This window comes from Ectobacillus ponti, from assembly GCF_024294785.1.
In the GTDB taxonomy this organism is placed as follows: Bacteria; Bacillota; Bacilli; order Bacillales; family Bacillaceae_G; genus Ectobacillus; species Ectobacillus ponti.
On record NZ_JANCLT010000003.1, the window covers coordinates 205135 to 262122 of the forward strand.

The following is a 56988-nucleotide window of genomic DNA, read 5'->3' on the forward strand; positions in this document are numbered from 1 at the left end:
CCTCATAAAAGGCAAAAAGCGCCTTTTAGAGTCCAGAACCTCCCTTCGGTGGACCAAACAGCCGGTTCCGCTTTTCTTGATGTCCAGCTGCACCGGCTGGCCCACTGCCAGGGAGAACCTGGCCTCATAAAAGGCAAAAAGCGCCTTTTAGAGTCCAGAACCTCCCTTCGGTGGACCAAACAGCCGGTTCCGCTTTTCTTTATTGTAACAAGCCGCTTTTCTTCCGGGCAAATAAAGCGGCTTGCCTGCTGTTCCCCAATACATGGTAAATCCTATGCTAGTTTAGATGCCTTTTTTCTGTTTGGCAAGAAAAAAGCGCTGTACTTTGTTCTGCGTCGCCCGGACCGGAATGCCATGCTGCCCCAGCAGCGAAAGGAATGCCTGGCGGCCGGCCGCCTCATCGGCCGCTTCGTATTCCAGCTCATAATCATCCTGGCCGAAGTAGAAACTATGGTCAAATACAAGAATGCCTCCTTCGTGGGGCAGCTCCGCCCGCTCTGTCGTCAGGCTGCCGAAATAGCGGAGATTGCTCTTGTCAACACCGAGGGAAAGCAGCATATGTGCCACATCGCCATCAGGAAAGGGGCTTCCCCCGAGCAGCTGCTGCAGCTCTTCCCGGGAAATGCGCTGGTGCGTTTCCAGCAGGCCCACCGCCGCCGGCTGCTTTAAGGTGATGGTGTATGTATGGTTGCGTTCGCGGATGCGGAGCGCAGAGCCCCGTTCCTTCAGCGCAAAGTCCGGCGTCTCAAAATAGTGGTTCGTCTGTGATACGAAATTTGCCGCCGCAAAGGCATCGCACAGCTTCCCGAACTCTTCTTTTGTCAGCATGTTTTTAAATTCAATTTCAATGTTCTGTTTCATAACAGGTCTCCTCCCGTTTGTTCGTTCTTATTATGGCTTTTTCTTGACTGTCATTCAATGATTTCTTCTCCTGCGTTTATGTTGTGGTACAATAGGAGAGGATTTTTCTGTATATAGGAGGAAACGAACATGCGAAAGACAACGATTGTGACAGAGGCAAGGCAAACCGGGGATGTGTTGCTTCTGCATACAGAGCGGCTGGATGTCGAGGCAGCCGGTCTGCGTCCGCGCGGCCATGTGCTGGTGGATTCCGACGGCTTTGCGTTCTTATACATTTTGGAAACAGAACAAGACTTCGTATATCTCAGCATGCCGGAAGCCGTTTGGCCCCAGCTGAAGCAGGCCCTGGCCGGGAAACAGCCGGTGTGGGCGGATGTAAATGGCGTCCGGATGGAACTTGAGCATTTGCAGGAGGAGCTGGCGTACCTGGTAGAGAATATTGAAGGAAATGCCAACTACGGAGATGAGTTCGTCAGCCGGGTTGAAGCTGTTTTTCTCGCGTAAGGGGTGTCGTCATGGATCGCAATTGGGAAAAGTTTCTGGCCCCATATCATCAGGCAGTCGAGGAGTTAAAAATCAAGCTGAAAGGAATGCGTTCGCAGTTCAAAATGTCCGCCAGGCATTCTCCCATTGAATTTGTCACAGGCAGGGTGAAATCAGCGCCGAGCATTTTGGATAAAGCCCATAAACGCAATATTCCGCTGCGCCGTCTCGAAGAGGAAATGCAGGACATCGCGGGGCTGCGTATGATGTGCCAGTTTGTGGACGATATTCGCGTTGTGGTGGAGCAGCTGCGCAAGCGCAATGATTTTTCTATCGTAGAAGAGCGCGACTATGTGTCGCAGAAGAAGGAAAGCGGCTACCGCTCGTACCATGTGGTGATTCTCTACCCGGTGCAGACGATTGAGGGGGAGAAGAAGGTGCTGGTGGAAATCCAAATCCGCACGCTGGCCATGAACTTCTGGGCAACGATTGAGCATTCCTTGAATTATAAGTACAGCGGGCGTTTTCCGGAAGAGATTAAGGAGCGGCTGCAGCGCGCGGCGGAAGCGGCCTATTTGCTGGATGAGGAAATGTCCTCCATCCGCCTGGAAATTCAAGAAGCCCAACAGATCTTTTTGCGCAAGCAGGAGGCGCAGGATTTAGAATAAATAAAAGGGTGTTGACTATGAAATTTGCGATCATGTCAAAGGGAGACGAGGCATCGAATAACCTTGTGTATACGATGCGCGAGTATTTGCTGGACTTTGATTTCGTGATGGATGAAGAGGAGCCGGATATTGTCATTTCGGTCGGCGGAGACGGCACGCTGCTGTATGCCTTCCATCAGTACGCACACCGGCTGGATAAAACCTCCTTCGTCGGTGTACATACCGGCCATTTGGGCTTCTACGCGGATTGGCTGCCGAGCGAGGTGGAGAAGCTGGTGATTGCCATTGCCAGAACGCCGTTTCAGGTGGTGGAGTATCCGCTGCTGGAGGTCATTGTCCGGTACGTGGACGGCAGCCGGGAAACACAGCATTTGGCGATGAATGAAGCGACGGTCAAAAGCACGGAAGGAACGCTTGTGATTGATGTGGAAATTCGCGGGGAATATTTCGAGACATTCCGCGGCGACGGCTTGTGCATTTCCACGCCTTCCGGCAGCACGGCCTACAATAAGGCGCTGGGCGGCGCCATCATTCATCCGTCCATTGAGGCGATTCAGGTGGCGGAAATGGCCTCCATCAATAACCGGGTGTTCCGCACGGTCGGCTCGCCGCTCGTGCTGCCGAAGCACCATACATGTGTGCTGAAGCCGGTGAACAACAACGACCTGCGGCTGACCATTGACCATGTCACCCTGGAGCATCAGGACGTAAAATCAATCCAATGCCGCGTGGCCAACCAAAAGGTGCGCTTTGTGCGCTTCCGGCCGTTCCCGTTCTGGAAGCGGGTGCGGGATTCCTTCGTATCCGACAGATAGGAGAGTACGATTTTGCATACATTTACACTGACATGGACCATCACGGCTGACGGGGAAGGGCTGCTGATCCGGGATTATTTGCGGGCAAAAGGCATATCCAAAGCAGCCTTGACCGACATCAAATTCCGCGGCGGCTCCATCACGGTGGACGGGCAAACGGTGAATGTCCGCCATAAGCTGCGCGCGGGGGAAGCGCTCACGATCTCGTATCCGCCGGAGGAGCGCAGCGAAGGGATGCAGGGTGAGGATATCCCGCTCGACATTTTGTATGAGGATGAGTCGGTGCTTGTGCTGAACAAGCGGCCCTATATGGCAACCATCCCATCGCGGGAGCACCAAAGCGGCACAGTGGCGCATGCGCTGCTGCACCATTATGACCGGCAGGGCCTGTCGAGCACCATTCATATTGTCACCCGGCTGGACCGGGACACATCGGGTGTGATGCTGGTGGCGAAAAACCGCTTTGTGCATCACCTTCTGTCGCAGCAGCAGGTGGTAAAAGCGGTCCGCCGCACGTATGAGGCGCTGGTGCACGGGGTGATGGCAGCAGACCAAGGCATCATTGACGCGCCCATCGCCCGGAAAACGGAAAGCATTATTGAGCGGGTTGTGCGCGAGGACGGCCAGCATGCTGTGACGCACTACCGCGTACTGGAGCGGAAGGCGGATCTGACGTATGTGGAGCTGGAGCTGGAAACAGGCCGCACGCACCAAATCCGCGTGCATCTCGCGTATCTCGGGCATCCGCTGCTTGGCGATGACTTATACGGCGGCCGGCTCGATGTGATGGACCGGCAGGCGCTGCACAGCCGGACGCTCACCTTTTTCCATCCTGTGCTGGAGCGGGCGATGACGTTTACCGCGGAGCTGCCCGCTGATATGAAAGCGGTGCTGCAGGAATAGAAACTCCTTTGGCTTTCACAGCCGAAGGAGTTTTTTTATGGAATTGGCGCATGATAAGAGCAAGAAAGGGGAAATGACCATGTTCATTCACTGGCTTATTATCATCACTGTGGCAGTCGTCAGCTTGATCGGGATTATTGGCATTGCCAGACGCAGCCCATTCCATTACGGGATTTTGCTGGTGCTGCAGCTGGTTTCAGCCTTTGTTCTATGTGTCTTCTTTCAAAAGGTGATGGGCTTCTACCGGTTTGCGCTTCCCTTGAGGTACGCAATGATTCTCGTTCTATCCGGCTTCGGATTGTATGTACTGTTCATTGTCCACTATCGGCCGCGGCATAAAACTTTCTTTTTCTTGTTCACGGTGCTTCATCTCGTTTTTATCCTGGAGTACATTTTGGAGCAATATGTACATTTTATCGTTTATCAGAACGGATGGGACACGTGGGATTCGTATACCTGGTATTGGATTTACACGATTGTGTTTGCGGGGATTGGGGACTATGTGGTGCCGGAGAAGTACCGCAATCCGGTTGATCCGTATTCCAAGGGCTATTGGCTGAGCTTCTTTGGGGTGCTTGTGCTGACAGTGGCATTTACGGTGTATGTGCTGCAAGCAGGAACTTGACGGGGCATTGTCGAAGCAGGCTTTGAAAAGGAGATGATGCTTTGATTGTTAAAGAACGACAAGTGCCTCTTAGACTGTTGAAGCTCGCAGCACTGCAGCGCCGGTTGCCGGAGGGGCACACGAAGCTGCAAGGTGTTGCGGCAGACCTTGCGAGAAGCAGTGCCGGATACCGCGGCGAAGAATCCGTTGACCACTACCTGAAGTTTCTCCCCTGCGATGCGTACCTCATTTTGCATGACCTCCGCCTGCCGGGCACACACGGCTTCTTCCAAATGGACACCCTGATTCTATGCTCCTCCACGCTCATTGTATTAGAAGTGAAAAATATTGCCGGGGAAGTATATTTTGAGAACTCCTTCGAGCAGATGATCCGCTCCAGCGAACGCGGGCAAGAAGTGTTTCAGAATCCGCTGCTGCAGGCGGAGCGGCAGGCCTGGCAGCTGCGGGAATGGCTAAAGCGGAACGAATATCGGGACGTGCCGGTTGAGTTCTTGGTGGTATTGGCGAATGAACGGTCGCTGGTGAGAGCAGATACGAAGCTCGAGCGCGTCATTCGCAGCGCCAGTCTGCCGGGGCGGATTGAGAGGATGAACGTGGGGCGGCATCTTTCCGCGGAAGAACTCCTTGGACTGAGTAGACAGCTTGTAGAAAGTGATCAGCCTGCTGATGTGGATGTGCTGCAGCGATTTCTCATTAAACGCGGAGATCTTCTGACAGGGGTGCATTGTCCTGCATGTGCTGGTTTACCTATGCAATATCGATGGCGCAGCTGGCATTGTCTGCGCTGTGGCTGGAAGTCAAAGGATGCTCACGTTGCTGCGATTCATGATTACGGTTTGCTTTGGAGCAGCCAAGTGAAGAATGCACAAATTCGAACGTTTCTGCAGCTTGATTGCGACCAGCTGACCCGGCGGCTTTTGGCAGATATGAAGCTTCCTTATGAAGGGGAGCGGAAGAGCAGAGTATATTTTATAGATAAATTTGAAAAAGTGTAAGATAACTTCGGAAAATTGTAAGATAAATCTAAGAAAGTGTAAGATAAATTGAAAAAAGTGTAAGATAAATGGCAAGAAGCCAGGGGCCGCCTGGCTTCTCTCTTTTACTGCGCTGTATATCCGCCGTCCACAAGCAGGTTCGCACCCGTGATGAAGCTGGCATCATCAGAAGCGAGGAAGGTGACCGCTTTGGCGATTTCCTCCGGCTTGCCGAGGCGGCCGAGCGGATGGAGGGAGATGAGGTGCTGCTTCGTTGCGTCGTCGAGCTGGCTGAGCAGCGGCGTGTCAATGTAGCCTGGGCATACCGCGTTCACGCGGATGTTTTCCTTCGCATATTCCACCGCCAGCGCACGTGTCAGGTTGACAACGCCGCCTTTTGCGGCGGTGTAGGAGGCAGTTGCAGCCTGTCCGACGTGGCCGAGGATGGAAGCGCAGTTGATGATGCTGCCGCCGCCGTTTTGCTTCATGGCGCGCAGCGCATGCTTGGCGCAAAGGAACACGCCGTCCAGATTGATTGCGATGGTGCGGTGCCAGTCTTCGTAGGAAAGCTCATGGCTCGGGGCCATGGATCCGATGCCGGCATTGCTAAAGATGATGTCCAGCTTGCCAAACTCTGCGACCGCCTGCTCCACCATGGCGGCAATCTGCGCTTCGTCTGTTACATCCACATGCTGATAGATGACCTTTGTTTCTTCCGTACGCAGTTCTTGGGCAAGCTGTTCACCCACCGCATCATTAATATCAGCAATCAGCACATGGGCGCCCTGCTCCACCATATCGCGTACCGTGTATTCCCCAATACCGCTGGCGCCGCCCGTCACAATTGCCGCTTTTCCTTGTAAACGCATGTCCCATTCCTCCTTTAAGCTATGGAAAATCGTCTTCTATTTCTATTTTACTGCAAAGTGGAATAATTTGGTTGAATAATTTGTGTAATGTCGAAAGTTCTTTATTGAGAATATAAAGATTTTACGTTATATTAATTTGAAGAGAAAGGTGGGTTACGGATGAAAGAATTGAAGAGAGACAGTCAACAGGATGAAGAAGTGTTTTTCGAGCAGCAGCTTCAATTGGATCATATCTTTGCAAATTTGCGGGCGTGCTTTTTGGAGAATTGGAGGGTGTCCAATGAGGAGCCTTCCTATTTCCAAACGCCTGAATGGCAGCAGTTTTTTCACACAACAGCAGAGCTGCTGCTTCAGCTTGCTGCCGGCTTCCAGGCAAGCGGACAAGCGGAGATGTGCTTTCGCACAGCTGAGTTTGCCTTCCACATCGGGGCACAGGAAGAGCAGGTGCTGCGTCTGCTGCGTCCTTTCTATGAAGCGAGGGGGAATCTACGTGTGCTGAAGCCGCTCCGCAGGCTGCTGGAGGAGAACAAGCCGGCTTCTTATGAGGAGCAGTTGCGCTATTTCCATGAAAAAGTGCAAGGGCCGCTGTGGGCCCTCGGTTAATCCTCAATCGGCTGAAATTTTTCCGCCACAAAGGGCATGGAGGAGGGGACAGAGACGGTCTCCATTTCCGGGTAGCGAAGGGCAGTCAGCTTCCCGCCAAACACGGCTCCGGTATCAATGTTCACGGTATGGTTGATAAAGCGGGGCTCCCCTACCGGTGTGTGTCCGTATACAATCCAAGCCTTGCCTGTATACTGCTTGGCCCAGTCGCGCCTCACAGGTCTGCCGTCAGGATGCTTGGCGCCGGTAATATCTCCGTACAGCACGAAGGTCTCCACTTTTTTGTTGATTTTGCCGATATAGTCCTCACGGATGCCGGCGTGGCATACGACAAGCTTGCCGTTATCGAGCAGGGTGTACAGCGGCGCCTGTTCGTACAGCTGGATGAATTTATGCTGAATGGTCTTTTGCTCCCGGCGTCCAAGCGCTTCATACTCCGCCACAGTGGTCTCCAGGCCGTGTGTCGTCTGCACCTTGCGTCCGAGAAAAAAGCGGTACAGCTTGTTGCAATGATTGCCTGGTGAATAATGGGCATCCCCTTGTTCCACCACCAGCCGCCAGACAAGCTCCGCCACCCGCAGTGATTCCGGCCCGCGGTCTGTCAAATCCCCGACAAACGCCAGCTTCCGTCCTGCAGGATGCACCGGCAATCCGCTGTCCCACTCATAGCCCAGCTTCTTGGTCAGCGCCTCAAATTCCCGAAAGCATCCATGAATATCGCCAATGACATCATACATGTTTTCACCTTCTTTCCTTCCTTAGTATGTAAAAAGAAAACGCCGCGAATGCGGCGCTCAGTCAAACATATATTTTTTCGTGCGCGATCGGACGTTCAGAATAAACCCGACGGCAATCATGTACGTAAGCAACGAACTGCCGCCATAGCTCATGAACGGAAGAGTGATGCCGGTGATCGGCAGAAGGCCGAGCGTCATCCCGATATTCTGGAACACCTGGAAGGTGAACATTCCGATGGTGCCGGCGCACAGGTAGCTGCCGAACGGGTCGTTGCTCTCAAGCGCGATGTGGATCATGCGGTAGATGAGCAGGAAGAACAGTGAAATGACAATGCTGCCGCCGAGAAACCCGAACTGCTCCGCCACGTTGGTGAAAATAAAGTCTGTGTGCGGTTCAGGGAAGTATACTTCGCCGTGCTTGTAGCCTTTTCCGTATAATTCACCGGAGCCGGTAGCCAGAATGGCCTGGCGCAGCTGATAGCCCTGTGTTTCATATTCATAGGGTGCGAGCCAGCCGTAGAAGCGGTCCAGCTGATACTCCTTCAGAATATGTTCTTTAAAGAAATCGGTATAGTTAAAATAAATATACACAAGCAGCGAGCCGATGGAGACTGCCGTGGCTGTCAGCCCGAGAATGAAGCGCCAGCGGATGCCGGATACGATAATGATGGAAGCAATAATAGCCGTCATAACCATTGTATTTCCAAGGTCCGGCTCCTTTGCAATCAGCAGGAGCGGCGGAGCGCAGGCTGCAAAAATTTTGCCGAGTAGAATCCAGTCCTCCCGTATGGTCCGGACCGGGTACTTTTCATTATGATTGACCACAATCCGGCTCAGCACGAGAATCAGAAACAGCTTCATGACCTCAGACGGCTGAAAATTCCCGATGCCGGGGAGATTGTACCAGGCAGTGGCCCCTTTAATTGTCATAACGAGAGAACCTGGGATTTTCAGCTCCAAGCCGAGCAGAAGCACCATGGCAAAGGCATACAGATACCAGGAAATCTGCTTGTAGCGGTCAAAGTCGATGACCATGGTGCCGGCGATGCCGATGATCCCAATGACATACCACTGAATCTGCTTGGCGACGAAGTTGACGCTCTGCAGCTTCTGCGGCAGGGACGGCTGGGCGCTTGCAATGGCAAAGCAGCTGGTGGCCGCAATTAAAAACAAGATGAACAACAACGTATAATCTATTTGATATTGCTGGTTTTTTTCTGTTTCCATGATTCAATCCCTTCTATCCGTGCCCCACGGTTTTGCTGCGAAAGAGACACTAGTACAATCTTAACGAATTTTTCTCTATTTGCAAATACCATCTTCCGACAAGTTCTGCCGTATCGGGAGCGGTGTGTGTCAGATGATAAAAATTTTTTAACGTGGCTCAAAGTTGCTGAATAGTCAAATTTGAATATAATAAGTGTATACAGAAAGGAGATGAAGTATGGTTACAAAGGAGAGTAACTTGAAATTAGTTGTGGCCGGTTTGCTGCTTGGTATTTTCATGGCCGCCATGGACAATACCATTGTCGCAACCGCCATGGGCACTATCATTAAGGATTTGGGCGGGCTGGATAAGTTTGTCTGGGTCACTTCCGCGTACATGGTGGCCGTAATGGCCGGCATGCCGATTTTCGGCAAGCTGTCTGACATGTACGGACGCAAGCGCTTCTTTATATTCGGACTTTTAGTATTCTTACTCGGATCAGCGCTGTGCGGAATTGCCCAGAGCATTGTGCAGCTGAGTGTGTACCGCGCGATCCAGGGGATTGGCGGCGGCGCCCTCATGCCAATCGCCTTCACCATTATTTTTGACGTATTTCCGCCGGAAAAACGCGGAAAAATGACAGGGCTTTTTGGTGCCGTATTCGGTCTGTCCAGTGTGGCGGGTCCGTTGCTTGGCGCCTATATTACAGAGTACATCAGCTGGCACTGGGTGTTCTATGTCAACGTGCCGATTGGTCTCGTTTCCCTGTTCATGATCTCCAAGTTCTATAAGGAGTCTAAGCAGCACCGCAAGCAAAAAATCGACTGGGGCGGCGCCATCACACTGGTTGTCGGCATTGTCAGCCTCATGTTCGCGCTGGAGCTTGGCGGCAAGGAGTACGCATGGAATTCCACGCAGATCATCAGCTTGCTCAGTGTGTTCGGCGTCTTCTTCCTGGCGTTCTTGTATATTGAAACAAAAGCGTCAGAGCCGATTATTTCCTTCTGGATGTTCAAAAAGCGCATCTTTGCGACGTCGCAGGTGCTGGGCTTGCTGTACGGGGCAACCTTCGTCATTCTGACGGTATACATCCCGATTTTTGTGCAGGCTGTATACGGCGGCTCCGCAACCAATGCGGGTCTCATTCTGACTCCGCTGATGCTCGGCTCTGTTGCGGGCAGCGGCTTCGGCGGCGCGTTCCAGACAAAGATGAAGTTCCGGTCGCTTATGCTCATTTCCATCGTGGCATACATCATCGGCTTCTATCTGCTGTCCACATTGACACCGGATACGCCGCGTTGGATGCTGACTGTGTTCATGATTCTGGCGGGCTTTGGCACAGGCTTCTCGTTCTCCCTGCTGCCATCTGCATCCGTACACGGTTTGGCACCGCAATTCCGCGGTTCTGCAAACTCAACGAACTCGTTCTTCCGTTCTCTTGGAATGACGCTTGGCATTACGATTTTTGGTACGATTCAATCCAATACGTTTACAGATAAATTGAAGGAAGCATTTGCCGGCATGGGCGGCGGCTTCCAGGGCGGCAGTGACGCGCGCACGATTTTTGAAGCAAGCCAACGTGCGAAAATCCCGGCGCCGATTTTGGATAAAATTATTGGCGCGATGTCTTCTTCCATCACAACAGCCTTCACTTGGGCGCTGATTCCAATCGCAGTGGCCTTCGTGGTTGTGCTGCTGATGGGCAATGCGCGCGTGGAAGCAGGCCAGCAGGGACCGGCGCCACGGAAAGCGGCAGGACAAGAATAAGCAGCAGGGCGGTGGGTCATGAGCATTCGGCTTGTAATTTTGGGCTTGCTGATGGAGGGCGCCAAGCATCCGTATGAGATTCATCAAATTATGGAGCAGCGGCAGATGAAGCATTACATTAAGCTGGCGAAAGGCTCCCTCTATTATGCGTTTGAGAAGCTGGAGGAGCAAGGGCGGATTGAGGTGGTGGATGTGGTCCGCGACACCAACCGCCCGGATCGCACCATCTATCAAATTACAGCGGCAGGGCAAGCGGAATTTCATGAGTTGCTGCTCGAGCATTTGCTGCAGCACGAGCACCGGCACCGTCCCATCTATGCCGCGCTTGCCTTTGCCGAGTACGGCAAGCAAGAAGAGATTTCCGCCAAGCTGGCGGAGCGGCTCGGGGAGACGAAGCTGCTGCTTGAGCGGATGCGGAAGCTGTATGAGCAGCTGCAGCCGAAGGAAACAGCGGCCCGGATGTACGTCATTGTGCGTGTGATCCAGCATCTGCAGACGGAAGTGAACTGGCTGGTGCGGCTTCACGCGGATGCGGAGGCCGGGCGGCTGAATCAGGCGGGGCTGCCGGTTTTGGAGCAATTTGAAGGAGGATGACTGCAAAGTCGTCCTCTTTTTTATGGAAAAATATGCGGATGCCCGGCAGACAAGCACCCATTCCTATCTTTCATTTCTTCATATGATAGAGTAGATTCATTTTCCTGGTGAAGACGAATCAGACTGGCTTCAGTTGCCGGGGCCAGTCTAACTCATCTCTCTCTGACGGACGAAGGCAGGGTCGCCATATCCCTGCCTTTTTGTATGCTTGGGCAGGAAAATAGGGGACAGGCACGAAAATAGTAGAAGGATAAGAAAAAATGTGATACACTTCATAATAGTAGCAGGTACTAATAACTAGTGTTATATATAATAGGAGGATGGAGACATGGATCTTCTCAGCTTACAAGGTAAAAACATCGTCGTGATGGGTGTGGCAAACCAACGCAGCATCGCATGGGGCATCGCACGCTCTCTTCATGAAGCGGGAGCAAACCTGATTTTTACATACGCAGGCGAGCGCCTGGAGCGCAATGTGCGCGACTTGGCAGAAACACTGGAAGGCCAGCAGTACCGCATCTTCCCTTGTGATGTGACAAGCGACGAAGACATCGCAAGCTGCTTCGGCGCCATCAAAGCAGAAGTCGGCACAATCCATGGCCTGGCGCACTGCATCGCTTTCGCCAACAAGGATGACCTGAAGGGCGAGTTCGCAGACACATCCCGTGACGGCTTCGCGCTGTCTTTGGACATCAGTGCATACTCTCTCACAGCAGTGGCAAAGGTAGCACAGGAGCTGATGACTGAGGGCGGCAGCATCGTAACGCTGACATACCTCGGCGGCGAGCGTGTAGTGAAGAACTACAACCTCATGGGTGTAGCAAAAGCAGCGCTTGAGGCGAGCGTGAAGTATCTGGCGAACGACCTGGGCCAGAGAAACATTCGTGTAAACTCAATCTCCGCGGGTCCAATCCGTACCCTGTCCGCAAAGGGGATAGGCGATTTCAACAGCATCCTGAAGGAAATTGAAGAAAAAGCGCCAATGCGCCGCAACGTGACACAGGAGGAAGTGGGCGACGTGGCTACGTTCCTTATGAGCAACCTGTCCCGCGGCATCACGGGCGAGAACATCCACGTGGATTCTGGATATCATATTTTGGGTTAAGTCGGCAAAGGAGCACATCCGTCTGGATGTGCTCCTTTTTTTGTCTGGTTCCGGCAGGCTGTGTCGGATCGCCCTGACCAAAAAAGCAAGGACAAGAGCGTAGACCTCAAGCCCGAAGCAGGATATGCATGTTTAGAAGAATGATGCATATGCCTGTCAAGGGGCCCAGAATCTTGGCAGGAAGCTTGCGGACGAGAAAGGCTGCGAGCGGTGCCGCCACAATCCCGCTTCCCATCAGTGTCAGAATCCAGTACCCATTCAATACATTCCAATTGAGCGAAGCAAGAAATCCCAGGCTGGCTGCCACTGAGACAGCGAACTCACTTGCTGAAACGGTGCCGATGGCCTTACGCGGATCATGGCTGGCAGACAGAAGAACAGGGGTGGCAATCGCACCCCAACCGCCTCCGCCGGTGGAATCAGCGAACCCGGCAAACAGACCGAGAAGAATGGACTTCCCTTTCGTCAGAGAACGGGGCTGTATATTTCGTCTCGTGAAGCTTTTACACACAATGTAGAGCCCTAATCCCAGGAGAAAGAGAGAAATATAGGGCTTCACGGCAGCGCCGGATACTTGGCTTAAAAAGGAGGCGCCCAAAAAGGCTCCGGCTGCTCCCGGTATGGTAAGGAGGTACAGTGTGCGCCACTCCACGTTGCCAAATTTCCAGTGTGAAATTCCGGAGGCGGCAGTGGTTGCAATTTCTGCGAGATGAATGGTGGCGGAAGCGACGGCAGGGGCCACGCCGAAGGTCAGAAGCAAAGTGGAGGATGACAGACCATAACCCATGCCCAAGGAGCCGTCAATCAGCTGGGCCAGGAAGCCAACGAGGGCAAATGTAAGAAGCGTCTTCATGCTACCAGCTGTGGTCCTTTTCGTAGCCAAGTTCAATTAAAAAGTCGCCGGCGACCCTTTTGAAATTTTGCTTGTTTTCCTCAGTAAATTCCTCATGCCAGCTGCCAATCTTCCCTTTACGGAAAGTCCAGGATTTTTCCGGGTCCACATTTCGCTTCATGGATTCGGCTATCTCCTGTTTGCTGAGCTGCAGGCTGCCGAGGCTGTCCCACAGGTAATCCACCATTCTGTAGATGGCTGCTTCACGTGCAAGCGGGCTGCCGTTCAATTCCTCAAAACGCACACTGCAAACAGACGGATCCGTCCTCCAGCGATAGATAGGTCCAAACTCCTTGTAAATGCCGGGATAATAGGTTAAGCCCCAAAGGTTGTTTCTTTCTGCCCCCTTCAGCTCCGTTCCAAGAATAATCGTATTCAGCTGTTCCTCAAAGGTTTGCGAACGATTTTGGAAGACTTGAAAGAGTGGATGTTCGTTCATTTGGCGGTGGATAAAATGCAGGAGAGATACAGCTACATCCCGCAGATCACGATAGACAAAAATCTGCTTAATGGCGTGCTGCTGCAGTTCTTTGGAATAATCAGGGCTGTACGAAATGTGGCAGCTGGCCATTTCGCCGGGCTTCAATGCCAAAATTTCCGCAGTGTGCGCTCCTCCCAAAATACGTTCTTTATAAATACCCGGTATGCCTTCCATGAGCTGCATCACAAGGTGCGTTCCGCTTTTTGGCACAGAGTTTACACAAATTTTCGGCAGACTTTGCTGCTTCAGCATTTCCTGTCACGTCCTTTTTGTAAGTGTCAAGCTGACGAGGAGTTCAGCATGTTGATGAAATTTTGACTATACTGCGCAGGTGAAAATAAGCTTTGAACATGCTGTAAAGCTTGGTCGCTCAGCCGTCTCCTCAGCCCTTGATCCGTCATAATCATGTTGGCCATTCTGGCGGCTTCCCCAATATTCCCATGTGGATACACCTTCCCGGTCTGATCGGGCAATAAGAAGCTGGAGATGCCTTCAGATTCTGTTGCCAGCACAGGGCAACGACAGGCCATTGCTTCCAGCACAGCATATCCGAAGCCTTCCAGCTTGGAGGTAGAGCAGAGCAGCCCGCCCGAGTCTCCTATTCTTGAATAATACTTCGGCATTTCAGCGTGTGAGATATTCATATGCATGGTGACGTGGTGCTCCAAGTTAAGCTCCTGCACCATCCGTGTAAAAAGCCGGCGTTCTTGGGCAGTGCTGAGACTTGGATCTTCAAACATCCAGAGCTGAAGATTCGGGCATGTCTCCCTCAGCTTGCTGCCAATCTTCAAAAAGTCCTGCCAATTCTTGTTTGCCTCAATACGGCCCACCCAGCCGAGAACGGGACGGGGCTCTTTCGGCAAAGATACGTAGCCAAAGTCTGCAAAGTTCATGCAGTTATGGAAGCAAAAACGCTGCTCCGGCGGAAAGAATTGCTCGGCCAACTTCATAATATAGGGAGTTTTTGGGTACAGCACACCGTTGCCGCAGCGCGCAACAATAGGTTGGGCATTAGAAAAAGCGAAGAGGGCTTCCTCCCGCAATGCATATCCCTGCACCTCCCAAAATAGCAGCCCCCCATAGCCGAGAGAGCGCAACCGCTCCATGTACTCATAGGCGCTGCTGATGATGATGGCATCATATTGCTGCTCCTGAAGCAGCTTCTGCATCGCTTCGTCCTGATCCATGATGAAGGTGGGAATGTTATATACATTCTGCATGCCTGAACCGGGCCTGAAATACAGCAGGTGGCAGGTGATGCCGGCATCCATGAGCGCCTTGCAGCGCTGGCGGTTTAAGGTTTCAATGCCGCCGCTTGGAATGTAAAACATAAATAGTACCTTCACAGCTTCACATCCTTTCTGTAGTCTGCCTTATTATATGTGCATGTTCAAAAATCTCCACTCTCATTTTATCCGAATAAAAAGATGTTCGTTGGGCGCTTAGCCTTATCGTTACTAATAGCATGTGAATACAATTATATGAAACTGTTTGAAATGACAGTTGCAGAGGAGGGAATAGAATGAAGGTGGCCACTATCCTGGGAACACGTCCCGAATTAATCCGGCTCAGTGTGATTATCCACAAGCTGGATCAACTGGCCAAAGAGCACATCTTGATTCATACGGGACAAAACTATACTGACTCCTTGAGCAGTTTATTTTTCCGGCAAATGGATATCCGTGACCCTGACTACAGGGTACAGCTTACATCCCATGCATTTGGTCCGCAAACAGGGCAAATGTTTCAGGAGGTTGGAAGTCTGCTGGAGCAGGAACGTCCTGATTGTGTGCTTGTGCTGGGAGACACAAACAGTGCACTCTGTGCAATTGTGGCTGAGCGGATGGGGATTCCCGTATACCATATGGAGGCGGGAAACCGATGCCACGATATGCTGGTGCCCGAAGAAAAGAACCGCCGGGTGATTGATGCGGTCTCCACTTATAATTTGCCGTACACAATGCTGAGCCGGGAGAATTTGCTGCGGGAGGGTATGCATCCGCAGCGTATCTGGGTGTCCGGAAATCCAATTTACGAGGTCATGCAGCATTACAAGCAGGACATTCAAAGCAGCACCATTTTGGAACAGCTTCAGTTGGGTGAGAAGCAGTATATGGTTGTAACTGCGCACAGAGCTGAAAATGTGGACCGCAAGGAGCGTCTGCAGCATATTCTTGCGGCTTTGGAGAAGCTGGCTGATGAGCACAAGCAGCCCATCATCTGCAGCTGGCACCCGCGTACGCGGGCAAGAATGGCGCAGTTTGGACTGGAAGTGCACCATCCGCTGATTCAGCTTATGGAGCCAATTGGTTTTTTTGATTTTGTTAAGCTTCAGCAGCATGCCCGCTGCATCATCACGGACAGCGGAACGGTGCAGGAGGAAAGCTGTATCCTGGGCGTGCCGTCTGTGACCATCCGCAACAGCACGGAGCGTCCGGAAACGATTATGTGCGGCAGCAATGTTCTGTCAGGTTTGGATGCGGGGCGCATCACAGACTGTGTAAATTTGATGCTGCAGGTGCAGCGGACATGGGAACTGCCGGAAGGTTATGGGGATAATAGCGTGTCTGACAAAGTAGTCAGCATGATCTTAGGAGGAGTCAATCATGTTTGAAAATCAAACCATTTTAATTACCGGCGGGACGGGATCGTGGGGCTACGAGCTGACACGCCGCCTGCTGACCTACCAGCCGAAGGAAATCCGCGTTTTTTCCCGCAGCGAGGATGCCCAAGTGCGCATGCTGCGGGCCTTCAACCACAATCCTCTTTTAAAATTTGTCATTGGAGATGTCCGTGATTTTCAAGCGGTCACAGAAGCGTGCAAGGGTGTAAACTATGTATTCCATCTTGCCGCTCTGAAGCATGTGCCTATTTGTGAAGAGCAGCCTTATGAAGCGATTAAAACGAATATTGCCGGCACTGAGCATATCATTCGGGCGAGTATTCTGCATGGGGTGGAGAAAGTCATCAATGTTTCCACGGACAAAGCAGTGAACCCCGTGAATCTGTACGGGCTGACAAAGGCAATTGGCGAAAAGCTCATCACGCAGGCAAACTTTCAGAGTGAGAAAACAAAGTTTGTATCGGTGCGCGGCGGGAATGTGCTGGGGACAAACGGAAGTGTGGTTCCATTCTTCAAAAAGCAGATTCTGGAGGGCAAGGATGTTACGCTGACCTCACAAAGCATGACCCGGTTCTTCCTGACGGTCTCTGATTCTATTGATCTCCTTGTAAAAGCGGCAGAAATCTCCAGCGGCGGTGAGATTTTCGTCATGAAAATGAGCTGCTGCCGCATTGCGGACCTCGCCAAGGTGCTGATTCGAAATTTCTCCCAAACAGAAGTGAATATCCAGGAGGTTGGCGTGCGCCTTGGGGAGAAGCTGCATGAGGCGTTGCTGACAAAGTATGAAAGCACGCATTCCTATCAGTATATGGACCAGTACTTCATTATCCTGCCTGCCCACTTGGATGTTTCTGATTTTCCACAATACAAGGATTTGCCGAAGGTGGCATTGGAAGAATATGAGTCTACGCAGGATTTGATGACAGAGGAGCAAATTGAAAAGCTGCTGCAGCGCGGAGGCTTTTTGTTATGAAAGTGCTGATCTTAGGCGGTCAAGGAATGGCTGGTCATATCATTGCAGATTATTTGCAGGAGCAGACAGACCATGAAGTGTGGCGGACCGTCAGGAGAGAGACAGGGGATTCCCGGTGTCTCTCTCTTGATGTGCGGGAGGAGACAAAAGTAAAAGGTATTCTGGAACAAATCAGGCCGGATGTTGTCATTAATGCAGTGGGTTTATTGAATGAAGCGGTGGACCGCCACCTGGCAGATGCGATTTATGTGAACAGCCTGCTGCCGCATCGTCTCGCTTCATGGGGAGAAGAGCTATCATACCGGCTCATTCACATCAGCACGGATTGTGTATTTTCCGGACGAAACGGCGGCTATCGCGAGCAGGATGCCGCTGATGCCGACAGCCTGTATGGCCGGACGAAGTATTTGGGAGAAGTCCAGCAGCCGCATCTGACCATCCGTACTTCTATCATCGGCCCGGAATTAAAGGAGAATGGCATCGGGCTGTTTCATTGGTTTATGAAGCAAACCGGAACCATAAAAGGCTTTACAGAGGTGTTCTGGAACGGAGTCACGACACTGGAGCTGGCAAAGTTCATTTCCAGCACAATCGGGCAGCCCCTTTCCGGACTCATCCATCTCGCCGCAGCCCCGGCTATTTCCAAGCATCAGCTGCTCAGTATGATGAAGGAGGAATTTTCCCGGGATGATATAACCATTGTGCTTGATGCCGGACCAAGGTCGGACAAAAGCATTGTATCGACGAGAGGCGATATATCCTATACCGTGCCGGCTTACCGGCTCATGCTGCAGGAGCTGCACATGTGGATGCAGCTGCATCAAGAGCAGTATCAGCAATATAACAGGTAGAGAGGAAAAACAGACCATGCTGCCAAAGGTTACCATTATTATTCCCTTTTATAATTGCCGCTATGTCCAGTCGGCCATTTGGAGTGCCCTGGCACAAACGCATCCCCATGTGGAGGTGATTGTGGTGGATGACGGCTCAACAAAGTATACAGAGCTGATTGAACCATATAAAGGAAGAATCCGTTATATCCGCAAAGAAAACGGCGGGACCGCCACAGCTTTGAATGCCGGCATCCGCGCTGCGACAGGAGAGTATATCAGCTGGCTCAGCTCCGACGATATGTATGATCCGAAGAAGGTGGAGGCACAGCTGGCATTTATGCTGGAGAAGCAGGCTTATATCAGCTGTACCCGCTGGAACCTGATTGATGCGGAGGGCACCATTATCCACTACAATGTGGGAAATCCAATCCGCAGCCGGATTGAGTTCCTGCAAACTATGGCAAAGAGCTGTGTCATCAATGGATGCACCATTATGATCCATAAAAATATTTTCCAAGAAATCGGGCTGTTTGACGAAGCCCTGCTGTATACGCACGATTATGATTTATGGCTGCGGGTTATGAAAAAGTATGAGATGCACTATCTCGATATGACGCTTATCAATTATCGCGTGCATGAAAACATGGGGTCCATTCAGCACGGCAAGGAGCAGCAGGAGGAGGTTGTTCTGGTAAAACGCAAGCACCGCCAGGATTTGCAGCGGCTCATACAAGAGCTGGCCGCACAGCAGGGGAAGGGGCAGTCATGAAAATCACAATGCCCATTCTTACGCTGAGTAAAGGCGGTGCCCAGCGTATGCTGGCGGAGCTTGCGAATGCCATGGCACAGCGCGGCCACGAGGTGACGGTCGTGATGCCGCCGCAGGGAGAAATAGATTTCCCGCTGCATACACAGGTGCTGCGTACAAAGGGCACTGACATACAGGAGGAGGACCTTCCGGCCGGAGATATCATTCTGTCCAACTTTTACACGCTGATTGAAATGGCGGAGCGGGCCAGCCGCAAGGGCAAGGGGAAGCATGTGCGCCTGAGTCTGTGCTATGAGCCTGCCTTTCTTCCGTACAACCATGTGTCCTTCCCGACTTATAACATGACCTCCAACCTAATTGTGCTGTCCAAATGGCAGCAAACCCTGATTGAAACCATTCACGGCATTCGGGGTGAAATTGTCCCGGCCGGCGTCAGCGGGGAATTCGGCAATCTGCAGCTCCGGGAGCAGGAGCCATTGCAAATTGCCGCGGTTTTTCGTAAAGCAGAGGGAGGCTTCTCTTGGCATAGGGAGCAGGATTACCTGCTGTCAGCTCTCTTACAGGTACGCCGGGAGGTTCCTGCTGTGCAAATCAACATGATCAGTCCGCCCGGAGAGTACCATGCTTCGCCGCAGCTGCAGGAAATGAAGCGAATGCACAACTTCCAGCTGTATACACCTGCAAATGACACCGAGCTCAATTATCATTACAATCAGTCGCACATCTTTGTCAGCTCTTCTATTTACGATACCATCTCCTTGCCGGCCCTGGAGGCAATGAAAACGGGAGCAGCTGTAGTATCGCTGTATTCCGGCGGCAACATGGACTACTGCCGGCCGGGAGCCAATTGCCTGTTGTCATACCGGCATGAAGGCAGGCTTGCTGCGGACATTCTCCGGCTTGTCCGGGACACAGAGCTGCGCCAGTCCCTGGCAAGGGCCGGCGAGAATGAAGCGAAGCTTTGGACATGGGAGCGGAGCGGAGACCGGTTGGAGGAGGTGCTCCAGTCGTTTCTGCGGTCATAGCATGCAAGGGAAGGGAGTGCCGGGGCACTCCCTTTTATATCATAAGCTGCTGCAGCTTTTCTTCGTAGGAACGCACCACAGGATGGGAGGAGGTGTGCCGCTTTGCCTCCTGCAAATGCAGCCGGGCGTTTTCGTAATCCTTCCTATGAAGATAGCAGGCGCACAGCTGAATGTGCGGCAGCCACGTATAATACATATGCTCCACCGCTGCCGTGCTGCCAGCGGGGCGCTGGAGCTCCAGAGAAAACCGCGCCCAAGGCAAGGCAGCCTCATACTGGCCGGATTCAATAAAGATATTGCAAATTCGGCCGATCAGCTCCCGGCGCGGCAGGCCGTACTGCAAGCCCTGCAGACACGTCTGCAGGCATTCCTGCCGTCTGCCGGCGAGGTAATGACAGTCTGCCAGATATGCGTGGGCCAGCAGCCGCGATTCAATCTCTGTAGGCGCCAGCTCCAAGAAGCGGGCAAACCAAGTGCCGGCAGCCTCCACCTGCCGGCTGTGCAGCAGTTCAAAGGCATAGTGGAACATATCCCGCGGCGTCAGCTCTGCCCCTTCAGCCAGCATGCTTTCGTAGATTTGAAGATTGCGGCTTGTAACGGCTTTTTCTTTCCCGTGTGTGACTGCAATTGTTGCATAGGCGCGGGCAGCTCCGTGATCCTGCAGTGTTTCGTGCACCCGCCCCACCCATTTGTATTGCTTGGCGCGGCGGACAAGCCGTGTCCGGATCGTACTGAAGGTGACCCTGCCCTGCTCATCATGCCGAATGTGGTAGTCCATGAGAAAGGAGTCGACATCATGAGGGAAATGGCTCTTCAGCTCCGCGAACCGGCGCTGGTCCTCCTCGAGCAGCATATCATCTGCATCCAGCCAAAGAATATATTCCATCGTTGCTTTGGAAAAGGCGAAATTACGCGCGGCGGCAAAATCCTGGATCCATGGGAAATGATGGATTTCCAGAGTATAGGCTGAAGCAATTTGTACCGTTTCGTCTGTGGAGCCCGTGTCCACGATGATTATTTCATCTACAAGATGGGACACGCTGTCCAAGCAGCGTGCAAGTGTCTGCGCCTCATCCTTCACAATCATACAAAGACTGATTGTGGGAGATTGATATTCTTTCATTTCTGCTTCCTCCCTCTCTATCCTAATAAGAAGGCGAAAAAAGAATTGAGGGAGCCTCAATTCTTTCTTTGTCATGTAAAGATTTTATGGTATTTGGATAATGCGAAGGCTGACCTGCTCCAGGGTGATATCTGTATCCAGACTTGGAATCGTAATGCCGCTGAGACTTGGCGTCAAGGTCGGAGTTAAGGTCGGTGTACCGTTATCAAAGGCTGTCACAGCAATATAAAGACTATCGCCATCCCCCATGGATACGAGCGTAGAACCATTTTGCAGATTCGTGATGCCTGTATTGGCAGCGCCGGAAAGGGTAAAAGAATCTGATAGAGTCGTAACAACCTGGTCTGCTGAAAATTTAATGACAGCAAATTGGACAGTTGAAGTAGAGAGGGAGCGGTTCAGTGTCAAATCATAGTTAATAGAGTAAATACCAGGGCTCAGTGTGCTGAGAGAGTCTTTATAGCCGTTCAATTCTGTGTGCTCTACATCACGCAGCACGGTCGCTTCGAGCAAAGGAAGCGGCACACCGACTGAAAGGTCGTCAATGATATAGGGAGCATCGGTACTGGCAGCAACGAAGGAAACCACGGTATTTGCCTGCACCTGGCTGTTGGAAAATGCGGTGAATGCGGCTCCTGCAGCGACCGGCCCGGCTGGCGGCCCTGGCACCCCCTGAGGCCCTTGAGGTCCTGCGGGTCCAACTTCACCTTGAAGCCCTTGAGGCCCTTGAGGTCCTGCGGGTCCAGCTTCACCTTGAGGCCCTTGGGGTCCGGCAGGCCCAACGGCACCTTGAAGCCCTTGGGGCCCGGCAGACCCGGTTTCGCCCTGAAGTCCTTGAGGTCCAGCAGGCCCAGCCGGTCCTATTGCACCCTGAGGTCCTTGAGGTCCTTGAGGCCCTTGAGGTCCTTGAGGTCCTTGAGGCCCAGGCACCGGCACTCTGAGCCTTGAAAGCAAGCGAAGGCACTCATAATCAAAGCAACCGGAACGCACATTCGCCAGTGTGGGCTTTGGGCATGATTTGCCTATATGTTTGTGCATAAGAAACAGCCTCCTTATAGGAATTTACACCTCCTAGTGTATGTGGGAGGTGCAAAGTTGGGATGGGCGGGTGTGCCGTGTATTGCATGTATTTTAGTCCGTCTTTCGGCAATGACACCTTTCGCACCGGCAGTTGGACAGCTGGATTCAGCGGGGGCGCACATTTTTCATGCGGGAAGCACCAAAATGTAACCGAATGAGAGGAGTACAATATAGTATTTAATAGGGATAAGCCACGCTTCAGGCTATGTGCCGTTGGCCTACGAGCTTCCAAGTATGTAATTTTCAATGGAATGGGGTGAGATGCAATGATAAAGAAAGCTGTGATACCTGCTGCCGGATATGGAACAAGAAGCCTGCCCATCACAAAGGTGCTGCCAAAGGAACTGTTTCCGATTGCCGGGCGTCCCGCCATTGACTATGTGGTGCAGGAAGCCGCAGAAGCAGGAATTGAAGAAATTCTAATTGTCTTATCGAGATACAAGGATATGATTGTTGACTATTTTGACCGTTCTCTGGAACTTGAGGTGTTTTTACAGGAAAAAGGAAAAGCGCACTTGCTTCCCCTTATTGAACAGCCAAAGGTGCATATTCAATATGTGCGGCAGCCGTATGCAAGCGGACTTGGGGATGCGGTGCGCCTGGCGCAGTCTTTCGCAGGGAATGATCCTTTTGCGGTGCTGCTGCCTGACCAGTTTTTTGTAAGGGAGCAGGGCAATGCGCTGCAAACGGTGATTCAGGCCTATGAGCAGCGCCGGAACAGTATCATTGGTGTAAAAGCAGTGAAAGAGGAAGATTTAAAGCTGTACGGAGTGATACAGGGAACAAAAGTGACAGAGCAGCTGTACAACATTACAGACATTATTGAAAAGCCGCAAATACATCCCCCTTCAAATCTGGCTGTAATCGGCCGCTACGTGTTTACCCCGGAAATTTTTCAATATCTTCAGCGTGTACAGCCTGGCGTAGGAAATGAAATTCAATTGACCGATGCCATCAAGGATATGATGGCGGTTCATCCATTTCAGGCGCAAATTCTGCCGATGGATTGCTATGATTTGGGAAAAGAAGAGGAGTATATGGCGCTCCTTACTTATATGTTCAAGAGGAAATGAGGCGACAGACATGAAGGTTTTGGTAGTCGGCACAGGCTACGTGGGGGCGACAACCGCCCTGATTTTTGCCGAACAGGGCCATCAGGTGACAGGTGTGGATGTGGACGAGAAGAAGATTGCAAGCCTGCGGGCCGGCAAGCTTCATTTTTATGAGGAAGGGCTGGAGGAGCTGCTGGTGAAGCATTTGCAGCAGCAGCTTATCTTTACGACGGATATGGAAAAGGCCGTGCAGGAGAACGAGATGATCTACATCTGTGTAGGCACGCCGCAGAAAGAAGACGGCAGTGCCAACCTGGCCTATGTGGAGCAGGTGGCACGGGCGATTGGCCAATATATGAATGGGTACAAGACTGTTGTCACCAAAAGCACGGTGCCGGTCGGCACGGCAGAGAAGGTGACGAACTGGATTGCCAAAGCGCAGACAAAGCCGTATGAGTATGACGTAGTATCAAACCCAGAGTTCCTGCGGGAAGGATCAGCTCTGTATGATGCCTTGCATCCTGACCGTATTGTGGTGGGAGCTTCGACAGAACGGGCATTTCAGAAGATGCGCGTCTTATTCGGCGAAGTGAATTGTCCTTATGTGGAGACAGAACCGAAGGCATCCGAATTGATCAAGTATGCGGCAAACTCTTTTCTGGCGTTGAAGATTTCTTACATCAATGAGTTGGCAAGACTGTGCGACAGCCTCCATATCAATGTCAAAGATGTGGCAAACGGCATGGGATTGGATAAGCGAATTGGTACGAGCTTTCTCGGAGCCGGCATTGGATATGGAGGCTCTTGTTTTCCGAAGGATGTGAACGCATTGCTCAATACAGCTGCTCAAAGCAGCAGACCGCTTACAATTCTTGCTAAGGCAGTTCAAGTGAATGAATCCCAGACATTATATGCACTGGAAAAAATGGAAGCTGCGTTGGGCGGATGGAAGGAAAAAACGATTGCTGTGCTCGGATTGGCTTTCAAGGCGGATACAGATGATATGCGGGAGTCTCCATCCTTAAAAATGATTCACTATCTGCTCCAGCAGGGGGTAACGGTGAAGGTGCATGACCCGGTGGCGAAATATACTGGGGGAGGTGTGCTGCAATGTGCCAGCGTGGCTGAAGCCATACAAGGAGCGGATGCTGTATTCCTGTGCACAGATTGGGCCGAATATAAGCAATTGGACTGGGGCAGCTTGTCCAAGGAAATGAATCAGCCAATTGTGCTGGATGGGCGGAACTGCTTGGATGCCAAGCAATTGAGGGAAGCCGGTGTTCAATATTATGGTTTGGGAGTATGATAGGACACACTGAAAGGAATGTATCATTTTGCTAGTTTCTGTTATTACTTCAGTTTACAACGGTGAAAAGTATTTGTGGGAGGCCGTCAACAGCATCCTGACTCAGACATATCAAAATTTTGAATATATTATCGTGAATGACGGTTCAACTGATGGAACAAGAGCAATCCTTGACAGCATCCGCGATCCAAGGGTTCGGGTCATTCACCTGGAAAGAAATCAAGGAACCAGCATTGCCAGAAATACAGCAGTGGAGCATGCGAAGGGCGAATGGATTGCAGTTCAGGATGCAGATGACATTAGCTTGCCGCACCGGCTGGCAGAGCAAGTGAAATATATTCAGTCTCATCCATGGCTTGTGGGAGCTTGCTCACAAATTCAATGCTTTCCGGAGGATGGATCGGTAAATTCCGAGCACGTACAGGGAACAGAAAGGTACCATAATGGATTTCTGACATACGACCAGCTTGACAGGGAACGCTTTCATGGCTGCCCGGTGGCGACCCCTACGATTATGTTTTCCAAAGCAGCTTTTATGCAGGCTGGAAAGTACGACCCGGGCGTGCCGGTTGTAGAGGATTATGATTTTGTCTTGTTCAGGCTGTTCCAGGTGGGGAGAATTGAGGTCATTCCTCAAGCGCTGTACAGGTATCGTGTTCGGAACAACTCTGTTTCCCGTGCCGATTCGCTGCGGACCCAAAATCTGATTAACTGGATTGCATTAAGAGGGGTACAGAACATTTGCTTTTATAACTTGGGCCGAAAGCTGAAGGTGCTGATCATCGGCAGCAAAGCCGCATACGAACACCTGCAAGCTCATGTAATCCCAGGACTTGGTTTCTCTGTATATGGCTGCACTTCCAATTTCTATACGCCGGCGCATGAGATTCAGCAGCTGATCAGCCAAAACTGGATAGATGCTGTGCTCGTACTGGATCATGATCAATCGGAAGGGTTTGTGGAACGGATGGAGCAAAGCGGTCTGAGACTGAACCATCAAATTTTCAGAGTCTATACAATGTTTAACTGATGGTATTTCAGAATAGGAGCATTTATGTGGAGATACCTGTTTGCAGCAAGGAGGGAATAAGCGTAGTTGACCGGGAATTGGAAAAAGCATAATGGCATGTATGTTCATACAAAAGATTGGTATAATGCTATTCCAGCAAAGAATGAGAATGCTTTTTTTCATCTGGCGATGGAAGAGGGGAACATCTATATGCAGCCCAAATCCATCTACCCTGCCATGCATTGGCTGTTTCGGGATGGAAGTAAGGGCACTATGCCGCCTTCTACCATAGCAGTCGTACAAAATGGGCGCGCTGTCGGTTCTCACGGTAGCATCATGACAGATGACAATCATCTGATTTTTGAGCTTTCACATGAATATGTACCACATCCGGAACAGCACTCCATTCTGCAAAAGAATGATGTTCCGGATCCGGAGTGGCATGGGGACAGTATTGCCGTATTGACTTCCAGCGTGGCAGATTATTATTACCATTGGTTATTTGATGTAATTGCCCGTCTGCATATGCTGGAGGCGGCAGGCATCCCCTATAACAAGCTTTTGTTAAATATGAAGGGAAACAGGCCGTTTCAACAAGAAACGCTGGCTCTGCTGGGAATTGATCAGAGCCGCATTCTTACGTGCCACGAGCACCTTCATCTTCAGGCGCATAAGCTGATTGTGCCGTCTATAGTAGGATATCTGGGGCATATGCCGAAGTGGACCTGCAGGTACTTGCGAAGCCGGTTTCTACCTTACAGCCGCAAGGTTTTCGGATATGAAAAGATATATATAAAAAGAAAATATGCAAGACATCGAAGAGTGATAAATGAAGATGAAGTGGCAGCCTTTTTGGAGCAGAGGGGGTTTAGGACTGTCGTCCTGGAAGAATTGTCTGTTGTGGAGCAGATGAATATCTTTGCTTCTGCCGAAGTGGTTGTTGCACCGCATGGAGGAGGACTTACAAACCTTGTGTTTTGCAGTCCCCGTACAAAAGTGATTGAATTTTTCGCGCCGAATTATATCAATGGATTGTATTGGGTATTGAGCAATCATGTAGATCTGGACTATTACTATTTGTTTGGAGAAGGAGATCATCCTCCTGATTATGTCTATCCGGCATATGTCTGGGAGGATATACAGGTAGACATGCAGAAGCTGAAGGATACTCTCCAGTTGGCTGGCATCTGATGGCTGGATTGTACTTTTGGATGGAAAGCTTGGTATATCAGCGGCAGCTTTCCTCTCTGTTATCGTACAGTTGGAGAAGAATAAATGATCATAATCCTTGAGCAGCGGCACGTATGATGAAGCAAGGGGATTATGGCGCAATTATAAGGAGGAAGTATGTCTATTGTCTTAATAACCGGTGCTGCCGGTCTAATTGGTTCGGAGGCAGCGGAATTTTACATGCGGGAAGGGTTCACGGTGCTGGGGATTGACAATGATATGCGCCAAAGCTTTTTTGGGGCAGAGGGCTCAACCATTTGGAACAAGGAGCGCCTCGAGAAGCAATATCCGAATCAGTATATTCATTTCAACATGGATATTCGCCATAAGGAAGGAATTCATCAGTTGTTTGCCAAGTATAAGGATCATATTGCCTTAATTATTCATACGGCAGCTCAGCCGTCGCATGATTGGGCAGCAAAAGACCCCTATACGGATTTTGAAGTAAACGCGAATGGCACGCTGAATCTTTTGGAAGCGACACGTATATATTGTCCCGAGGCTGTATTCATTTTCACTTCCACAAACAAAGTATATGGAGACGGCCCCAACTCTTTGTCTTTTGTGGAGCAGGAGCATCGTTGGGAACTGGCGCAAGACCACCCGTACCATAAAGGAATTCCTGAGGAAATGTCTGTGGACAGCTGCTTGCATTCCTTGTTTGGCGCCTCCAAGCTGGCGGCTGACATCCTGGTTCAAGAGTATGGAAGGTACTTCCATATGAAAACGTACAGTCTCAGATGCGGTGTGCTGACCGGTTCGAAACAGGCGGGTGTGGCCCTTCACGGATTTGTGAATTATTTGATGAAATGCGGCATTACGAAACGCGAATACACAATATTGGGATACAAGGGCAAGCAGGTTCGGGATGTCATTCATTCGTCTGATGTGATTCATGCATTTGATTGCATCTTTCGGAATCCTGTTCATCATGGGGAAGTATACAACCTCGGCGGCGGAAGGGACGGGAATATTTCTCTGCTTGAGGCCATTCATTTGTGTGAGGAGATTACAGGGAATCCATTTGCGTACACCTATGTGGACCAGCCGCGAATTGGGGACCACATTTGGTATGTGAGCAGCTTGGACAAATTTAAAGCTCACTACCCAAACTGGCGGCAGCGCTACACCACCCGTCAAATATTTGAAGAAATATATGAGTATAATCGAGAACGATGGATGAATGAGGCATAGAAGTGAGGCTGCATGCATAAATCAAATAAACCCATCCGCATATACAACACAGTTGAGCAATGGATGCAGGCTGCTCTCAATAAGCCGGGCAGCCAAGATGCTTGTACGTATTTTTCGCTGGAGGAGGGGACGCTGCACACGTCCCCCAAGTCTGTATATCACACAATTTGCAGGCAGTTTGCGGATGAACAATATCGGGTATGTCCGCCTGCATCGCTTACCATGCTGCATAATGGACGGTGTCTGGGAAGGTACGGAACAGCCATCACTGCAAGCAACGATTTGATTTTCGAGCTTTCCTACGAATATTTCGTAGAGAACGGACATCACTCCATCTTCGATATAGAGAAGGTGCCGCCGCTGCATAAGTATTACGGGAATGCCGCTGTGCTCACCTTCAGCATGGCGCACGGCTATTATCATTGGATGTTTGATGTGCTCGCGCGCCTGCGCCTCTTGGAGCTGTCAGGGGTCCGGTATGACAAAATTGTACTCAACGTAGACCAGAGCCTGCCGTTTCAGGCAGAGACATTGCAGCTTATGAATATAGGGCAAGAGAAAATCATTTATGCAGGACCGCACACACATATTGAAGCGCGGGCACTTCTTATTCCTTCCTTGACAGGCTATACCGGCCGCCCGCCCAAGTGGGCATGTCAATATCTGAGAGAAGCATTGCTGCCTTACGGGACGCCATATGGGGGCCATGAGAGGATTTACATCAGCCGCAAGCATGCGCAGCACCGGCATGTGGGCAACGAAGGAGAAGTGGAAGCACTTCTGAAACGATTTGCCTTTCAGACTGTGTATTTGGAAGACATGTCATTGCAGGAGCAGATCGGCCTTTTTTCCAAAGCGCGCTTCATTGTTGCCCCTCATGGCGCCGGGCTGGCAAATCTGCTGTTTGCCCCAGAGGGCGCAAAGGTGCTGGAGTTTTTTGCGCCGAGCTACGTGAATGTAGTGTATTGGGTATTATGCAACCATTTGAATTTAGAATACTATTACCTGCTCGGAGAGGGCGACCGGTCTGTTACCTATGCAGATGGTTCCAACCGGGGAGAAAATCTCATTATGAATATAAGTGAACTGGAGGCAACCTTGCTGCAAGCAGAATTGTAGATAGGCGGCCTCTCCTTGTGAAGGAGGAAGCGCATTGGGAATTGAGATGAGTGTAATTATGAATTCCTATAATAAATATCCTCAATGTCTATATTCGTTATATGCCATTGAGGGCCAGACGTTTGATTTATCCAAAGTGGAAGTTATTTTTGTAGATGATACCTCTACGGATGAAACGCCGATACTGCGGGAGTATGAGCCTCCCTTTCAGTTTAAGTATCTCCGCCCCGCAAGCAACCTGGGGAGATCAAAGGCAAAGAATTTCGGGCTTGAGCATGCACAGGGGAACATTATCGTCATGCTGGATGCGGAGGTGCTTCTGAGTCCAACTTTCCTGGCGGAGCACTATGCGTATCATCAGGCTGCCGAGCCGGTTTGTGTGGCCACCTGCTTTCATCATCGGTCTGCGTACACGGTGTACGAGGACACCTTTCAGCCGCAGCAAAAAAGAGAGTTTTTTAGATTTGTAGACAGACATAAAGCAATGCTTCCCCGTCATATCCAATTTGCATTGAAGCGAAAGGTCGGGAGAGGAATAAACACAGGGAAGGTGGAGTTTCTTGAGAAAGAGGACTTTATGCTGGAGCAGTACAAGGGTCTTTCCTTTCCCACGCCCTTCTTTCCTGAGATTGTGAAGGCATTCGGCCATGAACTAAATGGCTTTTCATTTCCGTGGATCTTTGCCATTACTCATGCGCTGAGCTTTACAAGAAGCCAACTGGAGGCAGTAGGTCAGTTTTATGAAGGGTTTCAAGGGTATGGATGCGAGGACTGGGAGTTTGGCTACCGCCTGTATAAGAATGGGGTCAAGATTATTGATAACCCGAACGGCTGCGTGTACCACCAGGAGCACGCCCGCAACCCTGTAAATGACCAAAAGGAGGCTGTATCCAATTATTACACCTTCTACAAGCGCCATCCTCACTTTGATGTAGGGGCCGTGGCGCTGATGTGGGTCGGAAAGGATTGGTTTTTTACAGATCAGCTTGTTAAGGAATATGCCCGTTTTTGCCAAGAAACAGGTGAGCGGTATATCGAATTACAACAGGCATACCACACCTTCTTTTCCCTTATTCTTGAGCACATGATACAGGACAAACAAATTACACGATTGGGGCAGGCGGCACAATTCAATGAGAATACCTGGCAGCAATTGTACCGGCAAAAGCAGGACGCAGAGCAGACAGGAAAATATCCGTACCTCATTGAGACCATGAATCACCTGTTACAGTTGTAGAAGGGAGCCGAAACAGCATGTTGGTGTCCGTCATAACAGCCGTGTACAACGGAGAGCTCTATTTACAAGAATGCATTAACAGTATTTTGAACCAGACGTATACAAATTTTGAATACATTATTGTAAATGATGGTTCTACGGATGGAACAAAGCATATTCTGGATGCAATTACAGACGAAAGGGTCATCATCATTCATTCTGAAAGAAATCAAGGGGCAGCCCGCTCCTTAAATATGGCAGCGGAGAGGGCGAAAGGAATATGGATTGCTGTGCAGGATGCTGACGATATCAGCTGTCCTGCCAAGCTGGAGGAGCAGGTTCGATACATGCAGGCCCATCCTGACCGCATCGGCGTTTCTTCGCTGATCCGCAGCATTTCAGGAACCGTACCGGTGGCGGACCATGTCCTGGCAGCCATTGAGAACGGATATAATACTCAGTTGCCCATGAAGGAAGTGTACGATAATCGTTTTCGTCAGTGCTATCTGTGCCATGGAACGGTTATGTATGCCAAAGAGGCCTTTTTGAAGGCGGGGATGTATGATCCGGCATACAGCATCAGCTATGACTATGATCTATGGCTGCGGCTCTATGAACAAATGCCGATTGAAAAAATTCCCCACGTCCTCTATGAGTACCGGATTGTGACAAATTCTCTTACCCATTCCGGCGGCAGTAAGGTCAACCAGGAACTGCTCCACATTTCCACAAAATACATTCGAAAACTGCTGCAATATAAAAAGGGAACCGAGCCCAAGCTGGTGCTTGCAGGGTCCAGCGAAGGAATTGCGTTCTTTAAGCAGCATGTGGAAAGCGCATCTGCATTGGCTGTACAAGAGTACTACGATTTGTCCAGGGTGCAGCAGGAATGGAAAATAATCAATATGCTGAAGCATAACAAATATGATGCGGTTATCATAATGGGAGAAGATTACAATTCCCGCAGATTTATCAATGACCTGCGGAAGAATGGACTGACAGAACACGAACAGTTTTTCCGCGTTTGGGATTATAAGTGGTAGTCAGTACAGGGTGGAAGCAGGGTGACAGCGCCTCGCTTCCTCACTGTTTCGCCCCTCCAGACTCATATGAAAGGGATGAGTGCATGATTCTTGTAACAGGCGGAGCAGGGTATATCGGCAGTCACGCTGTGAAGAGTCTGCTGCAGCAGGGTTTCCGTGTAGTGGTACTGGATAATCTTTCGACGGGGCATCGATGGGCAGTAGACAAAAATGCTGTATTTATAGAAGGTGACGTTGGAGATGCAGCCATTTTACATTCTGTATTTACTCAATACCCAGTAAAGGCCGTCATGCACTTTGCAGCGAGCTGTCTGGTGGGAGAGTCCGTACGGGAACCGCTTCAATACTATGAGAATAACGTTGTTTGCTCCTTCACTTTACTGAAAGCAATGCTGCAGCATCATGTGCGGAAAATCATTCTTTCATCCACCTGTGCCGTCTACGGTATTGCCAAAAAGGAAGGGCTGGTTGAGTCTTCACAGCTCGCCCCCATTAATCCTTATGGACATTCCAAGCGTATGATAGAACAAATGCTTGCTGATTTCTCCGGCACATATGGATTGCAGTATGTCATTCTCCGTTACTTCAATGTTGCGGGAGCTGCCTGGTTGGAGGGAATCGGGGAAGTTCATGATCCTGAAACGCACTTAATCCCGAATGTACTGCTGCACCTGCTGGGAGGGAAAGAACATGTAACGGTATTCGGGAACGATTTCGATACAAGCGATGGAACTTGTGTACGGGATTATATTCATGTGCTTGACTTGATTGAAGCGCATGTGTTATCGCTGAAACTGCTGCTGGAGCATGAAAATGTTGCCAAAATCTATAATCTCGGGACGAATACAGGCTACTCCGTACAGCAAATTATTGAGGCATGCGAGAGAATCACACATAAAAAGGCAAAGATTGTGCTGCAGGGGAGGAGACTGGGAGATCCTGCCTGGCTCGTGGCATCGGCGGAAAAAATCCGGCAGGAGCTTGGCTGGCGGCCTAAGTATTCCTTGGAGGACATGATTGCCTCTGCCTGGGAATGGCACAGCAATGGTGCGAGGAAGCATAAGAATTAGAGAGAAGTATACAAGATGCCGCTTGCTGTCTTGCAACAGATTGTTCATGGAATCTGTGCGGGATCACAAGCGGCATCCTTGTTATTGCTTTTACGAGGTTATGGATTTTGCCCGATAAGACGAGATGGTGTGCTGAAGCCCTTGCTCCAGCGTGACCTTCGGCTCCCAGCCCAACAGCCGCTTCGCCTTCTCAATAACCGGCCGGCGCACCTTCGGGTCATCCTGCGGAAGCGGATGGTAGGTAATGCGGCTGCCGGAAGCAGCCAACTGCTTTACCAGATGCGCCACGTCCAAAATCCTGTATTCAATCGGATTGCCAATATTGATCATCTCGCCGTTTGCCTCCTCCTTCTCCATCATCAGCATCAATCCGCGCACTGTATCTGTGACATAGCAAAACGATCGTGTCTGTGTTCCATCCCCATACACTGTAAGATCCTGCCCCGCCAGTGCCTGTGTGACAAAGTTGGAAATGACCCGTCCATCATCATTCCGCAATCCCGCGGAGTACGTATTAAAAATCCGCGCCACCTTCACCGGAACATGATAGGCAGAGAAGTACAAGTAACAGAGCACCTCGCCCATCCGTTTCGCCTCGTCATAGCAGGCGCGCGGCCCCCAGGTGTTGACGTTCCCGCGGTATGCTTCGTCCTGCGGATGCACCTCAGGATCTCCGTAGGCTTCGCTTGTACTTGTATAGAGAAGCTTTGCACCGGTCCGCCTTGCCAGCTCCAGCATATTCTTTGTCCCGTCGATGTTCACGCTGATGGTGTCAAAGGGAGCGGCTTGATAGAATTTGGGGGAAGCGGGGGAAGCCAGATGATAGATTTCATGGATGGGAGCGGTGCCGCATATGTGGAGCACATCCGGATTGGCGACGTCATACGGAATGAAACGGAAGCTTGGAAGCTGCAGCAGCGCCTGGATATTCTCCAGCTTGCCGGTGGACAGGTTATCCAGGCCGATGACAGACGTGCCCGGCGTTTGCAGAAGCGCTGCAGCCAGGTGGGAACCGAGAAAGCCGGCCACACCAGTGATTATAATAGTTTTACTCAAAGTTGTTCACCTCATCATGTTCGTTGGACACGGGGAATGCCGCTATTATTGTATGAGAGACAGCCTGAATGGTTCGGGCAAATGCAGCAATGTGCGTCTATTGTACAGCCTTGCCTGCATACATTAAGGTACATGGATGAATGGTTTGGGTAAGGAGGGGTAGGGTGGTTTCTCTCATTGTATGTACAAATCGGGAATATGCCATGGAGAATGTGTTCGCAAACTACACAAGGCAAGAGTATCCGGATAAGGAAATGATTATTGTACTGAACAGTGACCGCATGAATATAGAGAGCTGGAAAGCGGAGGCTGAGAAGCACCAGAATGTCACCGTATTCCGGCAGCCGGAGCAGGTTACGCTGGGAGAGTGCTATAACTTTGCGATTCCCCGGGCCAAATATGCATATGTAGCCAAAATTGATGATGATGATTATTATTCTCCGTACTATTTAAGTGAGGCCGTAAGGGGAATAGCGGTGAGCGGGGCCGATGTAATTGGCAAGAGCACGGCTTTTATTTATTATGCCAGGCAGCAGCTCCTGACTCTGTTCCGGGAGGGTGTGGAGTTTTCGTATATCCAGGATGAAAAGGAGATGTTCGCGAAATTCTTAATTGGTGCGACCTTACTGTTTCGAAAGGATCTCTTCCCTGATCTCTCCTTTAAACCAACGAATATTGGCGAAGATACAGAGTTTTTAAGAATGTGTGTACAGAAAGGCCTTCGGACATACAGCACATCCAGGTATAACTATGCCTACATTCGTTACTCGAATTCCGGACATCATACGTCTACCCTGCAGGAACACAAGCTGTTGGAGAAATCGAGATATATAGCCAGAACAACGCATTTTCACCCGGTTGTTACACGGATGAGCGAGGATATTTTTGTACAAGATTCTGAATAATGTCTGGAGAGACCTTGCATATAGTATATATGTACATTTAAAGAGGCAGGAGGAACTACAATGAGCAAGAAAAAACAGGCAGATACAGAACGGTCCCCGCTATTCTACATTGCGCAGCCGCAGCTTCAACGTCCGGTTGCTCCCATGCAGCACTCCTTTGTCATTAAAAAGGGGAAGCCGGCAGGCAACGGCAAGAAGGAAACAGCGGAAATAGAAGCAGGCACAGCAGAGGCAAGAGAGCAGGAACCGGCTGCGTGGGCGGAGAATCCGAGTGCAGCGCACACAGCTGTGCAGCAGGAAGAGGAACATGGGGAGGACATAGCTGCCGATGATGCCGTCATGCGAAAGCCCTTCAAGGATATGAGCATAGAGGAGAAAATTCAATATGTATTACACCTGCCGCACTATATTCCAAAAATTCCGTGTGAGGTTATGACAAACGGCCAGAAGCATTTGGGATACATCAGATCTTACAAGGAAGAAACTGAAATGGTAAAGCTCCAATTGCAGAACCAGCTCTCCTCCGTCGAGATTCCGCTGCGGGAGATTCAAAGCATTCAGATGCGCGGGCTGTACTAAAAGAGAGAGCGGTAGAGAATCTCTACCGCCTCATAGTTTGTAAGTTTACAAGAAATTAAACGCCCGGGATAAAAACATCCTCGATGCAGGCGATGCCGCAGAAGCAGTTCAGGTCCACGACGATGCATTGCTTTGTTGCCTCAAATTCACAAACTGCCATGTTGTTGCTTACCAGGCGCAGCACTCTCAGCACTGCACAGCAGTCATCCACACTCTCTACACGGAAAAACTGAGAAGAATCGGTTGTGCAGGTTGCTGTAAGAAATTCTGCGAAGAAGAGATCGCCGTTTTTACCGTAAAGGGAGAATACGCGTGTATTCGGCATCATGCCATGGCTGTGGGAAGCGCCAAGCACAGGATTTAAGCAGCTGGTAGGGCAACCCATATCATCTTGCGCATCTTGGATGCTGTCAATGAATTTTACGATGTCACATACGCAGTTGGAGCCTTTGTGATTATGATCGTTGCAGCTCATTGATTTCACTCCTTATCATTAAGTTTGGTTTACATTAATAAGATATTGAAACAGGGGATAATCGGTTACTGCGTGAGGGTTGTTTTTTGTGAAATGGGCAAATGGCTAGGAGTGGTGAGATGCTGATGGATCATTGGTTTTTGCTTGTGCTGTTTTCCTTCGCGGCGTTCCGGCTGACGCGGCTGCTGGTGTATGACAAGATTACGGCCTTCATCCGCGCGCCATTTATTGAGGAAATTCAGGTGCCCGAAGAGGATGGCTCGGTTTCCACTTATATGAAGCTTAAGGGGAGCGGCCTGCAGCGATGGATCGGCGAGCTGCTCAGCTGCTACTGGTGTACGGGTGTATGGGTGACCGCCTTCCTGCTCCTTTGCTACTATATGATGCCAAAGGTGGCGGAACCGCTGCTGCTTTTGCTTGGCGTGGCCGGGATTGCGGCGATCATTGAGACAATTGTCGGCAAGCTGACAGAGGAAAATTAGGAACACATTGTGTGCCTGTACATCATATACTGCATAGAGGAACCATCAGGGGGAGGAAGGACAGATGAACAACCGGCAACAGCATGGAATCAGCCCTTGGCAGTATCACCAGATGCACCAGCAAGCCATGCAGAAGCTGCAGCAGCAGGGCTACACAAAGAAGAAGGGCTGCAACTGCGGCAAGAAGAAACAGGTTATCCAGGATGACCAGCAGACGCAGCGCAACTATGATTAGCCCCTTATAAGGGGCTTTTTCTTTTTGGAGAAGCCCCTTGGAAGGAAAAAACAAAAAAAGAATCATAATAAAAAAAGAAACATCTTCTTCATTCTTACAGAGAGAAGAAGAAAAAATATTTGAAGCCGTCCCACTTTTGCGGATTTCACTTTATGTATAGAGTGGAAACCAGAAAAAGGAGGAAGAGGCATGGCTTTGTATCGGACAGTCCAGACAAGTCTTTGGAATGAGGAGAGTATGGTGAAGAGGTCCGTCTACATACTTTGCAGAACTGGAAACGGAGCACATCGCGCAATGTGCCGGATATTCTGCATACGCAAGCGCAGTTTTGGCGGCAAAAGCTTCCTTCCCGTTTTGAGGAGCTCGACAACGCGGCCATCAGCCGGCCCAACCCGACAAAAGACAGCCGGGGACCGGCTGTCTACAGCAGAAATTTGATAAATCGCGACGGATAGGCCGTCCGGCCGCGCCGCGTGCTTGGCACGGATACATAGAGAGATTGCTTCGCCCGCGTCATCGCGACATACGTCAGGCGGCGTTCCTCCTCCAGCGGCCCGTCGTCGCCTTCCCGGTAGGCATCAAGGGCATAATCATGCGGCAGGGAGCCATCCACGGCCCCGAGCAGGTAGACGTGCTCATACTCAAGCCCTTTGGAGCGGTGGATGGTAAGCAGCTGGATGGCGTCGGTCAGCTCCTTGCTTGTCCGCTTCCGTTCCTTGTTCAGCCGGATCATTTCATCCGCGTGCGCCAAGAGCGCAGGAACGGTTTTAAATTTCTTTGCCACCACCTTGAGGTCGCGGAGGTCGTCCGAGCCGCGTTCCATGGCGTTGCCTTCGTTGCCGCGTTTTTTCACAAACTCGCCAAGTCCCATTTCTTTCTCGACCATTTCAATGGCAGCAAGCGGAGCGAGGTCCTTCAGCTTGCGAAAGAGCGGCACGATGCGGCGCAGCTTCGTCTGCTGGAAGGACTGGATGCCTTGCAGCTTGCCAAGCGCCTCTACAAGCGGGCAATCGTGCACGATGCTGATCGTCTTCAAATCCTGCAGGACCGACTGCTTCAGGAACAGGGCAACAATGAGGTCGCCAAGCGCCTGTGTATCATCAGGATGCAGGCTGAGGCGGAAGTATGCCAGCAGACTGCGGACGATGCGGCGTTCATAAAAGGACTCTGCATCGCTTTCCAGTGTGAAAGGCAGGCCGGACTGCGACAGACGCTCGAATATGGCGCGGGAAGCCGCGTGAGTGCGGTACAGAATCGCGAAATCACCGGGATTGGCGCCGGCTTCGATACGCTCGCGCAGGTCCGTCACAATCATCGTGGCTTCCTCTTCCTCATCGTGCGGGAAGAAGAAAGCGGGATGAAAGGCTGTATAAAACTGGGCGGCCATCTTTTTTGGGTGCCGGTTTCTGTTCGGTTTGATCACCTTGTTGGCTACGGTGACGATGCTGTGGGAGGAGCGGTAGTTCTGATCCAGCGTCACCACCTTGGCGTGCGGATAGTCGCTGTCAAAGCTCAGGATGAAGGATGGGTCGCTGCCGCGGAAGGCATAGATGGATTGATCATCGTCGCCGACCACGCACATATTGCTTGTCCGGTGCGAGAGCATTTTCATCACTTCATACTGCACCTTGTTGACGTCCTGGAACTCATCGATGAGGAAGTACTGGAAGCGGTTTTGGTAGCGCTGCAGCAAAGCCTCATCATGCTTCAGCAGCTCGTAGCAGCCGTACAGCATATCATCAAAGTCAAACAGGCCGCGGTCGCGCTTCATTTCCTCATACCGCTTGTACAGGTGGAGCGCTTTTTCCTCCCAGGGGGTTTCCGGCCGCACCTCATCCGGAGACGTCAGGGTATTTTTCCAAAAGGACACCTGCTGGGCCGCCTGGTCATACGGGAACTCCTTTTCATCAATGCCGATTTCGGCTCCGGCTTCCTTCAGCATCCGGTCAATCTGCCACTCCGCTTTTAACAGGCGGGAGGCCGACCAGCGCTCGGGATTCGCGTGCAAGAGCATCCGGTAGAAGATGCTGTGGAAGGTGCCGACGGTAAGCTGCTGCAGCACCTGCGGCGAAAGGCTGGAGAAGCGGCGCAGACGCTCCTTCATTTCGCCGGCGGCCTTTGTCGTGAAGGTGACCAGCATAATGGATTTCGGATCAATGCCGCGCTCCTGCACCATATAGGCGGTGCGGGCCGTGAGCACACGGGTTTTGCCGCTGCCGGCGCCAGCTAAAATGAGCAGCGGGCCTTCGGTTGTTGTTGCGGCTTCATACTGGGCGGAGTCGAGCGGAAGCTGGTGCTCATCGAGAATGGAGTAGCGTTCCGTTTGCGGCTGTTCGGCAAAAGCGGGGATGCCTTTGGCCGGGATGGTCTCCTTCCATTGGGACACAGCCGGTTCGCCGATGGCGCGCCCCTTTGGCAGAAGAAAGCCGCCGTGCTCAGTGGAGGCGTTCACCGTGGCAAGCTGCTCCTGCTTTTCCTCAGCGCGGGCATGGACCGCCGCTTCGCAGGCGAAGTTATCCTTTTTAAATATATGAGTAAAGTGCGGCTGCTGCCGGATGCCTAAGTACATATGCAGCGGCTCGCCGCACGCGATGCATGTAATTTCGCCGCGCAGGCCGCCTTCCTGCAGCATCTGGAAGCTTTCGCGCGGAAAGTATTGCAGATTGATTTCATTTCCGTTATAGAGAGCAATATTCATGGAATGGACCTCCTTGTCGGCAAGACTCATCTTACCACACGGCATAGAAAAAGACGAGAACGCATCGTTCCCGTCTTACAGTTCTTTCACCATGACCACGTGCGGAATACCGGCTTCCAGGAATACATCCGACACCGTCTCATAGCCGAGGTGCTTGTAAAAGCCTTCCGCGTGCGTCTGCGCATGGAGCTTCGCTTTCTGCAGGCCCTTGCGCTTTGCGGCTGCCTCCAGCTCAGCCATGATCAGCTTGCCGGCGCCGCTGCCGCGGTGCGGGGCCAGGACACAGACACGCTCCATTTTCCCGATTTCGTTGTCAACCGCACGGGTGCGGCCGGCGCCAATCGGCGTATCGCCGTCATACAGAATGACGTGGGAGGCGGTGCTGTCATGCTCATCGTATTCTTCATCCTGCGGAACGCCCTGCTCCCGTACGAACACTTCCTGGCGTACGGCAAAGACGTCCTTCAGCTGTTGCTCTGTTGCTGCTTGTGCTGCTTTCAAATCAGTTGCCGTCCTTTCCGAGCTTGAATGTTTCATATGCTGTCCAAGCGCCGTCCTCCAGCTGATACAGCAGATGGAAGCGGTCGACAGGCTGCTCGAAGTGATATTCCTTCATGCGCAGGCGGCCCAGCACATCGGCATGCTCGTCATTGGACAGATTCTGGCCGATGGTCAGGTGCGGCACGAACGCATACTCGCGCTGCTGCGGGAAGTAGCCGCTGTGCAGCAGCTCATTCAGCTGCAAGAGCTGCGGTGTTTTTTCCACTTTAAAGTAGATGACGTTGTTCACCGGATAGAAGGAGCTGACATTGCCCACCGTTACGGTGAACGGCTCGACCTGCGCGGCAACCTTTCGCAGCTGCTCCACAATCGTTTCCATTTCGTCATCCTTCGCTTCAAAGGCTGCCTTCAGCGTAATGTGCGGCGGAATGAGCGCGTAATGCGTGTCATAGCGCTTGCGCAGGCCATTGGCGCGGTCCTGCAGGGTTTTGGATGGAAAAATAACAACTCCGAGTTTCATACAGTTGCCTCCTTTGTGATGTAAGTTCTCCCATTTCTTCTAGTATACCAAAATGTTCCGCCTGCTGCCGCTTATTTCATCGCCAGCATACGGGCCAATGCGCCGGGGAGGTTTTGCTGCCAATACGTCCAGGTGTGGTCCCCGTCAAATTCTTCATAGGAATGGCTGAAGCCTTTTGTCCCCAGCAGCTGCTTGAGCTCCCGGTTCGGCCTGACAAAGTCCCGGATTTGTCCGTCTGTTGTCCGCACCGCTGTTTCCTCCGTGCCGACCTCCTGGTACAGCTCCAAGAGATACGGCTCCCGGCAGGCATCCGTCAGTGCCAATACATCGTCATTGACAAACGGCGACTGCATAATCACCTTGCCGAAGGTATGCGGATATGTCAGGGCCGCCATCAGCGAAACGGTGCCGCCAAGCGAGTCCCCCATCAGCACCCGGCCGCGGCCGATGCCGTATGTCGGGTAATGGGCATCGAGAAACGGCACAAGCTCCTGCGCCAAAAAGCGGATATAGGCTTTGTTCTGGGCATCGCCCGGGAAATACTTGCGCTTCCGGTCATGGACGTCCCTGTAGGGAATGCCGACAAAAATCGTCCGGTCAATGCCGCTGTCCTGTTGAAGCGCTTCCAAAACAGAGCCGATCTTGCCGAGCGTCCAATAGTCGCTGCCATCCTGCGCAATCAAGAGCGTATGCTTATGCAGCGGCGTGTAGGCGGCAGGCAGGTAAATGAGCAGCTGCAATTCCTCCTGCAGGGCTTCGCTGAAGAAGCGGTGCTCCTGCATGGTGCCACGTTGTGTCATTCAATCACTCTCCCTGAAGTTGTACACCACCATCATATCAATAATGGCAGAAAATCTCCATGACATTAGCGTGCCGCCATATTATAATTGGTGCAGCAAATCTATACGTTGCGAAAGGAGGCGTACACATGCAAAGTAAATCTATTATTCTGCCGTTGACCATATCTATTATTGCCATCTCATTTTCGGCAATCTTTGTCAAAATGTCCAGCGCGCCGCCGGCCATCATCAGCATGTACCGCCTCTGGCTGGCAAGCCTGTTCATGCTGCCGATTGTCTGGAAAAAGCGGGAGGAATTCCGCCGGATTACACGCAAGGATGCCATGTTCCTCATCGGCTCCGGCTTCTTTTTGGCCTTGCATTTTCTGCTTTGGTTCTGGTCGCTGAAGCTGACGACGGTGGCCAGCTCCACGATTATTCTGGCGCTGCAGCCGCTCGTGTCGCTTGTCGGCGGATTTTTTGTGTTCCGGGAACGGACCAGCGTCTCTGCGCTGCTGACCATGGGCATTGCCATTATTGGCGTCGGGATGATCGGCTGGGGTGATTTGGGCCTGAGCACGTCTGCCATCCTGGGGGATGTGCTGTCGTTTCTGAGCGTGATTGCGGTGGTCGGCTATCTCTTGATCGGGCAGAGCACGGTGCGCAAGGTATCACACTGGATTTACAGTTTTTCTGTGTTTGTATCCGCAGCGGCGTTTCTGACGTTGTATAATTTGGTGACGGCAACGCCGCTTACGGGCTATACAAAGACAGACTGGACGATGTTCCTGCTGCTGGCGACGGTGCCGACCTTGTCGCATATCATCCACAATTGGCTGCTGCGGTATGTCAATGCAACAACCATTTCCATGACCATTCTGGGAGAACCGGTCGGCGCAACGCTGCTGGCGTTCCTCCTGCTCAGCGAACGCCTGACAGGACTGCAGGTCAGCGGGGGCATGCTTGTATTGGCAGGAGTGTTCTTCTTCCTGACGCAGCAGCAGAAGCGGACGGCATATGAAAGTGCTTCTGAAAGCGCCTGATTATCTGTGGGTCATCATATAGTCCTGCACATGCACCACACACACATCCCGAAAGCAGCCATCCGCCGCGGAAGCAATAATGACCGCGCGGCCGGGCTGCTTTCCTTGTATGACCGCCCGGCGCCCATCTGCGTGCACAGAGGCGACGGCGGGGTTGGTGCTGTACCAGGTGACCATCAGCCCGGGCGCGGGCGGCAAAAGGGCGGCCGACAGCTCTCCCCTTTGCCCGGTTTTCAAACGCAGCTTTGGCTTGCAGATTTGCAGCGCCAGCAATTGATGCGGCATGGGCATTCCCCCTATAGAACAGTATGTGCTTCAGTATACGAAAACAGTGTTATGGCACATTGAAGTTCATATAAAGAGAATATTAAGTTTCCAGTGAATTGGATTTGTTGACTTTTCCTGCCGTTCCTTATACAATAAATTGCAATTTCATAGTAAATCTTATCAAGAGAGATGGAGGGTCCGGCCCGAAGAAGTCTCAGCAACCCCCGTTTGGCGGGAAGGTGCTAATTCCGTCAGTGCACATGTGCACTGAAAGATAAGAGGTCAAATTTACAGCTGCGGCCTCCTGTCATGGGAGGCCGTTTTTTTTATAAGGGGGAGAGAATATGCTTGGAATACCAGAAATCTATGAAAATATTCTATTGGCTTCGAAGAATGTATCCTTCGGGCAGACGTGCGACCATAAGACTGGATTTCTCTTGAAAGGGCTGGCAGCCTCCAAGCCGGGAGGCCGTTTCTTGGAGCTTGGCACGGGGACAGGCGCGTCTGCCGCCTGGATTCTAAATGGCATGGATGAAGCGAGCCATTTGGTCACGGTGGATATTGATGCGAAGGTGCAGGGGGTGGCCCGGAGGCATCTTGGCCATGACAGCCGGATTTCGTTCCGCTGTGAGGACGGTGCATGCTTCATTCAAAATAATACAGAGCAATTTGATTTTATTTTTGCCGATACATGGCCGGGGAAGTTTGAGCTGCTCGATAAAACAATTGATCATCTGAAGGTGGGCGGCTTCTATGTCATTCACGACCTGTTTCCGCATGCCTCGCTGCCGGAGCCGTACCGGGTGCAGGCGCCGAAGCTTGTAAGCAGGCTGCAAAGCCGGGGGGATTTGGTGGTGACGGAGCCGGACTGGGCAACAGGCTTGCTGCTGGCGATTAAGATGGGTGCAGACTGAGGCAGTAAGGGCCAACCTGCCGGATTGGCCCTTTTCATCTGGAAATCGTTGCTTTTCCTTCCCGTTTTTTTTCATACATCGCTGCGTCCGCTTGTTGCATAACGGCCTCGACATCGCAGCCGTGCTGCGGATATAAGCCGACACCCATGCTCGCTTTCACGGGAATTTTCATGGCGTCCCAAAAGAAGGGGGAGTTCTGCAGCAGCTGCTGCAGTGCTTCGGTATACGCGGTTATGCAGGCTGCATCCGCATCCTTGACAAAAATGACGAATTCGTCGCCGGCCAGGCGCGCTGCAAAGCCTTGGGAAGCGGTGCATTTGCGCAGCAGCGAAGCGACGTGAATTAAAAAAGCATCACCGGCATGATGGCCATATGTATCATTTACCGGCTTGAAATCGTTCAGGTCCAACAGGATGATGGCTGCCTTTTCAGTTTCTGGATTTTGTAAAGCTTGACCCACCTCTTCATAGAAGCGGTGGCGGTTGGGAAGCCCCGTCAACGGGTCATGATAAGCCAGAAAGCGCACCTGCTCCTCCGCCTGCTTCCATTCAGTTACATCGCGGGCAATGACCATGCAAAGCCGCTCATCCTCAATAAACACAAAGTCGCTGTCAAGCAGGACAATGCGCTCTTCCTCTTGCGGGCCCCACACTGCCAGCTCCAGCTGCTGAAGGCGCAACCCCGCTTGAAAGTGCTGTTTGTATGCTGCGACGGTTATGTCCGGCTGCACAGCCAAATCAGCCAGCGAGTGCCGGGTCTCCTGCAAAAAACTTTGTGCCGCAGGATTTGCTTCCCGTACATTTCCCTCCTCGTCAAGCAGCAAGATGGCGGCCGGATTCATCATGTACAGCGTCTCGAAACGCTTAATGGGCGAAGAAAGGAAGTCATATTTCAGCATGGTATAGCGCAGAGAGAGGCACCAGATAAAGCTGCCCCACAGGTATGGATAAGGCGGAAGCGCACCGCCAAACTGTAGATAGCCGAACACCACGTTCCATAAGAGATTGTATAAACTGCCGTACATGAGAACCTTCAGGGCATTCTTCAGGTCTGCTGAGACGGCCTTTTGCATGCCGCGCCGCATCAGCCAAAAATAGAGAAGCAGCAATAGGTTTCCTACAGTTATGGCGATGTAATATTGTGATGAAGGAACTTGCACCTTCCACATGCCATCCTGTACAAATTCGGTGCTGTTAAAGATGTTTCCGGTAAAGAAGGTCATAACTGCAGGAATGACAGGGATGTACAGAACGTAGGGGTACAGCCAGTTTGGCATTTTTCGGGAAAGTCCGGTAATGCGGAAAATATAGTGCAGAGACAAGCACGGGAGCATCACAGCCGCATTGCCAAGCCACAGGGCAACAAGCTTCGGGCTGCAGGAAAGCGGCATATAATGCCTGGTCAGTTCTTCGCCGAAAACAAATGCCAGGCATAGGGTGGCAGCCGCAACCAGCTGGTGTTCGCGTTTCCTTGGGTTGCGGCTTAATATTTCTGCGCTTGTATATAAGGTAATTAAAATAGGGATAACATAGATAAGTATAATAATAAGACTTTCAAGCATATGTCAGACACCCAATTCTTTTAAATGTATATAAAACTATTATGGCGAAAGGATGCGGAATAGTAAAATATTAAGCGTGCATAAATTTAAAAATTCTGTAAGTGGAGAAGAATTCTTACAAAAAAAGATGTTGACGAATTGGAATCTCCTGTATACAATGAAAACAACTTAAACACGAACAGCGTTGATGAAGAAAAGTACGCGCAGGGGACATCCCAGAGAGCTGACGGTTGGTGCGAGTCAGTATGAAAGCTGTGCGGAATGGGCTTCGGAGCTTCCAAACCGAACATTGGAGTAGGCTTTGGCGAGTGCTCCCCTCGTTACAAAGGGAGAAAGCGGGCCGCATGTGCGGTCAACGAAGGTGGCACCACGGGTCTCTCGTCCTTTTTTTGATGGATGAGGGGCCCTTTTTGTGTTGGGCCGGACAATTGCATAAGTGAAATTGCTGAACAAGAAGAGTACGTATATTTGAGGCGTTCCAGAGAGCCGGGGCAGGTGAGAGCCGGTGCGATAGAATATACAGAATGGGCTTGTGAGAGGCGCGTTGAACTTGATAGTAGGCGCGCCCGGGTTCCGCCGTTACAAGGATAGGGTATGTTTTGTACCTGAAAAAAGGGGGATTCTTCGGAATCCAACAGAGGTGGCACCGCGGTAACCAATCGTCCTCTGCATGTATTGCACATGCAGAGGTTTTTTTATGCAGAAAAGGAGGAATCGACATGACGACGAAACAAACGGCGCAGCCGTATTTGCTGATAGAAACGATGGAGGGCGATGAAGTCACACCGATTGTGCTGTATCACCGCCTGCAGGGAAAGAAGAAATTCCTGCTTGAAAGCTCACTGTCCAAGGAGGATAAGGGACGGTATTCCTTCATCGGCTGCAATCCGTATCTTGAACTGAAAAGCCATGGAAGTGCGGTGGAGCTGATATATGAAGACCGCACGGAAACGCGGGAGGGCCGGGTGCTGGAGGCGATACGCGAGGTGCTGCCGTTCCATGAGATCGACAGTCCGTTTCCGTTCTCAGGCGGTGCCGTCGGCTATGTCGGCTACGATGTGATCCGGCAGTATGAGCAGCTTGGCGATATCAATGAAGACCTGCTCGAAATGCCGGAAGCCCACCTGATGTTTTACCAGACGTTTCTCGTGTATGACCATAAGCTGCAGCAGGTGTCCTTCGTGTATGTGTACCGTCCGGATGAAGAGCGTTCTGAGGAAGAGGCGCGGGGGCTGCTGCGGGAAATGCGGGCGCAGATTCTAAAGGGCGGCATGGTGGAGGCGCAGACGGCTGACTTGCATGCGACATTCACCTCCAACGTCACGAAGGACGAATTCTGCGGCATGGTGGAGAAGGCGAAGGAATATATTCGGGCGGGGGACATTTTTCAGGTGGTGCTGTCACAGCGCTTGACGGCAAGCTTTCAAGGAAATCCATTCGGCCTGTACCGCAGGCTCCGGGTGACCAATCCGTCACCGTATATGTTTTTTGTAGACTTTGGCGATTACATCGTGCTTGGCTCCTCGCCGGAAAGCCTGCTGGCGGTGCGCGGCAGCAAGGTGACGACGAACCCAATCGCGGGAACACGGCCGCGCGGCAAAACGCCGGAAGCGGACCGCAGCATTGAAAAGGAGCTGCTTGCGAACGAAAAGGAAAAGGCGGAGCATCTCATGCTCGTGGATCTGGGCCGCAATGACATCGGCTTCATCAGTGAGATCGGTACCGTGCAGCTCGAGAAGTTCATGGCGGTGGAGCGCTACTCACACGTCATGCATCTTGTCTCCGAGGTATCGGGCGAGCTGAAGCCCGGTATGACCTGCTTTGATGCACTGGCGTTTTGCCTGCCGGCGGGAACCGTATCCGGGGCGCCGAAAATCCGGGCGATGACGATTATTGATGAATTGGAGAACTGCAAGCGGAATGTATATGCCGGCACAGTCGGATACATCTCCTTCACGGGTGATATGGATATGGCCCTTGCCATCCGGACGATGGTGGTGAAGGATCAGCAGGCCTACATTCAGGCGGGAGCCGGTGTGGTGTACGATTCTGATCCGGAGGCCGAGTACGAAGAAACGATGAATAAAGCGCGCGCGCTGCTGGAGGTCATGCGATGATACTCTTACTTGATAATTACGATTCCTTTACGTTTAACTTATATCAGCTCTTGGGCATGTGCGGCGAGGAAGTCAAAATTGTCCGCAACGACCGGATTACCATGGAAGAAATTCAGAAAATGAACCCGAAGGCCATCGTCCTGTCACCGGGGCCGGGGCGGCCTGAGGATGCGGGCATTTGTATTCAGGTGATTCAGAATCTTGGGAATAGCGTGCCGATTCTGGGGATTTGTCTGGGCCATCAGGCCATGGTGCACGCATACGGCGGCAAAGTGGTCCGGGCGGGCCGGGTAAAGCATGGAAAGACGTCCCTTGTAAAGCACAGCGGGACCTCCATCTTCCGCTATGTGAAGCAGCCGTTCACGGCCATGCGCTACCACTCGCTCGTGGCGGAGCAGAGCACGCTGCCGGAGGTGTTCGATGTGCTGGCAACCTCCATGGACGACGGCGAGGTGATGGCAATCAAGCACCATTACCATCCGCTGTTCGGGCTGCAATTCCATCCGGAATCGATTGCAACAGAGGAAGGGAAGAAGCTTTTACAGGAGTTTTTAACATATGCAAACAAGGAGGCGGCGGTATGAACGCATATTTGCGGAAGCTCATTGAGCGGCAGGCATTGACGGAGCAAGAGGTGTATGAGGCTGGCATCAGCATGTTTGAAGGCAGTGTGTCTGATTCGCAGATTGCCGCCTTCCTGGTCGGCTTGAAAACAAAGGGAGAAACGCCGGACGAGATTTTCGGGCTCGTGCGGGCGATGCGCGACAAGGCTGTGCCGTTTTCCAAAAGCATTGCGGGCGCCATGGATAATTGCGGCACCGGCGGCGATGGGGCGCAGACGTTCAACATCAGCACGACAACGGCATTTGTGCTGGCGGGTGCCGGCGTGAAGGTGGCAAAGCACGGCAACCGCTCCGTATCAAGCAAGTCCGGCAGCGCCGATGTGCTCGAACGCCTCGGCATCAACATTACCTGCCCGCCGGAGCAGGTGGAGCAGCTGCTGGAAACAGTCGGCATTGCGTTTCTGTTCGCGCCGTCTGTCCACCCGGCGATGAAGCGGGTCATGCACATCCGCAAGGAACTGAATATTCCGACGATATTCAATATGATTGGGCCGCTGACAAATCCAGTGGAGCTGGAAACGCAGCTGGTCGGCATCTACAAGCGGGAAATGCTTGTGCCGGTGGCTGAGGTGCTGTATAAGATTGGCCGCAAGCGCGCGGTGGTGCTGAACGGCAGCGGCCATCTTGATGAAGCATCGCTGCAGGGCGAGAATTATATCGCACTGCTGGAAGACGGCAAGATTCATGAAATGACGCTGCACCCGGCGGATTACGGCTTTGAGGTTGTGCCAAACAGTGCCATCCGCGGCGGCGGCCCGGAGGAAAATGCGAGAATTTTGACGAATATACTGCAGGGAGAGACTGGCCCATTTCGTGATACAGTCGTGCTCAACGCGGCGCTTGGCTTGTTCGCAAACGGAAAAGCGCGGACAGTGGAGCACGGCATCCAACTGGCAAAGGAAAGCATTGATTCCGGCAAGGCGCTTCATAAGCTGCGCCTGCTGGCAGAGGAAAGCAATCGATTGAAAGAGGTGGCACAATGACGATTTTGGATACGATTTTGGCGCAGAAGGTGCGCGAGGTGGAAGAGCTGAAGGGAAGCACCGTTTTATCTGAGGAGCAGCGCGTGCATGCTTCTCTCGTGGAGAAGCTGAAGCAGCCGGGCATTACCATTATTTCTGAAATAAAGCGGGCCTCGCCTTCTAAGGGAGACTTGAATGTGGAGGTGGATGTGCCGGCGCAGGCAGCGGCTTATGAGAAGCACGGGGCAGGCGCGATTTCTGTCCTGACGGATTCGCAGTTTTTCAAGGGCTCCTTTGCAGATTTGGAAGAGGTGCGCGGCGTGGTGGATGTACCGCTTCTGTGCAAGGACTTTGTCATTGATGAGGTGCAAATTCAACGGGCAAACGCAGCCGGTGCCGATATCATCCTGCTGATTGCGGCGGCGTTGGAGCCGCAGCGCCTGCACCAGCTCTATGAATATGCGAAGACACTCGGGCTTGATGTGATCGTAGAGGTGCACAACGAAGAGGAGCTGGAGGCAGTTCTGCCGGTGCAGCCGGACATCATCGGAGTCAACAACCGCAACCTGAAAACCTTTGAGGTGGATTTGGCGGTGACGGAGCGCTTGGCGCCGCGTGTCCTGGCAGCGGGAAGCCTGCTCATCAGCGAAAGCGGCATTCATTCCCGGGAGGATGCCCTGCGTGTGCAGGCGGCCGGTGCGAGCGGCATCCTGGTAGGCGAAGCCTTCATGAAGGCAGATTCGCTCGAAAGCATGTTTGCCGGATTGCGGGTGTAAATCATGAAGGTAAAGGTGTGCGGCATCACGGATGTGGAAACGGCAAAGCGGACAGCCGCGCTTGGGGCTGACGCCATCGGGTTTGTCTTTGCGAAAAGCAAGCGCCAAATCAGCCCGGAGGCAGCAAGAGAGATCATCGCGGGCTTGCCGGCCGGCGTGCTGAAGGTCGGCGTGTTTGTCAACGAGTCCCGGGAACGGGTGGAGGAAATCGTGCGTGTTTGCGGCCTGGATTATGCGCAGCTGCATGGCGACGAAGATGAAGCGTATGCACAGGAATTACAGGTTCCTTTTATCAAAGCCTTCGGAGTGGGTTCAACAGCCGATGTGGAGGCGGCGCTCCGGTATCCGGCGGACTATATCCTGCTCGACAGTCCAAAGGGGGCGTACCAGGGCGGCAACGGAAAGAAGTTTGATTGGTCGCTGCTCGACGGGCTGAGCGGGGAGGAACGGGGCCGCATCATTCTGGCGGGCGGACTTGGCGCCGAAAACGTGGCAGAAGCCGCGCGGTGGGTGCAGCCGTATATGGTGGACGCCAGCAGCAGCCTGGAGACAGACGGAAAAAAGGATTTGAGCAAAATTCAAACATTCATTGAAACGGTAAAGGAGAGTCACAATGACAACTTACACGTATCCAGATCATAAAGGCCATTTCGGCATCTACGGCGGGCGTTATGTGCCGGAAACATTGATGCAGTCTGTATTGGAGCTTGAGGAAGCCTACAAGGAAGCCATGGCGGATGAAGCGTTTCAAAAGCAGGTCCGTTATTACCTGGAAAACTATGTCGGCCGCGAAACGCCGCTGTATTATGCCGAGAACCTGACAAAGCGCCTGGGCGGGGCGAAAATTTATCTCAAGCGGGAAGACCTGAACCATACAGGCGCCCATAAAATCAATAACACCATCGGGCAGGCGCTGCTTGCGGTGCGCATGGGCAAAAAGAAGATTGTGGCGGAAACGGGAGCCGGCCAGCACGGCGTGGCAACTGCGACGGTATGCGCGCTGCTTGGCTTGGAATGCGTGATTTTCATGGGCGAAGAGGATATCCGCCGCCAGCGCTTGAACGTGTTCCGCATGGAGCTGCTCGGCGCGCAGGTGGAAAGCGTGACCTCCGGCAGCGCGACGCTGAAGGATGCGGTCAACGAGGCGCTGCGCTACTGGGTGACAAACGTGGGGGATACACACTATATCATGGGCTCTGTGCTGGGACCGCATCCGTTCCCGGTGATGGTGCGTGACTTCCAAAGCGTCATCGGCAAAGAGACAATTGCCCAGTATACGGCGCTGACAGGCAAAATGCCGGAAGCGGTCGTTGCCTGCGTGGGCGGCGGCAGCAATGCCATGGGCATGTTCTATCCGTTCATTGAGCATGAGGACGTGAAGCTGTACGGCGTGGAAGCAGCCGGCTCCGGTGTGGATACAGAGAAGCATGCGGCCACGATGACGAAGGGAACGGCGGGCGTGCTGCACGGCTCCATGATGTACCTGCTGCAGGATGAAGACGGCCAGATCCAGGAGGCGCATTCCATCTCCGCAGGCTTGGATTATCCGGGCGTCGGGCCGGAGCACAGTCTATTAAAGGATATCAAACGGGCTGAATACCATGCGGTAACGGATGCCGAAGCGCTGGAGGCGTTCCAGCTGCTGTCCAAAGCAGAGGGCATCATTCCGGCGCTCGAAAGCTCACATGCGATTGCGTTCGCAGTGAAGCTGGCGCCAACGATGAGCCCGGAGGAAGGGCTGGTCATCTGCCTGTCCGGCCGAGGCGACAAAGACGTAGACAGCGTGATTCAATACCTGGGGAGGAACTAAGGATGGGTGTACAGCGAATTCAAGCAGTGTTTGGGGCATTGAAGCAGCAAAATGAGAAAGCGTTCGTGCCGTATATCATGGCGGGTGACGGCGGCTTGGATAAATTAAAGGAAGATATTCTGTTTTTGGATGGAGCCGGCGCAAGCATTTTAGAGATCGGCATTCCCTTCTCCGATCCGGTGGCGGACGGCCCGACGATTCAAAAGGCGGGCAAGCGCGCGCTGGATGGCGGCACAACCATTGCCGGCATTTTTGAGGCATTGAAAGAGGTGCGGCCGCAGGTCAGCATGCCGTTTGTGCTGATGACCTACCTGAACCCGATTCTTGCCTTCGGCCGTGAACGGTTTGTGGAGCACTGTGTGGAAGCCGGTGTGGACGGCATCATCGTGCCGGATTTGCCGAATGAAGAAATCGGCATTATCTCTGATGTGCTGGCAGCGGCAGGCATCGCGTTGATTCCGCTTGTAACCCTGACGAGTCCGCTCGAGCGGATTCAGCGCATTGCAGCCGAATCCTCCGGGTTCATGTACGCGGTCACGGTCACGGGTGTAACCGGCGCGCGCCAGGAATTTCAGGAGCATGTCTTCACCTACCTGAAGGAAGTGAAGGAAGCGGTGGATTTGCCGGTGCTTGCTGGCTTTGGCATCTCCACACCGGAGCAGGTCAAGGAGGTTGGCGCGGTATGCGACGGCGTCGTTGTGGGCAGCCGCATTGTGGATTTGCTGGCGGAAGGCAAGTACGATGAGATTGCCGAACTGATTGGATCATCGAAGACACAGACGGTGTAAGGGGCAGAGCCGCGGGAAGCGGCTCTGTTTTTTTGTGATATACATACGCCGCAAAATCGCTTGTCTTGTCACATATACCTCATGTCACATGGAAGAAAATGTGCTACAATAGCAAAATATACGATATATTGTTATATAGCACATCCTGCAATTTCCATTAGAAAGAATAGATTCATATGTTATGATAGAAGTTGTGCCCATCCTTATATCTTAATAGGGGGAATAAATACTATGACTACAGCAGTTGCAACTTCACGTGAAATGTTAAGGAAACCGAAAAAACGAAAGCTGCTTCGCCAGCTTCTCATTCTTGTTTTTGTACTGTTCTTGGGGGGCGGCGGATTTTTGTATGGGACAAACCAAGGCCATGAGATTCGCCGCATGCTGGTCGGCACGGCGCTCTCTACAATGCACTACCAGTGGGTGCTGCAGTTCCTGCCGGTGTTGCTTCCGCAAGCTGAAATTGATGAACTGAACAAGCTGCGCACCGACCCGCCGACAGAGCAGACAACGATTGCCAAGCCGGCAGCAGCGGCTGCCCGCCAAGCAAAGGCTGTGCGGGTTGAAACGGTGGAAACAAGCAACTATACAGCCAAGGTGCTGATTGTGCCGGATCCGACAACCGTTCATCTGGTGGTGACGGCGCTTAAGGAAAAAGGTGAGCCGTTGTCTGATCTGATCAAAAACAATCATGGCGTTGCCGGAATCAATGCCGGCGGCTTTATCGACCAGAGCGGCAAGGGCATGGGCGGCCAGCCGATTGGCGTCGTAATCAGCCGGGGAGCTGTGCTGAACGTGCCGAATGGCGACCGCAGCGAAAAGCAGCTGGTGGCGGCATTCCTGCCAAACGGGGAGTTCATTACCGGCTCCTATTCCACAAATCAGCTCGTCAATCTGGGTGCGAAAGAGGCGGTCAGCTTCGGGCCGCAGCTGATTGTAAACGGCGCAAGCAAGGTGACACATTCGCTTGACAATGCCTGGGGCTGGGCGCCGCGCACTGCGATTGGACAGGCCGAGGACGGCAGCATGATTATGGTGGCGACAGACGGGCGCTTTTATGCGGACAAATCACACCGCGGTGCATCCATGTCCGATCTTGTCAAGATTTTTGAGTCTTATCATGTGACAAATGCCATTGCCATGGACGGCGGCGGCTCCACTACCATGATTAAGGATGGCGAGCTGCAGCTGAAGCCGGCAACGAGCACAGCAGTAGGCATGCGCTATCTGCCGAATGCATGGGTTGTCATTCCACACTAAGAGAGACATGGGCGATGCAAGCCCGTGTCTTTTTTTGTGAGAACGATATGTCTATTCTCTTCGGAAAGCGACTACATCTACAGACTTTAATAAAAAGGCGGAATTTTTTGAATTCGTTATATAATAGTTTGTATAAAAATGGATAAGAAGGTGATCCTTGTGCAAGGCATATTGGCAGGTCTGCCGATTCTCAGCATTTTCTTTTTCTTGTTTGTGCTCAAGCAGTCCTCACTCCGTTCCTCTATGCTGTCCTACATAGTGTGCCTCGGCATCGTATGGCTGAGCAGCTTGTTTCCGCTGAGCGGCGGCGAAGTTGTGCATGCTACCATCAAGGGGGCACTGATTTGCTTTATCGTTGCATATGTCCTCTTTTTTGGCATATTTCTCTTTCACCTCATGAATGGGAGGGGCTGTATAGAAGCCATGGCAGCGTTCATTTCCCACGCAACGCATGACCGGCTGCTGCAGGTGCTGCTGCTCTGCTTCGGCCTGTGCCCGCTTATCGAATCCGCCAGCGGCTTTGGCATTGGCTTCATGGTGACCGCGCCTATTTTCCTGGCGCTCGGGTTTCCTCCGCTGCAGGCGGCCCTGCTGTCCTTCATTGGGCTGTTGGCCAGCTCCTGGGGCGCATTGGCGACGGGGACGATTATCGGGTCGCAGCTGACCGGCATGAAGCTGGCGGAGCTTGGGGCAGGGACCGCCCTGCTGAGTACGCCCGTGTTTGGCTACTTCATGGCCGCGGCGCTTTGGCTTGTCGGCGGCTGGAGGGCGGTACGGGAGAAGGCGAAAGAGCTGGCCGCGCTGTTTGTGCTGTTTTCGCTGTCCATTTTTCTCTTCAGCAAATCTGTCAGCGTGGAGCTGGCCGGACTGCTGAGCGCTGTACTGACAACATCCGCCGGGCTGGCGCGCATCAGAGGAAAAGCCCGCCGGGAAGGCGCCGCCTACAAGCAGCATGCCGCAGCTGCGGAAGGGCATATCTCCATCCTCAAAATTCTGAGCCCGTATTTGTTTCTGACCGTTTGTATTCTGTTCTCCAGGCTCATGCCCGGCTGGCCGGCATTTTTGCAGCAGCATTTCATCCTCCATCTTCCCTCTTATTCCTATCACTTCGCCCTGTTATACTCGCCGGGCTTTTGGCTTTGTGCTTCCTGCTTGTTCACCATCCTGCTGTTTCGGATTCCGCGTGCGGCTGTCTGGCTGGCGCTGCAAAAAACGGTGCGGCAGTGGATTCCTTTTGCGGTGACCACAACGATGTTTATTTCCATTTCCGAAATGATGAGCGCTTCCGGCATGCACCGTCTGCTGGCGGAGCTGGGCGGTGCGGCGTTTGGTGCGCTGTTCATGCTCGCCGCCCCTTTTGTCGGCGCCATGGGCGGCTTTTTGACGGGCAGCAATGCCGGCTCCAACGCCATGTTCATCCAGCTGCAGGTTCAAACAGCACAGCATGTCGGGCTGCCGTGGCGGCTTGTGGCAATGGTCCAAAATGCCAGTTCCTCTGTCTCCACCATTGCCTGTCCTTCCCGGATTACGCTTGGCGCTTATCTGTGCGGCATTCCGTCCCGGGAAAATGAGCTGCTGCGAAAGACAACGCTGCTGATCGGGGGGGCCGTTGTCCTTATACTAATAGAAGGAACAGGCTGGCTGCTGCTGAGCCGCTGAGGCATGGCTCCTTAGGTGGATTGTAATAAATTACCTAAGGAGTCATGCTCGTTCCAATCTTAACTTTTGAAATTTTTATATTATAATAGACAATAGAAGAGAGGTGGATTCGTTGATAAAGGATTATGTTCTGACCTCCGCTATTATCGTAACCTATTTGTTCATTATGTCCGAATTTTTTCTGCGAATTCATTTCCGTAAAACACGAAGAGGCACGCGGAGCGAGTTCATCACAGGCAAAGAGGCGGGCATTGTGTTTGGCTTGCTCGGCATCATTCTCATTGCTTTTAATGCGGAGCTGACGTCGCTGGGCATGATGGATTTGCGCCATTTGGCGGTCATTGTGCCGGGGGCGCTGTTTGGCGCCGGGCCGGCGGCCATTGCGGCCGGCATGATCATCGTCGCCCGTTTTGTGATGCACGGAGTGGGCAGTGCAACCATTGTGTCCAGCCTCTTTCTGCTGGCGATGGCGCTGCAGTTCGTGCTGCTGAGCCGGCTGTGCCGGAATCGCCATTGTATGTTCCTGGTTGCCAATTTGTTCAGTCCTGCCTGGATTCTTGGGTCCTTCTATACAAGATTGAAGCTGCTAGGAACGCATGAAACAGCGCCTGCAATGTTTTCGGATAAGTGGGTATTTATGTATGTGTTCGGTTTTCTTTCTTATTTTGCCGCCGTCTATATTTTCGAGTCACATCGGAATGTGCTGCTGCATACAGAAACGAGCTCCAAGCTGACAGCGCTGCTGACACACTTTCAGGTCGGCATTGTATACGAGACGGCTGCAGGCAGCATCAGCTTTTTAAACGAAGCCTTTCAGCGGTTGTTTCCCGGAATGGATGGACTGGTCGGCGGGCGGGGGGACGATGGAGTCCGTGCGTTTGCCGAATGGTTTGAGGAGTCCGAAGCCTTCATCCAAAGAAGACAGGATGTATTGGCAAAGCGCGAAGCAGTGCTGGATGAGGAATGGCGTCTGCGGGACGGAAGAACCCTGGAGTGCGACTATGTCCCGATTCTGTCCGGGCGGCAGGAGTACCTGGGACATATGTGGAAATACCGCGACATTACAAGCCGCAAGCAGCTGGAGGAAGCTGAGGCGGCAACCCGCCAAATGTATCAATCTCTGTTTGAATACAACCAAAGTGCCTGCTTTGTGATGAGAGCGGATGGCCGCATCATACAGGTGAACCGAGCGGCGGAGCGGATCACCGGCTACCCGAAGGAGATGCTTTTGGGCGGTGCTTTTGCGCCGCTCATCCATCGTGGTGACTTGGAGCGTACAATGGAGCATTTCTATGACGCTCTGCAAGGCAATTCGCACACATTTGAAATCAGGCTGCTCCATATGGGCGGAAGCACAGTGGACCTCATTGTGAACTGTTCGCCTGTCATCGTCCGGGATGAGATTATCGGCATTATCGGGCTGGCGCATGACATGACAGAGCAGAAGCGGGTGGCACAGGAGCGTTTGGAAAGCATTGCGCGCTATCAAAAGCTGGTGGAGCTGTCGCCGGAGGTTGTGTTTGTGCACGGCCAGAATTGTGTGGAGTTTGTCAATGAGCGGGTGGAGGAGCTCCTTGGCATTCCTGTGCAAGAAATCATCGGGAAGTCGTTTCTGGACTTTCTGCATCCGGAGGACCAGCAGGTCGCGGCATTGAATATGACAGGGATCTTCTCAAAGGGGAACAGGCTGCAGAAGGTGTATGAATACCGGCTGAGACGGAGCGACGGCACCTTTGTCACCACGGAAATCCGCAGCGCTTTTATTGAGTACAATGGAGAGCCGGCGGTGCTCGGCATTGTACACGATGTAACAAAAAGCAAGGAGGCCGAACAGAAGCTGAGGCAGGCCAATGCGATGTTAAGCAAGCTCTCCCGCAGCGACGGGCTGACCGGCATTGCAAACCGGCGTTCCTTTGATGAGACGATGGCGCAGGAGTGGCAGAGGGCGCTTGAAACCGGCGGCCCTATTGCGGTCATCATGCTTGATATTGATGCATTTAAGGCATACAACGATTTGTACGGGCACCAGCAGGGGGATTTCTGTTTGAAGCTTGTCGCTCATGCCATTGAAGGTGCCCTGAGCCAGGCCTCTTATTTTGCGGCACGGTACGGCGGCGAGGAGTTTGCCGTAATCCTGCCGGATACGGATACAGCCGCGGCAGGGAAGGTTGCCGGCGAGATTTGCACGGCTGTAACCAATCTGTGCTTGCCGCATGCGGCTTCCAATGTGCAGCCTTATGTGACGGTAAGTGCCGGAGCGGCGGCCTTGGTTCCGGATGAAGGGACAAGCGTTGCTGATTTGCTGCGGCAGGCAGACCAGGCATTATATCAGGCAAAGCATGGCGGGCGAAACCGTGCCGCTTGGCATTTGGATGCCGTCTGTGCATGGGACAGGCAGTCTCTCTAGGGAGATTGCCTGTTTTTTTTATTTTAGATAAAATTTCCAAAAAAGGGGTTTACAAATGGGTTCCTTGTGTATATCATTAACAGAAGAAGAAAATTCCAAAAAAAGGAGGTCGAATAACATGATGATTCCAGTATGGGCAGGACAAACAAATTCATATGCACAGCAAGCCAATTCGACCGCGCCTTTGAAGCAGTGAATTTCTTCGTGAATTCATGTATGCAAGTGCCGCAGGACGAATGGTGTCCTGCGGCCTTTTTATGCCCTTTGGGCAGCCAGGCCGCAGGAGCTGTTATGTTCTGCGGCTTTTTTGTGCCCGGAAAGG

At 52.1% G+C, this 56988-nt stretch carries 58 protein-coding genes, 1 riboswitch and 2 other annotated features; of the genes, 41 read left to right on the forward strand and 17 right to left on the reverse strand.

Translation table 11 applies throughout. From position 1 onward, the window contains the following. Positions 1–282: 282 nt before the first annotated feature. The gene (locus NK662_RS07165) at positions 283–861 is read right to left on the reverse strand and encodes a CYTH domain-containing protein (RefSeq protein ID WP_254758232.1); all 579 of its coding nucleotides are present in this window, start codon (positions 859–861) and stop codon (positions 283–285) included. 129 nt (positions 862–990) lie between these two features. On the opposite strand from NK662_RS07165, the gene NK662_RS07170 reads away from it, so the two are divergent. The 6 genes from NK662_RS07170 to NK662_RS07195 are packed head-to-tail and all read left to right on the forward strand — an operon-like array spanning position 991 to position 5350. Continuing rightward, entirely contained in the window at positions 991–1365 is a 375-nt protein-coding gene (locus NK662_RS07170) for a UPF0738 family protein (protein WP_254758233.1), read from the forward strand. Between the two features lie 11 nt (positions 1366–1376). Next, positions 1377–2012: a GTP diphosphokinase gene (gene yjbM / locus NK662_RS07175; protein ID WP_254758234.1), complete on the forward strand. Its 636-nt coding sequence runs from the start codon at positions 1377–1379 to the stop codon at positions 2010–2012. A gap of 17 nt (positions 2013–2029) precedes the next feature. Then, positions 2030–2827: an NAD kinase gene (locus tag NK662_RS07180; RefSeq protein ID WP_254758235.1), complete on the forward strand. Its 798-nt coding sequence runs from the start codon at positions 2030–2032 to the stop codon at positions 2825–2827. Positions 2828–2839: 12 nt separating this feature from the next. Then, positions 2840–3730, forward strand: coding sequence for an RluA family pseudouridine synthase (locus NK662_RS07185; RefSeq protein WP_254758236.1), 891 nt, complete (start codon positions 2840–2842; stop codon positions 3728–3730). A gap of 37 nt (positions 3731–3767) precedes the next feature. After that, the gene (locus NK662_RS07190; protein WP_254758237.1) at positions 3768–4355 is read left to right on the forward strand and encodes a hypothetical protein; all 588 of its coding nucleotides are present in this window, start codon (positions 3768–3770) and stop codon (positions 4353–4355) included. 41 nt (positions 4356–4396) lie between these two features. Continuing rightward, positions 4397–5350, forward strand: coding sequence for a nuclease-related domain-containing protein (locus NK662_RS07195; protein ID WP_254758238.1), 954 nt, complete (start codon positions 4397–4399; stop codon positions 5348–5350). A gap of 104 nt (positions 5351–5454) precedes the next feature. Here NK662_RS07195 and NK662_RS07200 read toward each other — a convergent pair whose 3' ends face one another. Beyond that, positions 5455–6198, reverse strand: a complete 744-nt coding sequence (locus NK662_RS07200) for an SDR family NAD(P)-dependent oxidoreductase (protein ID WP_254758239.1) — start codon at positions 6196–6198, stop codon at positions 5455–5457. Between the two features lie 159 nt (positions 6199–6357). On the opposite strand from NK662_RS07200, the gene NK662_RS07205 reads away from it, so the two are divergent. Next, positions 6358–6801 (forward strand): hypothetical protein, encoded by a 444-nt coding sequence (locus tag NK662_RS07205; RefSeq protein ID WP_254758241.1) that lies wholly within the window; start codon positions 6358–6360, stop codon positions 6799–6801. On the opposite strand, the gene prpE is transcribed toward NK662_RS07205, so the two are convergent. Beyond that, positions 6798–7538: a bis(5'-nucleosyl)-tetraphosphatase PrpE gene (gene prpE, locus NK662_RS07210; protein WP_254758242.1), complete on the reverse strand. Its 741-nt coding sequence runs from the start codon at positions 7536–7538 to the stop codon at positions 6798–6800. The genes NK662_RS07205 and prpE overlap by 4 nt on opposite strands. A gap of 57 nt (positions 7539–7595) precedes the next feature. After that, positions 7596–8765, reverse strand: a complete 1170-nt coding sequence (locus tag NK662_RS07215) for an FtsW/RodA/SpoVE family cell cycle protein (RefSeq protein ID WP_254758243.1) — start codon at positions 8763–8765, stop codon at positions 7596–7598. 217 nt (positions 8766–8982) lie between these two features. Between NK662_RS07215 and NK662_RS07220 the strand changes: the two genes are divergently transcribed. The 3 genes from NK662_RS07220 to fabI all read left to right on the forward strand — a co-directional run bounded on the left by NK662_RS07220 (position 8983) and on the right by fabI (position 12211). Further along, positions 8983–10512, forward strand: a complete 1530-nt coding sequence (locus NK662_RS07220; protein WP_254758244.1) for an MDR family MFS transporter — start codon at positions 8983–8985, stop codon at positions 10510–10512. Positions 10513–10530: 18 nt separating this feature from the next. Continuing rightward, a complete protein-coding gene (locus tag NK662_RS07225) occupies positions 10531–11106 on the forward strand; it encodes a PadR family transcriptional regulator (RefSeq protein WP_254758246.1) in 576 nt (191 codons plus the stop codon). A gap of 328 nt (positions 11107–11434) precedes the next feature. Next, a complete protein-coding gene (gene fabI / locus NK662_RS07230) occupies positions 11435–12211 on the forward strand; it encodes an enoyl-ACP reductase FabI (RefSeq protein ID WP_254758247.1) in 777 nt (258 codons plus the stop codon). Between the two features lie 106 nt (positions 12212–12317). On the opposite strand, the gene NK662_RS07235 is transcribed toward fabI, so the two are convergent. Genes NK662_RS07235 through NK662_RS23690 form a run of 3 tightly spaced genes read right to left on the reverse strand, consistent with a single transcriptional unit; the run spans position 12318 to position 14930 of the window. Then, positions 12318–13064, reverse strand: coding sequence for a sulfite exporter TauE/SafE family protein (locus tag NK662_RS07235; RefSeq protein ID WP_254758248.1), 747 nt, complete (start codon positions 13062–13064; stop codon positions 12318–12320). 1 nt (position 13065) lies between these two features. Further along, positions 13066–13836, reverse strand: a complete 771-nt coding sequence (locus NK662_RS07240) for a sulfotransferase domain-containing protein (protein ID WP_254758249.1) — start codon at positions 13834–13836, stop codon at positions 13066–13068. Positions 13837–13862: 26 nt separating this feature from the next. Next, entirely contained in the window at positions 13863–14930 is a 1068-nt protein-coding gene (locus NK662_RS23690; RefSeq protein WP_254758250.1) for a glycosyltransferase family 4 protein, read from the reverse strand. Positions 14931–15106: 176 nt separating this feature from the next. Between NK662_RS23690 and wecB the strand changes: the two genes are divergently transcribed. From wecB to NK662_RS07270, 5 genes are read left to right on the forward strand one after another with little or no spacing between them, the layout of a single operon-like run. Beyond that, positions 15107–16198, forward strand: a complete 1092-nt coding sequence (gene wecB, locus NK662_RS07250) for a non-hydrolyzing UDP-N-acetylglucosamine 2-epimerase (protein WP_254758251.1) — start codon at positions 15107–15109, stop codon at positions 16196–16198. Beyond that, positions 16191–17180, forward strand: coding sequence for a polysaccharide biosynthesis protein (locus NK662_RS07255; RefSeq protein ID WP_254758252.1), 990 nt, complete (start codon positions 16191–16193; stop codon positions 17178–17180). The genes wecB and NK662_RS07255 overlap by 8 nt, the downstream gene beginning before the upstream one ends. Next, complete coding sequence (locus NK662_RS07260; protein WP_254758253.1) at positions 17177–18031, forward strand: dTDP-4-dehydrorhamnose reductase family protein; 855 nt, start codon at positions 17177–17179, stop codon at positions 18029–18031. Before NK662_RS07255 ends, NK662_RS07260 begins: the two co-directional genes overlap by 4 nt. A gap of 16 nt (positions 18032–18047) precedes the next feature. Next, on the forward strand, positions 18048–18782 hold the full coding sequence (locus NK662_RS07265; protein ID WP_254758254.1) for a glycosyltransferase family 2 protein: 735 nt from the start codon (positions 18048–18050) through the stop codon (positions 18780–18782). Next, positions 18779–19807, forward strand: a complete 1029-nt coding sequence (locus NK662_RS07270) for a glycosyltransferase family 4 protein (protein ID WP_254758255.1) — start codon at positions 18779–18781, stop codon at positions 19805–19807. Before NK662_RS07265 ends, NK662_RS07270 begins: the two co-directional genes overlap by 4 nt. 34 nt (positions 19808–19841) lie before the next feature. Here the strand turns inward: NK662_RS07270 and NK662_RS07275 are convergent, their stop codons facing one another. After that, positions 19842–20930, reverse strand: a complete 1089-nt coding sequence (locus NK662_RS07275) for a glycosyltransferase family 2 protein (RefSeq protein ID WP_254758256.1) — start codon at positions 20928–20930, stop codon at positions 19842–19844. 84 nt (positions 20931–21014) lie between these two features. After that, complete coding sequence (locus NK662_RS07280; RefSeq protein WP_254758257.1) at positions 21015–21599, reverse strand: hypothetical protein; 585 nt, start codon at positions 21597–21599, stop codon at positions 21015–21017. Positions 21600–22276: 677 nt separating this feature from the next. Here NK662_RS07280 and NK662_RS07285 point away from each other — a divergent pair. From NK662_RS07285 to galE, 9 genes are all read left to right on the forward strand, one after another. After that, the gene (locus NK662_RS07285; RefSeq protein ID WP_254758258.1) at positions 22277–23083 is read left to right on the forward strand and encodes a UTP--glucose-1-phosphate uridylyltransferase; all 807 of its coding nucleotides are present in this window, start codon (positions 22277–22279) and stop codon (positions 23081–23083) included. 10 nt (positions 23084–23093) lie between these two features. Continuing rightward, complete coding sequence (locus NK662_RS07290) at positions 23094–24368, forward strand: UDP-glucose dehydrogenase family protein (protein ID WP_254758259.1); 1275 nt, start codon at positions 23094–23096, stop codon at positions 24366–24368. A 28-nt stretch (positions 24369–24396) separates the two neighbouring features. Next, on the forward strand, positions 24397–25398 hold the full coding sequence (locus NK662_RS07295) for a glycosyltransferase family 2 protein (protein WP_254758260.1): 1002 nt from the start codon (positions 24397–24399) through the stop codon (positions 25396–25398). Positions 25399–25587: 189 nt separating this feature from the next. Then, positions 25588–26568 carry a glycosyltransferase family 61 protein gene (locus NK662_RS07300; RefSeq protein WP_254758261.1) on the forward strand — a complete coding sequence of 327 codons (981 nt, stop codon included), beginning with the start codon at positions 25588–25590 and terminating at the stop codon, positions 26566–26568. Between the two features lie 156 nt (positions 26569–26724). Next, positions 26725–27801, forward strand: coding sequence for an NAD-dependent epimerase/dehydratase family protein (locus tag NK662_RS07305; protein WP_254758262.1), 1077 nt, complete (start codon positions 26725–26727; stop codon positions 27799–27801). 12 nt (positions 27802–27813) lie between these two features. Next, positions 27814–28920: a glycosyltransferase family 61 protein gene (locus NK662_RS07310; protein ID WP_254758263.1), complete on the forward strand. Its 1107-nt coding sequence runs from the start codon at positions 27814–27816 to the stop codon at positions 28918–28920. Between the two features lie 34 nt (positions 28921–28954). Further along, a complete protein-coding gene (locus NK662_RS07315; RefSeq protein ID WP_254758264.1) occupies positions 28955–30157 on the forward strand; it encodes a glycosyltransferase family 2 protein in 1203 nt (400 codons plus the stop codon). Positions 30158–30174: 17 nt separating this feature from the next. After that, positions 30175–31179 (forward strand): glycosyltransferase family 2 protein, encoded by a 1005-nt coding sequence (locus tag NK662_RS07320; protein ID WP_254758265.1) that lies wholly within the window; start codon positions 30175–30177, stop codon positions 31177–31179. Between the two features lie 83 nt (positions 31180–31262). Further along, entirely contained in the window at positions 31263–32249 is a 987-nt protein-coding gene (galE, locus tag NK662_RS07325) for a UDP-glucose 4-epimerase GalE (protein WP_254758266.1), read from the forward strand. 90 nt (positions 32250–32339) lie between these two features. Here galE and NK662_RS07330 read toward each other — a convergent pair whose 3' ends face one another. Beyond that, positions 32340–33305: an NAD-dependent epimerase/dehydratase family protein gene (locus tag NK662_RS07330; protein ID WP_254758267.1), complete on the reverse strand. Its 966-nt coding sequence runs from the start codon at positions 33303–33305 to the stop codon at positions 32340–32342. A 164-nt stretch (positions 33306–33469) separates the two neighbouring features. Here NK662_RS07330 and NK662_RS07335 point away from each other — a divergent pair, with 164 nt between their 5' ends. Then, a complete protein-coding gene (locus tag NK662_RS07335) occupies positions 33470–34210 on the forward strand; it encodes a glycosyltransferase family 2 protein (RefSeq protein ID WP_254758268.1) in 741 nt (246 codons plus the stop codon). Between the two features lie 60 nt (positions 34211–34270). Beyond that, positions 34271–34789 (forward strand): CotO family spore coat protein, encoded by a 519-nt coding sequence (locus NK662_RS07340; RefSeq protein WP_254758269.1) that lies wholly within the window; start codon positions 34271–34273, stop codon positions 34787–34789. Positions 34790–34844: 55 nt separating this feature from the next. On the opposite strand, the gene NK662_RS07345 is transcribed toward NK662_RS07340, so the two are convergent. Continuing rightward, entirely contained in the window at positions 34845–35264 is a 420-nt protein-coding gene (locus tag NK662_RS07345; protein WP_254758270.1) for a CotY/CotZ family spore coat protein, read from the reverse strand. A 119-nt stretch (positions 35265–35383) separates the two neighbouring features. On the opposite strand from NK662_RS07345, the gene NK662_RS07350 reads away from it, so the two are divergent. The 3 genes from NK662_RS07350 to NK662_RS07360 all read left to right on the forward strand — a co-directional run bounded on the left by NK662_RS07350 (position 35384) and on the right by NK662_RS07360 (position 36436). Beyond that, positions 35384–35746, forward strand: coding sequence for a DUF1360 domain-containing protein (locus NK662_RS07350; protein WP_254758271.1), 363 nt, complete (start codon positions 35384–35386; stop codon positions 35744–35746). Positions 35747–35810: 64 nt separating this feature from the next. Next, positions 35811–35981, forward strand: coding sequence for a cytochrome C oxidase subunit III (locus NK662_RS07355; RefSeq protein ID WP_254758272.1), 171 nt, complete (start codon positions 35811–35813; stop codon positions 35979–35981). Between the two features lie 263 nt (positions 35982–36244). Beyond that, positions 36245–36436, forward strand: coding sequence for a hypothetical protein (locus NK662_RS07360; protein ID WP_254758273.1), 192 nt, complete (start codon positions 36245–36247; stop codon positions 36434–36436). Here the strand turns inward: NK662_RS07360 and NK662_RS07365 are convergent. From NK662_RS07365 to NK662_RS07380, 4 genes are all read right to left on the reverse strand, one after another. After that, complete coding sequence (locus NK662_RS07365; RefSeq protein WP_254758274.1) at positions 36403–38679, reverse strand: ATP-dependent helicase; 2277 nt, start codon at positions 38677–38679, stop codon at positions 36403–36405. The genes NK662_RS07360 and NK662_RS07365 overlap by 34 nt on opposite strands. A gap of 75 nt (positions 38680–38754) precedes the next feature. Beyond that, the gene (locus NK662_RS07370; protein ID WP_254758275.1) at positions 38755–39216 is read right to left on the reverse strand and encodes a GNAT family N-acetyltransferase; all 462 of its coding nucleotides are present in this window, start codon (positions 39214–39216) and stop codon (positions 38755–38757) included. Next, a complete protein-coding gene (locus tag NK662_RS07375) occupies positions 39182–39700 on the reverse strand; it encodes a YjcG family protein (protein WP_254758276.1) in 519 nt (172 codons plus the stop codon). The genes NK662_RS07370 and NK662_RS07375 overlap by 35 nt, the downstream gene beginning before the upstream one ends. Positions 39701–39771: 71 nt before the next feature. After that, positions 39772–40500: an alpha/beta hydrolase gene (locus NK662_RS07380; RefSeq protein ID WP_254758277.1), complete on the reverse strand. Its 729-nt coding sequence runs from the start codon at positions 40498–40500 to the stop codon at positions 39772–39774. A 128-nt stretch (positions 40501–40628) separates the two neighbouring features. On the opposite strand from NK662_RS07380, the gene NK662_RS07385 reads away from it, so the two are divergent. After that, positions 40629–41522, forward strand: a complete 894-nt coding sequence (locus NK662_RS07385; protein ID WP_254758278.1) for a DMT family transporter — start codon at positions 40629–40631, stop codon at positions 41520–41522. Here NK662_RS07385 and NK662_RS07390 read toward each other — a convergent pair whose 3' ends face one another. Then, positions 41523–41807, reverse strand: coding sequence for an Ig-like domain-containing protein (locus NK662_RS07390; RefSeq protein WP_254758279.1), 285 nt, complete (start codon positions 41805–41807; stop codon positions 41523–41525). A 156-nt stretch (positions 41808–41963) separates the two neighbouring features. Beyond that, positions 41964–42070: riboswitch (SAM riboswitch) on the forward strand. 63 nt (positions 42071–42133) lie between these two features. On the opposite strand from NK662_RS07390, the gene NK662_RS07395 reads away from it, so the two are divergent. Beyond that, positions 42134–42703, forward strand: a complete 570-nt coding sequence (locus tag NK662_RS07395) for an O-methyltransferase (protein ID WP_254758280.1) — start codon at positions 42134–42136, stop codon at positions 42701–42703. 34 nt (positions 42704–42737) lie between these two features. On the opposite strand, the gene NK662_RS07400 is transcribed toward NK662_RS07395, so the two are convergent. After that, on the reverse strand, positions 42738–44264 hold the full coding sequence (locus NK662_RS07400) for a GGDEF domain-containing protein (RefSeq protein WP_254758281.1): 1527 nt from the start codon (positions 44262–44264) through the stop codon (positions 42738–42740). Positions 44265–44439: 175 nt separating this feature from the next. Then, positions 44440–44653: a binding site (T-box leader), on the forward strand. 47 nt (positions 44654–44700) lie between these two features. Then, positions 44701–44934, forward strand: a binding site (T-box leader). Positions 44935–44983: 49 nt separating this feature from the next. On the opposite strand from NK662_RS07400, the gene trpE reads away from it, so the two are divergent. The 10 genes from trpE (at position 44984) to NK662_RS07450 (ending at position 56666) form a co-directional block, all read left to right on the forward strand. Next, positions 44984–46381: an anthranilate synthase component I gene (gene trpE, locus NK662_RS07405; RefSeq protein ID WP_254758282.1), complete on the forward strand. Its 1398-nt coding sequence runs from the start codon at positions 44984–44986 to the stop codon at positions 46379–46381. Then, positions 46378–46965, forward strand: coding sequence for an anthranilate synthase component II (locus NK662_RS07410; RefSeq protein ID WP_254758283.1), 588 nt, complete (start codon positions 46378–46380; stop codon positions 46963–46965). The genes trpE and NK662_RS07410 overlap by 4 nt, the downstream gene beginning before the upstream one ends. Continuing rightward, positions 46962–47987: an anthranilate phosphoribosyltransferase gene (gene trpD / locus NK662_RS07415; protein WP_254758284.1), complete on the forward strand. Its 1026-nt coding sequence runs from the start codon at positions 46962–46964 to the stop codon at positions 47985–47987. The genes NK662_RS07410 and trpD overlap by 4 nt, the downstream gene beginning before the upstream one ends. Further along, positions 47984–48742: an indole-3-glycerol phosphate synthase TrpC gene (gene trpC, locus NK662_RS07420; RefSeq protein WP_254758285.1), complete on the forward strand. Its 759-nt coding sequence runs from the start codon at positions 47984–47986 to the stop codon at positions 48740–48742. The genes trpD and trpC overlap by 4 nt, the downstream gene beginning before the upstream one ends. Positions 48743–48745: 3 nt before the next feature. Next, a complete protein-coding gene (locus tag NK662_RS07425; protein WP_254758286.1) occupies positions 48746–49384 on the forward strand; it encodes a phosphoribosylanthranilate isomerase in 639 nt (212 codons plus the stop codon). Then, complete coding sequence (trpB, locus tag NK662_RS07430) at positions 49356–50552, forward strand: tryptophan synthase subunit beta (RefSeq protein WP_254758287.1); 1197 nt, start codon at positions 49356–49358, stop codon at positions 50550–50552. Before NK662_RS07425 ends, trpB begins: the two co-directional genes overlap by 29 nt. A gap of 2 nt (positions 50553–50554) precedes the next feature. Continuing rightward, positions 50555–51340, forward strand: coding sequence for a tryptophan synthase subunit alpha (trpA, locus tag NK662_RS07435; protein WP_254758288.1), 786 nt, complete (start codon positions 50555–50557; stop codon positions 51338–51340). Between the two features lie 231 nt (positions 51341–51571). After that, the gene (locus NK662_RS07440) at positions 51572–52600 is read left to right on the forward strand and encodes a phosphodiester glycosidase family protein (RefSeq protein WP_254758289.1); all 1029 of its coding nucleotides are present in this window, start codon (positions 51572–51574) and stop codon (positions 52598–52600) included. Positions 52601–52759: 159 nt separating this feature from the next. Further along, complete coding sequence (locus NK662_RS07445) at positions 52760–54259, forward strand: L-lactate permease (protein WP_254758290.1); 1500 nt, start codon at positions 52760–52762, stop codon at positions 54257–54259. 112 nt (positions 54260–54371) lie between these two features. Next, on the forward strand, positions 54372–56666 hold the full coding sequence (locus NK662_RS07450) for a diguanylate cyclase domain-containing protein (RefSeq protein WP_254758291.1): 2295 nt from the start codon (positions 54372–54374) through the stop codon (positions 56664–56666). Positions 56667–56988 lie beyond the last annotated feature (322 nt).

Coding starts and splice junctions, on each gene's coding strand:
- NK662_RS07165 (WP_254758232.1), bottom strand. CDS start 861: ATGAAACAGAACATTGAAATTGAATTTAAAAACATGCTGACAAAAGAA.
- NK662_RS07170 (WP_254758233.1), top strand. CDS start 991: ATGCGAAAGACAACGATTGTGACAGAGGCAAGGCAAACCGGGGATGTG.
- yjbM (WP_254758234.1), top strand. CDS start 1,377: ATGGATCGCAATTGGGAAAAGTTTCTGGCCCCATATCATCAGGCAGTC.
- NK662_RS07180 (WP_254758235.1), top strand. CDS start 2,030: ATGAAATTTGCGATCATGTCAAAGGGAGACGAGGCATCGAATAACCTT.
- NK662_RS07190 (WP_254758237.1), top strand. CDS start 3,768: ATGGAATTGGCGCATGATAAGAGCAAGAAAGGGGAAATGACCATGTTC.
- NK662_RS07200 (WP_254758239.1), bottom strand. CDS start 6,198: ATGCGTTTACAAGGAAAAGCGGCAATTGTGACGGGCGGCGCCAGCGGT.
- NK662_RS07205 (WP_254758241.1), top strand. CDS start 6,358: ATGAAAGAATTGAAGAGAGACAGTCAACAGGATGAAGAAGTGTTTTTC.
- prpE (WP_254758242.1), bottom strand. CDS start 7,538: ATGTATGATGTCATTGGCGATATTCATGGATGCTTTCGGGAATTTGAG.
- NK662_RS07215 (WP_254758243.1), bottom strand. CDS start 8,765: ATGGAAACAGAAAAAAACCAGCAATATCAAATAGATTATACGTTGTTG.
- NK662_RS07220 (WP_254758244.1), top strand. CDS start 8,983: ATGGTTACAAAGGAGAGTAACTTGAAATTAGTTGTGGCCGGTTTGCTG.
- NK662_RS07225 (WP_254758246.1), top strand. CDS start 10,531: ATGAGCATTCGGCTTGTAATTTTGGGCTTGCTGATGGAGGGCGCCAAG.
- fabI (WP_254758247.1), top strand. CDS start 11,435: ATGGATCTTCTCAGCTTACAAGGTAAAAACATCGTCGTGATGGGTGTG.
- NK662_RS07235 (WP_254758248.1), bottom strand. CDS start 13,064: ATGAAGACGCTTCTTACATTTGCCCTCGTTGGCTTCCTGGCCCAGCTG.
- NK662_RS07240 (WP_254758249.1), bottom strand. CDS start 13,836: ATGCTGAAGCAGCAAAGTCTGCCGAAAATTTGTGTAAACTCTGTGCCA.
- wecB (WP_254758251.1), top strand. CDS start 15,107: ATGAAGGTGGCCACTATCCTGGGAACACGTCCCGAATTAATCCGGCTC.
- NK662_RS07255 (WP_254758252.1), top strand. CDS start 16,191: ATGTTTGAAAATCAAACCATTTTAATTACCGGCGGGACGGGATCGTGG.
- NK662_RS07260 (WP_254758253.1), top strand. CDS start 17,177: ATGAAAGTGCTGATCTTAGGCGGTCAAGGAATGGCTGGTCATATCATT.
- NK662_RS07265 (WP_254758254.1), top strand. CDS start 18,048: ATGCTGCCAAAGGTTACCATTATTATTCCCTTTTATAATTGCCGCTAT.
- NK662_RS07270 (WP_254758255.1), top strand. CDS start 18,779: ATGAAAATCACAATGCCCATTCTTACGCTGAGTAAAGGCGGTGCCCAG.
- NK662_RS07275 (WP_254758256.1), bottom strand. CDS start 20,930: ATGAAAGAATATCAATCTCCCACAATCAGTCTTTGTATGATTGTGAAG.
- NK662_RS07285 (WP_254758258.1), top strand. CDS start 22,277: ATGATAAAGAAAGCTGTGATACCTGCTGCCGGATATGGAACAAGAAGC.
- NK662_RS07290 (WP_254758259.1), top strand. CDS start 23,094: ATGAAGGTTTTGGTAGTCGGCACAGGCTACGTGGGGGCGACAACCGCC.
- NK662_RS07300 (WP_254758261.1), top strand. CDS start 25,588: ATGCAGCCCAAATCCATCTACCCTGCCATGCATTGGCTGTTTCGGGAT.
- NK662_RS07305 (WP_254758262.1), top strand. CDS start 26,725: ATGTCTATTGTCTTAATAACCGGTGCTGCCGGTCTAATTGGTTCGGAG.
- NK662_RS07310 (WP_254758263.1), top strand. CDS start 27,814: ATGCATAAATCAAATAAACCCATCCGCATATACAACACAGTTGAGCAA.
- NK662_RS07320 (WP_254758265.1), top strand. CDS start 30,175: ATGTTGGTGTCCGTCATAACAGCCGTGTACAACGGAGAGCTCTATTTA.
- galE (WP_254758266.1), top strand. CDS start 31,263: ATGATTCTTGTAACAGGCGGAGCAGGGTATATCGGCAGTCACGCTGTG.
- NK662_RS07340 (WP_254758269.1), top strand. CDS start 34,271: ATGAGCAAGAAAAAACAGGCAGATACAGAACGGTCCCCGCTATTCTAC.
- NK662_RS07345 (WP_254758270.1), bottom strand. CDS start 35,264: ATGAGCTGCAACGATCATAATCACAAAGGCTCCAACTGCGTATGTGAC.
- NK662_RS07350 (WP_254758271.1), top strand. CDS start 35,384: ATGCTGATGGATCATTGGTTTTTGCTTGTGCTGTTTTCCTTCGCGGCG.
- NK662_RS07355 (WP_254758272.1), top strand. CDS start 35,811: ATGAACAACCGGCAACAGCATGGAATCAGCCCTTGGCAGTATCACCAG.
- NK662_RS07365 (WP_254758274.1), bottom strand. CDS start 38,679: ATGAATATTGCTCTCTATAACGGAAATGAAATCAATCTGCAATACTTT.
- NK662_RS07370 (WP_254758275.1), bottom strand. CDS start 39,216: ATGAAACATTCAAGCTCGGAAAGGACGGCAACTGATTTGAAAGCAGCA.
- NK662_RS07375 (WP_254758276.1), bottom strand. CDS start 39,700: ATGAAACTCGGAGTTGTTATTTTTCCATCCAAAACCCTGCAGGACCGC.
- NK662_RS07380 (WP_254758277.1), bottom strand. CDS start 40,500: ATGACACAACGTGGCACCATGCAGGAGCACCGCTTCTTCAGCGAAGCC.
- NK662_RS07385 (WP_254758278.1), top strand. CDS start 40,629: ATGCAAAGTAAATCTATTATTCTGCCGTTGACCATATCTATTATTGCC.
- NK662_RS07390 (WP_254758279.1), bottom strand. CDS start 41,807: ATGCCGCATCAATTGCTGGCGCTGCAAATCTGCAAGCCAAAGCTGCGT.
- NK662_RS07395 (WP_254758280.1), top strand. CDS start 42,134: ATGCTTGGAATACCAGAAATCTATGAAAATATTCTATTGGCTTCGAAG.
- NK662_RS07400 (WP_254758281.1), bottom strand. CDS start 44,264: ATGCTTGAAAGTCTTATTATTATACTTATCTATGTTATCCCTATTTTA.
- trpE (WP_254758282.1), top strand. CDS start 44,984: ATGACGACGAAACAAACGGCGCAGCCGTATTTGCTGATAGAAACGATG.
- NK662_RS07410 (WP_254758283.1), top strand. CDS start 46,378: ATGATACTCTTACTTGATAATTACGATTCCTTTACGTTTAACTTATAT.
- trpD (WP_254758284.1), top strand. CDS start 46,962: ATGAACGCATATTTGCGGAAGCTCATTGAGCGGCAGGCATTGACGGAG.
- trpC (WP_254758285.1), top strand. CDS start 47,984: ATGACGATTTTGGATACGATTTTGGCGCAGAAGGTGCGCGAGGTGGAA.
- NK662_RS07425 (WP_254758286.1), top strand. CDS start 48,746: ATGAAGGTAAAGGTGTGCGGCATCACGGATGTGGAAACGGCAAAGCGG.
- trpB (WP_254758287.1), top strand. CDS start 49,356: ATGACAACTTACACGTATCCAGATCATAAAGGCCATTTCGGCATCTAC.
- trpA (WP_254758288.1), top strand. CDS start 50,555: ATGGGTGTACAGCGAATTCAAGCAGTGTTTGGGGCATTGAAGCAGCAA.
- NK662_RS07440 (WP_254758289.1), top strand. CDS start 51,572: ATGACTACAGCAGTTGCAACTTCACGTGAAATGTTAAGGAAACCGAAA.